Genomic DNA, 55,174 nt, shown 5'->3' on the forward strand with positions numbered 1-55,174 from the left:
GGCTGAGCCCGGGTACCGCAGGACATCGATAGTGAGGTGGTCTCCGGTCAAGCAATCGCGATCCCCGCGCCCCCGGCTGCGTTCAGGCCAGGTACGCGGAAACAGAAGGCCGGCGCAGCACTAGGCCGGTAGATGGTGTAGCAGTTCCTTCGGGGCCCTGGTGCCGTACGGCACCAGGGCCCCTCCACGCGTTCCATAGAGAGGTGCAATGACAGCAGACGACTCGTTCGGCCGGCTCGATGACGACGACTACCCCGCCTACACCATGGGCCGGGCCGCCGAGATGCTCGGCACCACGCAGGGTTTCCTGCGCGCCATCGGTGAAGCCCGCCTCATCACCCCGCTGCGCTCCGAGGGCGGCCACCGCCGCTACTCGCGCTACCAGCTGCGGATCGCGGCCCGAGCGCGGGAGCTCGTGGATCAGGGCACGCCCGTCGAGGCCGCCTGCCGCATCATCATCCTCGAAGACCAGCTCGAAGAGGCCAAGCGCCTCAACGCCGAATACCGCCGCGCGAGCGAGTCACGCCAGCCGCCCGCCGCCGTGTGACGCCCGCCGTGTCAGGTCGGCCGTGTCGCGCCGGCCGCCGGACCGGCTCGTGGCGCTGGGTTCGCTTCCCCTCATCCCGGCTTGCGAGAAGGCCCAGTTCGAGCGATCTGGGCCTTCCTGAGGCAGGGTTCCGCCGACCGCCGCGACGGCACGGCCGGGGCCGCGGCAGCCGCCGGGGCGCGGGCGTCAGGTGTCGGGTTCCGCGGCCGAGATGGCCGCGAGGGTCGAGCCCGGGTCCCGTTCGACCTCGAGGTCGCCCAAGGTGACGACGCCGACGAGCTCGCCGTCCTCGGTCTGCACCGGGAGCCGGCGCAGTGCGTGCCGGCGCATGAGGTCGATGGCCTGCTCCACGTGGTCGTCGGGCTTGATGGTGAACAGCTCCGTACTGCAGATCGCCTGCACCGTGGTGTCGGCGGGATCGCGGTTCTCGGCCACGGCCCGGATGACGAGGTCCCGGTCGGTCAGGATGCCGCGGAGCCGTCCCTCGTCGACGACGAGGACATCGCCGATGCCGGCGTCGCGCATCACCCGTGCGGCTTCCGCCAGCGAGGTGAGCTTCTCGACGGTCACCGGGTTCCCGGTCATCACCTCGTGGACCTGTCGGGTCATGGTTCCTCCCTGTGCCGGAGGCGGGTCAGGACCTCAGGAACTCCTGATGCCGTGCTGACCGGGAGGCGGTGCCGGGTACAGCGCCTCGTTCAGGCCTCCACCTCCCGTACCGGGCGTCTTTCCGTTCGGGCCGTCGCCAAACCCGACGGGGCCCCCATCGGGACCCCCACTCTCACGTGACGGGTTCCGGCGCGGGTACCGGCCCGGGCAGGGGCCCCGGCTGCGGGTGCGGCTCGGGCCACGGAGGCGGCGGCTCGGGGTCCGGGCCGGGCTGCGGCGGCGCCGGGGGGACGGGGTCCGGCCCGCCCGGAGCGGGTACGGGGCCCGGCAGCGGGCCGGGCTGCGGACCGGGGCCCGGGCCCGGGGCGGGGGTCGGGTTGGGGGGTACGGGGTCGTTCGGCGGAGTGCCCGGGGCCGCGGCCGTGGTAGTCGTCATGGCGGGGGGTCCTTCCGTTGGGCCGGATTGCCCAGCGCCTACCCGCCTCGAGGCGGGGTAGACCCGACGGCCGCGATGGGGCGCGGCGGTGTGAGCGGCGCCCGAGGGGGGTAGGCGCATCAGGCACCCCACGCAGGGAGGCAGCCGCGACCGTCGCCCCGGCTCGCGCCGGGGCCTACCCGCGCGCGGAGTCCGCACGGCCCGGATCGGCCGCACCGTGCCTCCGCGCACTCCGCACGCTAGCGAGGACCTGCCATGGACGGCCCGGAGCTTTCCCGACAGGAGCGCATGATCCTCGAGGACATCGAGGGCGGACTGCGCACCGACGAAGTCCTCGACCGACGGCTCCGCACGCTGAGCCGCGGGATCAGACCGTGGACCGGCGCCTGGAACAACGCCCTCGACCATCGTTTGGGCCTGGGCACCTCTCTGCTCGCCTTCGCCTGCGCGGTGCTCTTCGTACGCGCGGTGGCGACGACCTCACCGGTTCTGCTCTGGCTCTTCGCCGGGCTGTGGGTCCTCACGGCGGTCTGCCTGCTCCGGATGGCGTGCCGGTGGGGCCAGGCCAAGGCGGTGACGGCCATGGCCAGGCGCAAGAAGGTTTCCGGCTAGTCGTCCAGGTGGACGGGCATCAGCATCGAGAACGTCTCCTCGGTGCCCGTCCGGCGGATCGCCAGGGGTGCCTTCGGGGCGCCGAACTCCATGACCAGCTGGTCCCGGGCGCCGGCTTCGAGGGCCTGGAGCAGGTACGCGCGGTTGACGGCGACCCGGCCCGGGCCGGAGCCCGCGCCCTTGCCCTCGGCCCCGGCCCCGTCGCCATCGCCATCGCCATCGCCATCGCCATCGCCGCAGACGGTGACCGCGCCGTCGGCCGCCACTTCGAGCACGCTGAGGTCGTAGGACACGCCGTCCCGCTCGCGCACCTCGCTCGCGCGGACGGGGCCGGTTTCCAGCGCCTCCCGCAAGGCCGGTACGTCGACGAGGGCGCGGCGCCCGGCCGGCAGGCGGACGAGGCGCCGGTAGTCGGGGAAGTCGTGGCCGAGGCACTGGCCGGCCGCCTCGCGGTCCGCGGTCTCCAGGCCCACGCGCTCGCCGTCCACGGTCAGCCGGACGGGCGCGTCCTCGCTCAGCAGCGCCCGCATCGCGTCGGCGAGCGGGGACGGAACGACGACCTGCACCCGGGGCCCGTCGTGCCCGGTGGTACGGGCCTGCGCGACGGCCATCCGGTAGCGGTCGGTCGCGACGACGCGGAGCGCCCCGCCCTCGATGTCGAACAGGACACCGGCGAGCATCGGCAGCTCGGGGTCGCTGCCGGCGGCGAAGCGGACGGCGTCCAGCGCGGCCGCGAGCTCGGGCCCGGAGACCTCCAGCCGCACGGCGGCGGGGATGGTGACGGAGGTCGCGGCGCCCGCGGAGGCCGCGGCGCCGACGGAAGCGGAGTCTGCGGCGGCGGTGCCTGCGGCGGTACGGATCACGGTCATGGGGTTCTCCCTGCATTCGAGTAGCGCTCGGAGCGTGGAGAACTCGCCGCGGGCATCGGACAGCCCCCGTTCCAGACGGCGCAGATGCGCCTCAAGCAGCTTGCGCACCAGATCGGTGTCCGCACTGGGCCAGCCGGCCAGGACCAGCCGGATGTCCGCCAACGGCATCCCGGCGCGGCGCAGCCGGGCCAGCACCCGGGCCTCCTCCAACTGCTCGGCTCCGTACCAGCGGTAGCCGCTCACGGGATCCACCCAGGCCGGGACCAGCACGCCCGCGCCGTCGTAGAACCGCAGCGCACTCACGCTCAGTCCGCAGCTCCGGGCCATCTCGCCAATGCCGCGCATCTCGCTCTCCACACCCGGAACCCTGGGCCCTCCACCAGGTCGAGGGTCAACCCCGGCCCGCTCGGCTACTCGGACGGAACTGAGTATCCGGGCCCTGCCGGGCGAACGGGCGGTCCCGAACACTGGGTGCATGAGCAACGCACCGCGCCAACCCCTTCGCCGGCCGCTGGCGGCCCTCGCGCTCGCCGGGATCGCGATGGCGGCATGGGCCGCCTGGCTGGGCTGGGACCAGCACCCCGACGTGCACCCCGACGGCTCGACGACCGGCCCCTACCAGGCCTGGCAGGTGATCGGGCTCGGGCTGACGCTGCTGGTACCGGTGTACTGGGCCGCGTCCCGCAAGCAGGTGGAGGCCGCGGTGTTCGGCACGACCGCCGGGCTGGCCGTCGCCGCGGCCTACGACTGGTCGGACGATGGGAGCGGCCTCTTCTTGATCGGCGTGGCCATGGTCACGGCCGGCAGCCTGGCCGTGACCGGCGTCCTCTCGCTCGTGATCGCCTCCGCGAAGCGGAACACCGGAGGCGGCCGGCCGGGACACTGAGAGCCGTCCGTCGTACGCGAGCGACCGCCGACCAGGTCGGTCTCTTCCCCGGCGCGGGCGGCTCGTGCCTCAGCCGCCCCAGCCCCACAGCCGGACCATCTGGACCGGCTGGAGCAGTTGGACCGGCTGTACGGACTCGGCCGGCTCGGCCGGCTCGACCGGCGCCCCGACGGCCCCGCCGTCCTTCTCGATGCCCATGACGTCGGGGTGTGCCCGCAGCGCCGCCAGCTGGGCGTCGTTCAGGTTGGCGGCGAAGCCCCGTACCGCGCTGCGGTAGACGTACCGGGCCTCCGTGATGCCGGTCTCGCGCATCACCCGGGCGGGATCGGCGCCGGGGACGAGGGTGACGATGTACGCCCCCTGCTCCTCGTCCTCCCGGGCGCTCGGCCCGGCGCTCGGCCCGGCGCCCTGGTCGGCGTACGCGGCGGGTGCGAGCGCGACGGGCGCGAGCAGCAGGGCGGCGGCCAGGACGGGACGCAGGACCTGACGCAGGATCGGCAGCGGGAGCGAGAGCGGACGGCGCACGGGGAACTCCGTTCGTGGGGGACAGCGGTTACCCCCTCCTTCGGCCATCGCGCGCCACACCTTGAACGACCGGCCGGAGTGCTCGGGCCTCAGGCGACGACCAAGGCCACCGCCGCCGCGCCCATGAGCGCGGCGGCGGTGTGGACGGCCGGGTGCCCGTAGTCGCCCGACCATAAGTGCCGGGCCAGACCGCCCACCGCGGCCAGGGCCGCGATGATGCCGATCTGTGCGAGCAGCGTGACCGTGGTGAAGGGGGCCAGGAACAGCAGGAGCGAGTTGATCCAGAACGGGGCCGCGCCGGTCCAGCCGCGCCAGTCCCGGATCGCCATCGTCATGTTGCCGCCACCGGCCCTTCGGTTCGCCTTTATGAGGGGTCAACTCGCAGGCTGTACAGCCTCCTTGGATGCCACGGTCGGGGCAAGGGCCCGTTCGGCAAGAAATCCGAAGGTCAGGCCGAAAGTGGTCCACATCGCGGCCTGGATGGCCAGTGAGGCGAGGCGGAACTGCCAGACGAGCACGGCCGGGAAGTCCGCCGGGACCTCGTTGATGCCGGGCAGGGACGCGTACGCGATGCCGACCGCCACCACGAAGGCGAGCGAGGCGACGACGGAGGCGTTCCAGTTGCCCATGCGCGGTGCCAGGCGTCGGCCCAGGATCAGCGCGGCCGCGCCGAGCAGCACGCTGAGCGCCAGCATCAGGACGTAGAGCGTGGTCCGCTGGACCGTGGTCTCGGGGTCTCCGACGGCCGGCGGGTTGGCGGGGTACTTGAAGAACGGCACCAGGCTGACGGTGACGAACAGACCGCCGGCGACCAGCGCCGCCGTGGACCGGGGGCCGAAGCGGCCGATGCGGCCCAGGGCGTAGCAGAAGACGAGCGCGGCGATGCCGCCGAGCGCGACGCCGTAGAGCACGGTTCCGGTGCCGAGGCCGGCTGTGGCCTGGAGGGCCCGGCTGACCGGGGCGGCCCCGTCGCCGTGGTCGTGGGCGCCGGCCTCCTCGATGGCGATCGCCGCGTCGACCTTGGATTCACCGAGGACGTACGCGAAGAGGAAGGCGGCGAGTCCGGCCAGCAGGCCGGCGAGCATGCCCCGGACGAGGAGCACGCGGGGGGAGATGGCGTTCATGGGTGAGCTGCCCCCCGCCGGTCAGTGGCAGGGGAAGCCGAGGAGGTGACGGCCGTCGTGCATCCACTCGTGGATGGTGTCGCCCTCGAAGATCGCCGTGGCGCCCTGTTCGGCGCCGACGAGGTAGAGCAGGACCAGCATGAGGACGCCGACGAACAGGGCCCAGGGGGCCAGCGCGGAGACGGAGAGAGGGGCGACGGCCGTAGGGGCGGCAGTCGTGGGCACGGCGGAGTGGGTCATGGCAGGAACCTCCAGGGGGAACACGCGTCCCGGTCATTGGTGCTCACGACGACGGTGGCGGGTCTGACTTTCCTCCCCCTCCGGGAGGATTCACAGTGGCGCGACCGTGCCGGATTCTCACCGGGCTTCCGTCGTACCGTCGTCTTGTCGTTTGTGACCGTACCGCGCTTACGCTCACCTTATGAACCCCCCATTGGTACGAGTTCATCTCGTGAGACCACCGCTGGACGAGGGAGAGCGCCACCACCGCTTCCCGTACGGGGATCCCTGCCCGGGGCACGAGGGCCTGCGCGGCCAGGATCACGGCGCCTGGGCCGGCCTGACGATGGACCAGGTGGCGGCCGGGGACCCGGCCGCGCTGCACCGCTGGATGACCGACACCTCGTACGCGCCCCCGGGCGGCGGGGAGTCGGTGGACGCGCTGGTCGCGCGGGTCGGCGCGCACCTGGACGGGTTGGACCCCGGGACGCACCGGGCGGTGGCCGGGCCGGGCGTCGTACGGGCGGCCGTGGTCTGGGCGTTGGCGCTCCCAGCGGCGGCCTTCTGGCGCCTCGACGTGCGGCCCGCGTCGGTGACGACGCTGACGGGGCGCTCCGGCCGCTGGAACCTGCTCGTGGGCCGGCCCGAGTAGCGGACCACGGGTCGGGCGGCCTCACAACGGGCCGGGTCAGACGGTGTGCGCGTCCGCGACCGACAGGGCCTCGTCGATGATCCGCAGGCCCTTGGCGACGTCCTCGGCCGAGATGTTGCACGGAGGCGCCACGTGGAGGCGGTTCCCGGCGATCAGCGGCCACAGCCCGCCCTTCTTCAGGGCGGCGCCGAACTCGGCCATGGGGGCGTTGTCGGCCCCGGCGGCGTTGTACGGCACGAGCGGCTCGCGCGTCCGGCGGTCCCGTACGAGTTCCAGGGCCCAGAAGGTGCCCAGGCCCCGGACCTCCCCGACCGAGGGGTGGCGTTCGGCGAGGGCGGCGAGGCCGGGGCCCAGCAGTTCCGTGCCGGTGCGGGCGGACTGCTCGACGATGCCCTCCTCCTCCATGACGTTCACGGTGGCGACGGCCGCGGCGCAGGCCAGCACGTGCCCGGAGTACGTCAGCCCGCCCGGGTAGGGGCGGCGGGCGAAGGTCTCGGCGATGCCGGCCGAGATGGCGACCCCGCCGAGGGGGACGTAGCCGCTGGTGATGCCCTTGGCGAAGCAGAGCAGGTCGGGGCGCACGTCCCAGTGGTCGGCGGCGAACCACTTACCGGTCCGGCCGAAGCCGACCATGATCTCGTCGAGGATGAAGACGATGCCGAAGCGGTCGCAGAGCGCGCGGACCCCGGCCAGGTAGCCGTCCGGGGGCACGAGCACGCCGGGGGCGCCGCCGACGGTCTCCAGGATGATCGCGGCGATGGACTGCGGGCCCTCGAAGACGATGGTGTCCTCCAGGTGGCGCAGGGCGCGCTCGCACTCCTCGGCGGGGGTCGCCGCGTAGAAGGGCGAGCGGTAGGCGAACGGCCCCCAGAAGTGCACGACTCCGGCGGTCGCGGTGTCGTTGCCGAAGCGGCGCGCGTCGCCCGTGAGGTTGATCGCGGTGGAGGTGGCGCCGTGGTAGGAGCGGTACGCCGAGAGGATCTTGGGCCGGTTGGTGTGCAGCCGGGCCATGCGGACGGCGTTCTCCACGGCCTCGGCGCCCGCGTTGGTGAAGAAGACCTTGTCGAGGTCGCCGGGGGTGCGCTCGGCGATCAGCCGGGCGGCCTCGGAGCGCACGTCGACGGCGAACCCGGGTGCGACGGTGCAGAGCTTGCCGGCCTGCTCGGCGATGGCCGCGGCGACCTTCGGGTGCTGGTAGCCGATGTTCGTGTAGACGAGCGCGCTGGAGAAGTCGAGGTAGCGGTTGCCGTCGTAGTCCCAGAAGTACGAGCCCTCGGCCCCCGCGACGGCGAGTGGGTCGATGAGTTCCTGTGCGGACCAGGAGTGGAAGACGTGCTTCCGGTCGGCTTCTTTCACTGCCGCTTTGGCAGCGGCGAGGGCGTCGGCTTCTGCGTTCATGGACCGAGCGTAGTTGTCCAGCATGTGGATGCGCCTCCAGATCCCTTCCGGTGCGGCCACGTCCGCCGTGCGCGGCCCGGGCGCGGCCCGGGCGGGGATCAGACGACGTGCCGGCCGCCGTCGACGGTCAGGACGTCGCCGGTCGTGTAGTGCGCGTTCACCAGGTAGAGCGCGGCCTCGGCCACGTCGTCCGGCGTGCCCACGCGGCGCAGCGGGGTGTTCTCGGTGATCCACTCCCGCGAGCTCTCCCAGACCTCGTCCGCGCCCTCGTACCAGGGGGTGTCGATGAGGCCGGGCGCGATGGCGTTCACCCGGATGTCGGGTCCGAGCTGAGAGGCGAGCAGCCGGGTCATGTGGTTGACCGCGGCCTTGCTGACGGCGTAGGGGACGGAGCTGCCGAGCGCGCGGGTGGCGGAGACCGAGGAGATGTTGACGATCGAGGCGGTGCCGGTGCCCGGGCCGGAGCCCGGGCCCGTGCCGGAGCCGTCAGCCGTGGCGCTGTTCGCCGCGGAGGCCCGCAGGTGGGGGGTGGCGGCCGTGATCATCTGCCAGGTGCCGATGACGTTGACCTCGAAGATCTCGCGCCAGGCGTCAGCGTCCGCCGCGTCCAGGTCGCCCAGCGGGATGAAGCGGGTGACGCCCGCGTTGTTGACCAGGATGTCGAGCCGCCCGTACGTGTCGATCGCGGTTCGCACGATCCGCCGCGCGTCGGCGGCGTCGGCGACGTCTCCGCGGACGTAGACGGCGTCCGGCAGCTCGGCGGCGAGCGCCTTGCCCGCGCTCTCGCTGCGCGCCGAGTTCAGGACGACGCGCACGCCCGCCGCGGCCAGCCTGCGGGCGATGCCGGCGCCGATGCCGGAGGAGGAGCCGGTGACGAGGGCGACGCGGGACTCGGTCGGGGCGGCCGTCGGGGCGGTCATTGCGTTCCTCCTGGCAGGGGCGGTTCTGTGTGCCGGACGGCCGGAGCATAACGCGAATGTCGTCTGTCGGAAATTCATTTCCGTTCTACGGAATTTCGGCTGGGCAGGGCCGCCTCCCTTCCGGTCCGCGCCCACCGCGTTAGAGACCCGTAAAAGCCGCGCCTTCGGGCGTATGGAGCCCGTCAAGGAAGCCCGTGGGGCCTCGGAAAGGCGTTCCACTCGGAGGTGTCCGAAAAACGCCCTCGACTTTCCGGGAGCTCACGATGGCCGACCTGGCCTTCGTCGTGACCACGATCGCGGTATTCGCGCTGGTGGTACTCGTCGCCAAGGGGGTGGCCAAGCTGTGAACGCCGAGAACGTCGTCGGCCTGCTGGTCGCCGTCGCACTACTGGGTTACCTCGTCGTCGCCCTCGTGTTCCCGGAGAGGTTCTGATCCCCGATGAGTCCCGTCCTCGCCGGGGTGCTCCAGCTGCTCGCGCTCGCGGCGGCCCTCGCCCTCGCCCATCGCCCGCTCGGCGACCACATGGCCCGCGTCTACTCCTCGAAGAGGCACTACGCCCCCGAGCAGTGGATCTACAAGGCCGTCGGTGCCGATCCGAACGCCGAGATGCGCTGGCCGGCGTACCTGCGCTCGGTCCTCGCCTTCTCGGCGGTGAGCGTCTTCTTCCTCTATCTCCTCCAGCGCCTGCAGGGCCGCCTGCCCGGCTCGCTCGACTTCGCCTCCATCAAGCCGGACCAGGCCTTCAACACCGCCGCCTCCTTCGTGACGAACACCGACTGGCAGTCGTACGCCGGCGAGCAGGCCATGGGACCGCTCGTCCAGACCGGCGGCCTGGCGGTGCAGAACTTCCTCTCGGCCGCGGTCGGCATGGCCGTGGCGGTGGCCCTCGTACGGGGCTTCGCGCGCTCCCGCACCGGTGAGCTCGGCAACTTCTGGTCCGACCTGGTGCGCGGCACCGTCCGCGTCCTGCTGCCGCTGTCGGTGGTCGCCGCGATCGTGCTGGTGGCCTGCGGGGTCATCCAGAATTTCGCCGGCATCCACGAGGTCGGCCAGTTCGGGAATGGGCACGGCCCCGGCGGACAGCAGCAGTGGAACGGCGGCGCGGTCGCCTCGCAGGAGGCCATCAAGGAGCTGGGCACCAACGGCGGCGCCTACTTCAACGCCAACTCCGCCCACCCCTTCGAGAACCCGACCCCCTTCTCGAACCTCTTCGAGGTCTTCCTGATCCTCCTCGTCCCCCTCTCCCTGCCCCGCACCTTCGGCCGCATGGTCGGCTCGGTCCGCCAGGGCTACGCGGTCCTCGCCACGATGGTCACCATCTGGCTCGGCTTCACGGCGCTGATGATGTGGACGGAATTCGGCCACCACGGCCCGGCGCTCCAGGCGGCGGGCGGGGCGCTGGAGGGCAAGGAGACCCGTTTCGGCATCGGCGCGTCCGCGATCTTCTCGGTCGCCACCACGCTCACCTCGACGGGTGCGGTCAACTCCTCCCACTCCTCCTACACGGGGCTGGGCGGCGCGATCCAGCTGCTGGGCATGCAGCTCGGCGAGATAGCGCCCGGCGGCGTCGGCTCCGGCCTCTACGGCGTGCTCATCATGGCGATCATCGCGGTGTTCATCGCCGGCCTGATGGTCGGCCGCACCCCCGAGTACCTGGGCAAGAAGATCGGCACCCGCGAGATCAAGCTCGCCGCCTGCTACATCCTGATCACCCCGGCGCTCGTCCTCGGCTTCACGGCCCTGGCGACGGCCCTGCCCACACCCGGCCACTCGATGTCCAACGTCGGAGCGCACGGGTTCTCCGAGGTCCTCTACGCCTACACCTCGGCCGGGAACAACAACGGCTCGGCCTTCGCTGGCCTGAACGCCAACACCCAGTGGTTCAACACCACCACCGCTCTGGCCATGCTCCTCGGCCGCTTCCTGCCGATGGTCTTCGTCCTGGCCCTGGCCGGCTCGCTCGCCGAACAGCGGCCCGTCCCCGCGACGGCGGGAACGCTGCGCACCGAGAAACCGCTGTTCGCCTTCCTGCTCGTCAGCACGATCCTCATCGTCACCGGCCTCACCTACTTCCCGGCGCTGGCGCTGGGCCCGCTCGCCGAAGGGCTCGCCTCATGAGCACCGTCACCCCCACCCGCGCCCCCCACGGGGACCTGCCCGGCGGCCGCGAGCCCGAGAGCGCCCGGATCGGCGCAGGCACCTTCGATCCGAAGCAGCTGCTGAAGTCCTTCCCGGACGCCGTGCGCAAGCTGGACCCGCGCGTGATGGTCAAGTCCCCGGTCATGTTCGTGGTGCTGATCGGTTCCGTCCTCACCACCGCGCTGGCCGTCCGCGACCCGGGCAACTTCTTCGGCTGGGCCATCACCACCTGGCTGTGGCTGACCACGGTCTTCGCCAACCTCGCGGAAGCCGTGGCCGAGGGCCGTGGCAAGGCCCAGGCCGACACCCTGCGCAGGGCCAAGACGGACACGGTCGCCCGTCGGCTGAACGGCCCGGCGGAGGAACAGGTCCCCGGCACGCAGCTCCGTATAGGCGACCTCGTGGTCTGCGAGGCCGGTGACGTCATCCCCGGCGACGGTGACGTGGTCGAGGGCGTCGCGTCCGTCGACGAATCCGCGATCACCGGCGAATCCGCCCCGGTCATCCGGGAGTCGGGCGGCGACCGCAGCGCCGTGACCGGCGGCACGAAGGTGCTGTCGGACCGGATCGTCATCAAGATCACGACGAAGCCCGGCGAGACCTTCATCGACCGCATGATCCGTCTGGTCGAGGGCGCGGCCCGGCAGAAGACACCCAACGAGATCGCGCTCAACATCCTGCTCGCCTCGCTGACCGTCGTCTTCCTGCTGGCCGTCGTCACCCTCCAGCCGTTCGCGGTGTACGCGCACGCCGAGCAGTCGATGATCGTGCTCACGGCCCTGCTGGTCTGCCTGATCCCGACCACCATCGGCGCCCTGCTCTCCGCCATCGGCATCGCGGGCATGGACCGCCTGGTCCAGCGCAACGTGCTGGCCATGTCCGGGCGGGCCGTCGAAGCCGCGGGCGACGTCTCCACGCTCCTCCTCGACAAGACCGGCACCATCACCCTCGGCAACCGCCAGGCCTGCGCGTTCGTCCCGGTCAGCGGCGCCCTCGCCACCGAACCGGCCGACGCCACACCGGCCGACGCCGCCGAACTGGCCGCCGCCGCCCAGCTGTCCTCGCTGGCCGACGAGACCCCCGAGGGCCGCTCGATCGTGGTCCTCGCGAAGGAGAAGTACGGACTGCGCGAACGCCACCAGGGCGAGCTGACGGGAGCCGAGTGGATCCCCTTCACCGCGCGGACCCGCATGTCGGGCGTGGACGTCGACGGCCGCAAGGTCCGCAAGGGCGCCGCCGCCTCGATCACCGCGTGGGTCGGCGAGCAGGGCGGGACGGTCGCCCCGGACGCGGGCGCGAAGGTGGACGAGATCTCGGCCGCGGGCGGTACGCCGCTGCTCGTGGCCGTGGAGGACGAGCGGGGCGCCCGCGTCCTGGGGGTCATCCACCTCAAGGACGTGGTCAAGGAGGGCATGCGCGAACGCTTCGACGAACTGCGCCGCATGGGCATCAGGACCATCATGATCACGGGAGACAACCCGCTCACCGCGAAGGCCATCGCGCAGGAGGCGGGCGTGGACGACTTCCTCGCCGAGGCCACCCCCGAGGACAAGCTGGCCCTCATCAAGCGGGAGCAGGCGGGCGGCAAGCTCGTCGCGATGACCGGCGACGGAACCAACGACGCCCCGGCCCTCGCCCAGGCCGACGTCGGCGTCGCGATGAACACCGGCACCTCGGCCGCCAAGGAGGCCGGGAACATGGTGGACCTGGACTCCAACCCCACCAAGCTCATCGAAATCGTGGAGATCGGCAAGCAGTTGCTGATCACCCGAGGTGCCCTGACCACCTTCTCCATCGCCAACGACGTCGCCAAGTACTTCGCGATCATCCCCGCCATGTTCGCGGTGGTCCACCCAGGCCTGGACAAGCTCAACGTCATGGGCCTGCACTCGCCGGACTCCGCGATCCTCTCCGCGGTCATCTTCAACGCGCTGGTCATCATCGCCCTCGTACCGCTCGCCCTGAGGGGCGTCCGGTACCGGCCCACCAGCGCGGACAAGATGCTCCGCCAGAACCTCACCCTCTACGGCCTGGGCGGCCTCATCGCCCCCTTCATCGGCATCAAGCTCATCGACATGCTCGTCTCCCTCATTCCCGGACTGCGCTGAACTAGGAACGTGCTGATCTCCATGAACAACTCCGTCGGCAACACGGCACGGCTCCTCGGAGCCGGCCTCCGAGCCCTGCTCGTCCTCACCGTGCTGTGCGGGGCGCTCTACCCGCTCGCCGTCACCGGCGTCGCCCAGGCCGCGTTCGGCCACCAGGCCGACGGCTCGGAGATCAAGGACGCGGGCGGCAAGGTCGTCGGCTCCTCCCTGATCGGCCAGTCGTACGGGGCGGACCCGCGCTGGTTCCGGGGCCGCCCGGCGGCGGGCCTCGCCGCGAACACCGTGAACACCCAGTACGAGCTGCTGGTCTCCGGGGCCACCAACAAGGCGGCCGACAGCCCGGAGCTGCTGGAGGCGGTCCGCGACGCCCGGGCCGGGGTGCTGCTCGACAACACCGTCCCGGGGTACGCCCCGAGCCCCTCCGAGATCCCGGCCGACGCCGTCACCTCCTCCGGCTCCGGCCTGGACCCGGACATCTCCCCGGCCTACGCGAAGCTCCAGATCCACCGCGTCGCGTGGAAGAACGGCCTGCCGGTGGCGGCGGTGGCGAAACTCGTCGCGGACCACACGAAGTCCCGCACCCTCGGCTTCATGGGCGAGCCCCGCGTGAACGTCCTGGAACTGAACGTGGCTCTGAAGGCCCTGACTCAGGGGCTGTAGGAACGTTCCCCGGAGTCGATGACGCTTCGCCCACTACTGGGGGCACGGACGGCGCTCGCGCTTGTTCGCTCACCACGCCTCAACCGCGCCGTGCGCGCTTCCACAAGTCCTGCGCGAGTTTGAATGCGGCGAGGTCCGCAGTGGTGGCGAGGGCGAAGTGGGCAGGGGTGGCGCCACGTCGGGCGATGACCGCGAGCGGATGGCCCACGTCGCGCTGCTTGCTGAACTTGGTGATCTGGGACCAGGGGATGGGGCGGTTCCCGGCGGGCTCCCGGCTGATGAATCCGCCTGCGGTCAGCAGCAGTTCGGGGTGGAGGGGCAGGATGCCGGGCAGATTGAGCAATGCGGTGAGGTCCGGATCCGCGGGAGACAGACGGAACGCGCCCGCGTTGTTCAGCGCCTCGTACACCTTCGGCTTCGCCGCCTCTACGGCGATCTCCCCGACCCGTGAGACGAACTCCTGGTCCCCGGTGAAGCCCCCGATCTTCAGGGGCTCGACGTTTCCCTCCGCGCTGATCAAGAGGGTGTAGTCCGTGTTGCCGTATTGGAGGCGGGCACGGCTGTCCTCGACATAGGTGACCCGGTCCCATCTCACCCACCGCTCCTCGCGGGAGCCCGTGCCGGGCTTGTAGCACAGCGCGTGGGTGTAGAGCTCGACCCGGCCGCCGCCCGGGAGCTCCTGCGAGCGCTCCTCCAGCGTGCCGGGGTCCGGCGGCCGGTCCCACGTGTCCAGGGCGACGCGGGCGCGGTGCCGGGCGTCGGACCTGCGCCGTTCTCCGGCGAACTGCACGTCCTCGACCCCGGCGCGTACGGCGAACCCGAGGGCACCGAGGATGACGGCTCCCCCGATGACGGAGAGGATCATCTTCTTGTTCCGCCGGTTCTCGGCGTCCTCGGCCGCGATGTCGTCGTAGCCGTACGCACCGTGCGAACCTACGCAGGAATCGCCCGGCTGCATATCGTGCCCCGCGCACTCCTTGGCCCCGTCGCCGAAGTCGGGCGTGAACCCGAAGAGGATGATCAGCGCCCCGATGGCGGCTGCCACCAGCGGCTTGGTGTACCCGCTCACAACTTTCCCCCTCCATTACCGGCGGCACCGGAGCCCGCCGATCGCATCGGCCGGCTCCCTCGCCCCTCCTGCGTGTCAGGCCTTGCGGCGGGCCGTGCGGTAGAGCTCGGCGGTCAGCGCGGCGGCCTCGTCCTGCGAGGCGCCCTGGCCACCGGTCTTGACCTGCGCCAACTCGAACACGTTGGCGCCCGCGACGGTGGAGTAATCGGACCAGGCGCAGACCGGGATCTGGTAGTCCGCGTCCACGCTCTTCGAGGTCCCGTCACCCTTGGCGTGGGCGACCTTCACGTCCTGGCATTTCATCAACGCGCCCTCGAAGCCCGCCGGCTTCACCACCCTGGCCTTTCCGACGAGCTGCATTTCGACCCCTTTCCTCTTTCCGTCGCCCTTGGGGCCCTTGTTTTCGACGTTGGCGAAGTATTCGTCGAGTGCCATGGAGGGGTCGGCGATGTCGCCGTAGAGGCCATCGAAGATGAGCCGCCTGCCGCCCACCTTCGCCGGGTCGCCGGGGTCAGTGCTGTCTGCGTTGTAGATGCCGGACACGGCTCGGGCGTTGTTCACCCCGAGGCCCTGGGCCGCCTTCTTCTGGTCGGCGTTCAGCTCGTCGGGTGCGCTGCCCGGACTCGACTTCTCGTAGGCGCCGACCGATTCCGGGGCGACGAGCTCGTAGCCCTTGGTGCTGCCGGAGATTTCACTGCTGCCCACGCTGTCAGCGGGACCGAGACCGGGACCGTGCCCCTGACCGTCACCGTCGCCGCCGCGCGCGAAGTACGCGCCGCCCGCGATGACGGCGAGGGCGACGACCGATCCGAGGATGATCCGGCCCGTCTTCTTCCTCGGAGTCGGCTGCGGCGGCCCGAACCCGCCTGGGGCGCCGTGGTGCGCGGCCTGCCGGCCGTAGGGGTTGGGTTGCTGGGGCGGGCCCCAGCTCTGCCCGCCGTACTGCTGCTGCCCGGAGGGGTCGGGCTGACCGTACGGTCCGGGCTGGTCGTGGCTCATGCGTGCTGTCTCCTGTCCCTTGATCTTCGACCGGGGGAAGCTCCCGACCGGCTCCCGGCCGGTCAGCCCGCCGCGGCGAAGGAGGCTTCGAGGCGCGGGACGTAGTCGGCGAAGGCCGGGGCCCAACAGCCGTAGTTGTGACCGCCGTTACAGCTCGGGGCCAAGGACGCGCCGTTGCCGTAGTCGACGAGGCGGCTGGGGATACCCAGCTGGTCCAGGCGGGCCTTGACGGTGTGGGAAGCCGCCGCGGTGTTGACGTCGATGAGGTCGTTGTTGCCGGTGTAGAGCGTGATGCCGGTGTTGGAGAGTTTGGCGAGGTTGACCGGCGCGGCCGGATCGACCGCCTTCCACACGCGGTCGGCGTCGAAGAACGGGTACGGGGAGCCGAAGATCGCGTCGCTGTCCACAGAGGGGCCGTGGCCGGCGCAGTCGCCTGAGCCGGAGCCGGAGCCGGAGCCGGACGAGGTGCTCACCGCGCACCAAGCGCCCGCGAGGTTGAGCTCGGTGGCCAGGACTGCCCCGCGGACCTCCCACATGCCGAAGTCGATGCCCCCCGACAGGGCGGCCGTGTGGCCGAACAGGTCGGGCCGGGCCTGGGCGTAGTGCAGGGAGCCGTAGCCGCCCATGGACAGTCCGACGACGGCGCGGTGGGCGCGGTCGGCGCGCGTACGGAGATTGGCGTCGATGAACGGGACGACCTGGGTCAAGTGGAAGGTCTCCCAGTTCGCCTTCCCCTCTGCTGTGTTCTGCATCAGCCAGTCGGCGTACCAGCCCTTCATCCCCCCGTCCGGCACCACGGTGATCATCGCCTCCGAGTGCAGCGCCGGCGCGGCCGCGACGTCGTTCACGTTGCCGCCGCCGCCGTGCAGGAAGTACGTGACCGGCCAGCGGCGGCCGGGGTCGGCGCCGTATCCGGTGGGGAGCAGGATGCGGATCCTGTGCTTCCCGGAGAGCTGCGGGGTGGTGACGGTGATGGTGAAGTCAGTGGGACCGTTCACCTGCGTGTCCTCGGGGACGAGGGTCAGACCGTAGCCGTCCCTGAAGGCCGGGACTTCGCCGGGAGCCGAGGGGGTGGAGACGGTGACCGCCGGCGTGGCGGTCGGTGCTGCGGCGTGTGCGGCGCCCGTGCCTATCAGGGCGGTGAGCACTAGGGCCGCGCTCAATGGGGTGAGGCGCCGGGACGTCATCGGAAAACCCTTCGTCGAGGAGGCCCGCGGCGTAGTGAGCTGCCGCGAGCCGGACGTCCCGATGCTGCTGTCGCGGACCGCCCGGTCAACAGGCCAAGCCACCGGCCATTTGTGACCGGCGTCCGGGAGGCCGGTCCGTGCCGGTCCCGAGGCCCCCCCGCCCCTACCTTCCCGTGGTCACGAGGTGCTGGTCGGAGGGGGCGGGAACGTGGCCGGCGCGAAGTCCCGGTGCCGGCCGCGGAACGTGCGTCCGAGGTGGTGCTGCAACCGGACGTGGCGGAACTGGTACACGGCTCCGGTCTGGCGCAGCACCCCTCGGTGGTAGGCATCGTCCAGGAACGCGGCGGGGTCCCAGGGGAGTCGCCCGGCCAAGGGCAGCCAGACACGCGCCAGCACGATCCATTGCCCCCAAGCCGTGAAGGCGAGCACATAGGAGGCCGCGCCGCCCAGGCCGCCGATCGCGCCGATGAACAGGCTGTCCTGGACCCCCCAGTTGAGAGGTCCCATCGTGCCCCGCAGCAGATGGACGATCAGGTACCCGCCGAAGGCGATGGCCAGGGTGAACGCCGGAGCCAGGATGAGGAACTGCCGGCCGGCCGTCGTCCGGTTCGAGGACAGCAAACTGATCGGGGTGGCCGCCGCGGTGACGTCCACGGGCACTTCCAGTGCGGCCATGAGCCCGAAGACGAGACCGCGGCCGAGCCGAAGGTCAGTCCGAGGACCAGCATGTTGATCAGGGTGCCTTCGACGATGCGCGGGTCGATGATGGACGTCCCCGCGACCAGCGCGCGCCCTAGGGTGAGGGCGCAGGCGCATCCGATGCCCATGAAAGTGCCGCCGATCAGACCCTGTGCGAACCGGGCGGTGAAGGTGCGCAGGGGTCGGCGGCCGAGGCTCCCGTGCGCGGCGCGCAGGGTCAGCCGGATACGGGCCGGTTCGAACGCCGCTCCGCCGCCGGACCTGTCCGCCATCGCGTAGACGACTCCGAAGGCGAGGCCCGCGGCGGGTCCCATGAGACTCCCCTGCACGAGGAGTTCGCCGACCGGGAGCGCGGTGAGCAGTAGTCCGACCAGCCATTCGGCCAGGGTGATGCTCACGGCGGTGGTCAAGGCGAAGACCATGCTCCGCGTCGAGCGGGACAGCGAATCGCCCAGTTGCCACCACGCGAGGTCCTGGCGCTCGCGGTCGAGGCGGACCAGGTGGTGGGCGAGGTAGCCGAGCCAGTGTTCGGCCCGAGCCGGGTCCGCGTAGGGCGCCCTGGGCTGTCGGCCGGCCTCGTCCCGTTCCGGGGCGCGCCGTCGGTAGACCGCAGGCACGAAACCCGCCAGCAGGTGCTCATCCAGGCTCTTCACCGAGGGGAACCGGGTGGCGTCCAGGAGTTCGGCGGGGTCCCGGTCGGGCGTCTCGCTGTACAGGGTGCGGGCGAGGATGACCATGAGCGGGGTGGTCAGCACCGCGGCGAGGTTCGTGTGGGCCGGGCCCCGGCCCGTGCGCAGTTCCGTGAGGACCGCGTCCCATGTCGAGCGGGGCGCATCAGTGCTGTTGGCGGCGCTCGCCTCGCTCGCGTCGGACGGGCCGGACGGGACCGGCGGGACGGGCGGGACGGGCGGGACGGGCGGGACGGGGCGGGAGGTGCGGGGCAGGTAGTCGGCGAGGTCCTCGACGGTGAGGTCGGTGAGCTCGATGCCCCCCGCCCAGACGAGCGGCGCGTGCGCCGCCCGGACCGCTTCGGCGTACTCGTCGCGCCGACTGGTGAGGACGAGCGGTGAGGACGTCGCGTTGAGCGCGTCCAGGGCCTCGCGCCGCAAGCCTTCGGCTATCTCGTCGAATCCGTCCAGGACCGGCAGGATGCGGTCGGCGTCGACCAGCGCGGCGGCCAGGGTCGCCCCGCCGGAGCTGCGGCGGGCCAGATGCGGGTGGTCGCGCAGCAGTCGGCCGATCAGCCAGTCCCGCAGTGCGGTCGTCGACGGGTCCCAGGAACCGATGCTGAAGAGGACCGGCACGCGGCGATGCGGGGCCGGGGTCTCCAGGAGGTCCAGGACGAGCCTGATCGTGAGGATGGACTTGCCCGAGCCGGCCCGGCCGAGGATGACCAGTCGTCCGGAAGGGATCCGGAGGTAGACCTCGGCCATGCTCCGCAGGTCGCCGCCCAGATCCACCTCACGCGGAGTCTCGCCCGGCCCGAGGCGCTGGATGTTCTCCGCCCGGTCGGTCAGAACGGCGGGTGCCGGCGCCCACCGGACGGGCAGGGGGAACGGATCGTGGACGCGGCGTTGCGCCTCCTCGCGGCGCCAGCGGCGCCGGACCTCCGCCGCCAATTCCTGCGCGGCGTCGGCGAGCGTGTCACGGACGGGCGGCCAGGCGGGTGGGACGGGCGCGGGTGCCGGCAGTCCGGGGCTGTGGCGGTCGGCACCGGCGTCGTGGCGGTCGGCACCGGCGTCGTGGCGGTCGGCTCCGGCGTCGTGGCTCGCCGTGGAGGAGCCGGTGAGAGAAGCCGCCAGGCGCAGACGGTCTCCTTCTTCCAGGCCGAGCGCGTCCGCGAGCAGATTCACCGTTCCCATCCGGTGGTTCGTGGATCCGCCGCTCTCCAGGCGGCGAATGGTGCGCACGCTGACCCCGGACCGTTCGGCCACCTCCTCCTGCGTCAGGTTCGCTTCATCGCGCAGCCTGCGCAGCAACGGGCCGAGGTCCTCTGCCATCCAGCATCCCCCCTGATCCACCAGTACGAACGGCGGTGAGCCTACCCATGGCCGCCGGTCACGCATGGCCGGGCGCCTGACCTGTACGGACACCGTGGCCGGGGTCACTGTCAAAGACGGCGCCGCCCCCTGCTGACGGAAGGTGAGGAGCCGACGTGGCCAACCGCTTCTGGTGCGGAGAGTGCAACTACAAGACGCCCTGGCTCGACAGGTCCGAGGGGCTGCGCCGCCAGATCGAGCACTACGCCCACAAGCACCCGGGCACATCCCCGGCCGGCCAGATCGAGACCCGAAGGCGCGGCCCGGGCACGCGTCATGGACGCCTGCTGCTGGTGGCCGGCGCCCTCATCCTGCTCACCGTGGTGGCCGCGTGGCGCCATTGAGTCAGGGCTGGGGCTGGGGTTGGGGCCAGGGCGTGGGCTGGGGCTGGGGTTGGGGCCAGGGCGTGGGCTGGGGCTGGGGCCGGGGTGCGGATTCGGTGTGGGAGAGGGACTCGGCCAGGGCGCGCCAGACCTCGGCCGCCAGCTCCGGGTCGCCCGACTCGCGGGCGTCCTTGGCGATGCGTTCCAGGGCCACGACGGCGGCCAGGCGGTCGCCGTCGACCATGTCCAGCTGGTTGCGGAGGATGGTCAGGGCCAGCCGGTCCCGCTCGGCCAGGCCCGGCGGGTCCTCGCCGATGCGGTCGCTCAGTTTCCGGGCCTCGGTGAAATCGCCCTCGTGGAAGGCGAGCTGGCACCGCAGGACGAGTAGTTCGCGGTGGTGGAGCGGCAGGCCTACCAGTTCGGCCGCCGGCGCGGCCTCGCGCAGCCGGAGGCGGGCCTGCTCCGTGTCGCGCGGTTCCAGTTGCAGGTACATGGACGCGGCCGCGAGCCGCAACCGCATCCACAGGACCGGATCCTCGTTGCTGGGCATCCGCTCCAGGGCTCGCCGCAGGAACTCCGCGGTCGCCCTGCCGTCGCCCTGGCGCACGGCGACGGCGGCGGCCGTCCAGAGCGCTTCGACCTGCAGGCGGACCGGGGCGTCCGCGGACAGTGAGCCGATCACCCGGTCCGCGCGGGCCCGCGCGTCGAGCAGCCGTCCGCGCTCCGCCTCCAAGGGCACGAGGATGAGCTGTACTTCGGCGACGTAGTCCTGTGGCAGCGCGTGGTCGATCGAGAGGCTGTACGCCTCGCTCGCGGCGGAGAACGCCTCGGAGAGCTCGCCCGCGGCGCGGCGCCGGCGGGCGAGGAGGATCAGCGCCCGCGTCTGGAGGTCGGGCTGGCCTATGTGGCTGCCGAGGGCGATCAGTTCGGTCAGGACCCTCAGTTCCTCGGCGGGCCTTCCCTCGTCGTGGTGGCATCGGGCCAGGGACCACAGCGCCTGCCAGCGCAGGGAGGCGTCCCCGTCGCCGTCTTCCTGGAGCGCGTCTTGCAGCTCGCTGGCCATCTGGCGCGAGTCACCGACGGCCGCGAACTTGGCCAGGGCCTGGGCGAGCGGGCTGCCGACGCGGGCGCGGAACGCGACGGGCAGGACGTCGAGTTGTGCGCAGAGATGGGACAGGACCCTGGGCGTGGGAGGGCGGCTGCCCGACTCCAGCCGGGACAGGTACGCGGCGGAGATCTCCGTACCGGCCAGCTCGAACTGCGAGAGGCCCCGGGCCAGCCGGAGGGCTCGGAGTCGCCGACCGAATTCGGGCTGTGCGGGGATGCGCTCCTGCCTGGACATACGGAGAGGGTGCCTCCGCTCATCGGCACTGTCAACCGACGCTTGATATATTGGCATGATTTGGCAGGCGCATTTCGGCCAGTCAACCTCTTGACGCAGGGCGTTTGACGACGCGCCGTCATCCGCGGTGCAGACACCCCGAGCGAGCTTCAGCAAACGTTTGACAACTGCTTGCCATAAGGGGACACATCGCCTTCCCTTTCGCCCTTCATCACCCCGGCCTTGACGCTCTCACCCGTTCGGGCGCACGCTCCGCCCCCTGCCGCCACCCCCGGTCCACCACCCGCCATCTGCGAAGACGTTCCCGCCGCAGGGTGACAGCACGGTGACGTGTCGTCAGGTCGTCGTGTTACGCGCGTCCCCGGGGGTCCGGGAGGGGTCCACTGCTCTCAGGACCCCGGCCGCCCGAGCCGGACCGGAAGGGATTCTCATGCCCCGCGCCAAGTGGGTGGTCGGCGTGCTGACGACGACTCTGCTGCTCACGGGCATAGGCGTGTTGCGGGCCACCGAAGGCGCCGGGCCGACCGCCCCGACCGCCGGCGACGCCCTGCCCTCGCGGGTCCTGGGACTCTCCGGCCCGCGGCGGGTCGCACGGCAGCTGGAGCACTCCGGCGGGCACACCACCGGCAAGGGCTCGCGCCGGTCCGTACGGTCGAGCGTCGCGCCCCTGCCCGCGTCGCGGCCGCTGCGGCTGGTCGTCCGGAGCCTGGGGATCGACGTACGGCTGACGGGCGGGACGCCGACCGCCGGGGCGCGGGGTGCGGATCCGGGGTACGGCAAAGATCGCGAAGACGCCAAGGGCACCAAGGACGGCGGGTACGACCGGGACGGCGGGTACGACAGGGGCGGCGGGTACGGCGCGGACCGTGCCGTGTGGGATTCCGCCGGTCCGGCCCCCGGCTCGGCCGGCACCGCCGAGGTGTCCGGGAACTCGCTCCGCCTGTCCGAGCTCCGTCGCGGACAGACGATCGAGATCCCCCGCGCGGATCGCCGTACGGCGGTGTTCACCGTGTACCGGGTCTCCCCCATGGGCGTCTCCGAGCGCGGAAACGCCTCCGGCAAGGCCCAACTGCGACTGATCGGCGGCGAAACGGCCGTCCTGGCCCGCCTCACCGGCCACCGCCGCGCACCCCGCTAGCGGACACCCTCCCCGGCTGCCGTCAGCCGTGGGGGGTGTCTTGGTCCGCCGGTCGGGGGGATCTTCGTGCCGGACGGAGAGTCGGTCCGCGTGTCGGGGCAGACCCTCCGCATGAGCGGGACGCGGCGCGCGCGCGAGGTACTGGGCAGGGCCCTGAGGGTGCCCCTGACGGTGATCTGCGTCGTACTGCTGTGCCTGTTCGGGACGGGCGGTCCGGGCGCGTTCGCCGCATCGGCCGAAGCCCCCCGCGGTTCCTCCTCGGCACCCGCCGAGCCCACCGAGGCACCGGCCGACCCGGCCGGCGATCCCGAGGTGCGCCTCGCGGTCCGCCCGGCCGTGCGCGGTGTCCCGGGCGTACGGGGCCTGCCGCGACCGGTGTTTCACGTGAAACATCCGCGTGTCGAGGCGGCGGACCCGCACGAGACGGCGACGACGGTAGCGACGCCGTCCCTCCGGCCGGTGCGGAGCGTGGTCCTGCGCTGCTGAGCGGTCCAAGGCCGATCAGCAGCCCAGCTCCCCCACACGCCCGAACACCGTGAGGTTTCGCCATGCCCATCGACCCGTACCTTGCCCTGAACGCCCTGCTCCGCGCCGAGGCCGCCCGCTTCTCCCCGCCGGCCCCGCAGAGCCGCCCGTGCGAACCCGAGCCCGCGAAGACGCCCGAGACCCAGACCGAAGACGCCGCCGCCGAGTAGCCCGGTCCGCGAGCGGACACGAGGCAGCAGCGGTTCCCGCGCCCTCGGCAACGCCGGAGTGGTCACGTGAGGTTCGACCACGGGGCGCGGGAACCGGTGCCCCGGTCGCCGGTCCGCTAGTCCTCCCGCGTGTAGTAGCGGTAGAACGCCACCATCGCGACGCCCGCGCCGACGAGCAGGGACAGCCCGGTGGACTTGAAGACGCTCTCGCCGGCGAGGCTGTAGAGGTAGCCGAACGTGATGCCCGCGAAGGCCCCGTACGCCGCCGCGTGCACCTCCCGCTTCAGCCGCGGCCCGATCCGGGCCAGGGCGAACAGACCGGCCGCGAAGACCGCGCCGCACAGGATCCCGTAGAAGACGTTGCCCGCGTCGACGGGCCCCGTCTGGCGGTTCATGAAGGCCGCGTAGACGCCGTAGACGAGTCCCATGAGCAGGGGACGCGCCAGCGCGGACTTGCTCACGTGGGTCATCGCGCCGTCCGCGGACTGTCGATGGCGCCTGGGGGCGGTGGGTGCCGCATGTGCCATGACGGGCTCCTCTCTCCCACCATCCAGGGCACACCCGCCGCCCCCGGGCGGCAACTGGATCACTCGGCCACCCCGAAGCTCGGCGCCCCCACGCCCCACGCCCCACGCCCCACGCCCCACGCCCCGCACCCCGCACCCCGCGCCACCCGCCACCCGCCACCCGCCACCCGCTCGCAGCAGTCCGGCTCGCGCCGCCCGGCCGCCCGCCTTTCCCTGGTGACGTGCGGACCTTCCTCTCGGCGGTACTCATCGCGCTCGTGGCCCTCCTGGTGCCCGCGAGCGCCGTCGCGTACTGGGCCGATCACGAGCTCGGCCACGCCGACCGGTACACCGCCGCCATGTCCCCGCTCGCCACGGATCCCGCCGTACAGAACCTCGTCGTCACCCAGGCCGGCCGCGCCCTCTCCGGGCAGATCGACGCCGGCCCCTTCCAGGGCGGGCTCGACACCCTGCTCGGCGAGGCCCTGCGCTCCTTCGTCGGCACCCCCGCCTACCGCACCGCGTGGGACGCCGCGAACCGCGCGGCCCACGCCGCCTTCTTCGAAGCGCTCACCACGGGCCACGGCGACGCCGTCACCATCGACCTCGCACCCGTGATCGCCCAGGTCAAGGGCGATCTCGTCGGCAACGGGGTGCCGTTCGCCGACCGCATCCCGGTGACCCACGTCTCGGTGACGGTCATGGAGTACGACGGGCTCGGCTCCCTCCGGAAGGGATTTCGCATGCTGCAAGTCGCCGGGGTCTGGCTTCCCCTGCTGACCGTGGTGCTGGCCGGGACGGCCATCGCCGTGGCCGTCCGCCGCCGCCGCGCGGTGCTCGCAACCGGGCTCGGGCTCGCGGCCGGCGCCGTCCTGCTGTGGGCGGCCGTGGCGCTGTGCCGCCGCCTCACCCTGGACGATCTGCCCGCCGACATCGACCGTCGCGCAGCCGAGGCGGTGTACGACGCGCTCACCGCGTTCCTGCGGACCACCGCCTGGGTGGTGCTGGCCGTCGGGCTCGCCGCGGCTCTGGCCGCCTGGCTGATGGGCCGGCTGCGCCGCACACCATAAGCTCGGAAGGTACCGAATGACGCGCAAATCCGTAGAACAGCGCAGAAGAACCGATTCGCGAGCGGCGCCACGGAAGCGGGAATGAGCACAGCGGGAATGAGCACAGAACGCACCGAAGAGATACCGTCCGGGCGGCCTCGGCACGCGCCGGGACGGCTCCACCCGCTGAGCCCTCCCGCCTGGCTGCTCAAGGGGCTCCGGCCGGGCACCGCGCCGATCCCGTGGGCAGCCGTGCTGCGCGCCGGCATCGCCCTGGCGGTCCCGCTGGCCGTCGGATTCGTGCTCGACGAGCCCGAGTACGGCGCGCTCGTCTCGATGGGCGCCCTCTCCGGAGTCATCGGCGACACCGCGGACGCCTACCGGATGCGGGTCCTGAACATCGCCGTGCCGCAGCTCTTCGGCGGTATCGGCGTGGCACTGGGCACCCTGGTGTTCGGGCACGGCTGGCTCGCGGTCGGCGTCCTGACCGCGATCGCCCTGGTCTCCGGGATGATCTCCTCGATCGGCACGGTCGCCTCCGTCTCCGGACTGCTGCTCCTCCTGAACGCCGTCGTCGGCGCCGGACTTCCGCTGCCCCAGCCCTGGTGGACGGCCCCGCTGCTGCTGAGCGCGGGCGGCCTGTTCGTCCTCGCGCTGACCCTGCTCGGCTGGCCGTTGCGCGGCCGGCAGCCGGAACGGGCCGCGGTCGCCGCCACCTACCGGGCGCTGGCCGACGCCCTGGAGGCCGCCGGAGGTCCGGGGCCCGCGTACGAGGAGCGCCGCCACCAGGTCACCCAGGCCTTGAACCAGGCGTACGACCTGGTGCTCGGCCGGCGGGCCCGGGTGCACGGACGCAGCCCCTCGCTCGTGCGGGTGCTGGCCCAGCTGAACGTGGTGATCCCGCTCGTCGAGGCCGCGCCCGCCGCGCACCTGCGCCGCAAACCGCTGCCGCCCGAGATCCCGGCGGCCGTACGGGAGCTGGCCGCGGCCGTCGAGGAGGGCCGCACCGGAACTCCCGTACTGGACCTGCCCGCACCGGGCAGCGAGTCCGAGCGGGCCATCGACGCGGCCCTGCGCCACGCGGCGACCATCGTGCTGCTGGCCGAGCCGGACCCGTACAACGTCGACGACCGGCTCGGCCGGCCCGCCGCGCTCGGGATCCGGGCCCGCCGGGCGGTGCGCGACATGATGCTCTCCGGGGCCTCCTGGCGGTACGGTCTGCGGCTCGCGCTGTGCATCGGACTGGCCCAGGCGCTGGTGTCGGTGGTGGAGATCGAGCGGTCCTACTGGGTCGCGCTGACCGTCACCTTCGTCCTCAAGCCCGACTTCGGCTCGGTGTTCTCCCGGGCCGTGATGCGCGCACTGGGCACCGCCGCCGGGCTGGTCATCGCGGCCGCCGTGCTCGCGGAGGTGCCGCGCGGCTGGTGGGACGTGCCGGTGATGGTGGTGCTCGCCGCGCTGATCCCGGCGTTCTCCGTCAAGGGGTACGCCTTCCAGACCGCCGCGATCACCCCGGTCATCCTGCTGCTCTCGGACCTGCTCAACCACCAGGGCTTCGACCTGATCCGGCCGCGGCTGCTGGACAGCCTGATCGGCTGCGCGATCACCCTCCTCGCCGGCTACCTGTTGTGGCCCGAGAGCTGGCACACCCGGATCGGGCACCGGCTCGCCGACACCGTGGACGACGCCGCCCGGTACGTCGAGCGGGCCTTCGGCAGCCATCCCGACACCGAGGCGGGGGTCCGGGCGGCGCGCACCGCCCGGCTCCAGGCCCGGCGGCGGATCTACCGGGACCTGTCGGGCGTGCGGAGCGAGTTCCAGCGGGCGCTGACGGAGCCTCCTCCGACCGGGGCGCGGGCCGCCGCGTGGTGGCCGCTGGTCGTCGCCGTGGAGCGGATCGTCGACGCGACCACCGCGGCCCGGGTCCGGGTCAACCACGGGGCGCGGCCGCCGGCCGAGCCGGAGGTCGCGGCGATCGCCGAGGACCTGCGCGGCCTGGCCCGGGGCGTGCGCAGGGCCAGCAGCCCGGCCCAGCTGGACCCGCCGTCCCCGCCGGTGGTGGCCGAGGCGTCCGTGCTGGCCCCGGTCCGCCACGAGCTGGCGGCGGCCCGCGCCCTCACCACCTCCCAGATCGAAGCCCCGTAGACCGGTCCGTCCCCCCAATGGCCCCGTCCCCGGGCCCGTCCGGCCCGGACGGGAGAGCATCGGGGTATGAGGCCACTCCCCCGCCGCGGCCTGCGCGTCCTCGCCCTCGCCGCCCTCGCGGCCGCGGCGGGCTGCGCCGATGTGGAGGGGCTGAACAGCGAGGGGGACCTGGGCACGGTGCACGCACCCCAGACCCTGTGGAAGGACATCCGCCCCGAACCCCCCGGGCCGGACCAGAAGCCGGGGACGGCCACCGTGGTCCCCGGGCTCCCCAAGGTCCCCGGCCTCTCCATGCGCGGGGTGAACGCGCTCGACGTCATCCGCGCGGACCTCACCGCCGCCACCGCCGGGGACGGCGGGACCGGGCGGCTCGTCGACCCGCGCGCCGTCCAGCGGCTCGCACTCTGTACACAGGCTGTGGACGGCGGTCCGGACTGCCCGGTCCGTCCGGGCGTGCTGCACGATCTGACCGGCAACGGCCGGGAGGAGCTGATCACCGCCCTGGACCTCGACGGCAGACTCAGCGAGCTGCGCGTCTACACCGTCCGGGACGACGGGAGCATCGCCCGGATCCTGTCCCGGCGCGCGGTGCTGGAGGGCGTGGAAGTGGCCGCCGAACACCTCGCGGTGCGCGAGCCGACCTCGAACCCGGCGTACGTCTCCGTCTCCGACTACGTGTGGGACGACAAGGCCGGGCTCATGAACCTGGTCCAGCTCACCCTCGACTCCTGTCCCCACGCCAACGACGCCTCCGGCCCCTGCGGTCCGGTCGGCGCGGCCTGAGCGCGGGCGGGACCGGGCGCGTGCTGCGGATGCCGAGGGGGGTGCGGATGCCGAGGGGGCTGCGCTGGAAGATCGCCATGACCACCACCGCCGTGTGCTGCATGGTCGCCGCCGCGCTCGGGATCATCGTCCACAACGTCGTCTCCCGGCAGATCTCCGGCGAACTCCGCAAGGACGTGAGCCGGGACCTGGAACACGCCCTCGACCACTACCAGTACGGCACCACGCACGGCGACGTGAACGCCGCCCTCGATCCGCCCGGCCTGCCTCCGCCGCTGCGCGAGCTGGTCGCGCGCGGGGAGACCGGAACCATGGTGGGCGAGTACGACCACAAGCCGGTGATGTGGGCGGGCGGGCCCGCCGATCAGAAGGCGCTCGCGGTCTGGGTCCCGTACGCCGACACCCGCGCGCGGCTCCGGGACATCGACGCCGCCATCCTGGCGGCCGCCGGCCTCGGCGCCGGGGCGGTGGCCGTCGTGGGCCTCTTCCTCGCCAACCGGATCAGCCGCCGGCTCGCCACCACCGCCGCCGTGGCCCGCCGGATCAGCGCCGGTGACCTCGACGCCCGCGTCGGCTTCCCCGCCGACGAGGACGAGGATCCGCGCCGGGACGGCTCCCGCGACGAGGTGCGGGACGTGGCACAGGCCCTGGACTCCATGGCGGCCTCGCTCCAGGACCGGCTGGAGGCGGAGAAGCGCTTCACGGCGGACGTGGCGCACGAGCTGCGCACCCCGCTCACGGGCTCGCTGGCCGCGGCGGCGCTGCTGCCCGAGGGCCGCCCCAAGGAGATGATCAACGACCGGCTCAAGGCCCTGCACCTGCTCACCGAGGACCTGCTGGAGATCTCCCGGCTGGACTCGGGCGTCGAGCGGGCCGATCTGGCCCGGGTGGAGCTCGGCCGGGCCGTGGAACGGGCCGCGGCGAGCACCCGCCTGAACGTCTCGGTACGGATCCTGCGGGACGCGGTGGTCCGCACCGACCGGCGCCGCCTGGACCGGATTCTGGCCAACCTGCTGGTCAACGCCGACAAGCACGGGCAGCCGCCGATCGAAGTGAGCGTCGAGGGGCCGCTGGTGACCGTCCGCGACCACGGGCCGGGCTACCCGGCCGACCTCATCGAGCAGGGCCCGCAGCGGTTCCGCACCGGTGACCCGGGACGGGGGCGGGGCCACGGTCTGGGCCTGACCATCGTGGCCGGGCAGGCGGCGGTACTGGAGATCACCCTGCGCTTCTCCAACGCCCCGGACGGGGGCGCGGTGACCTCGCTCCAGCTACCCGTGGGACGGCTGACCGAGGGAAGTTGAGCTCGCGGCCGTGGATGTTTCACGTGAAACACGTGTGCGGGGTGGACGTTTCACGTGAAACATCCACCCCGCACCGCTCAACTCATGGGATCGGGCAACTCATCGGATCACACTCCGATGTTCTTGCCGTCCTTGCGCCACACGGACACGACCGCCGGTCGGACGATCTTGCCCGGTCCGTCCGGCCACACCGACTGCGGCTTCTCGACGGACGCGCCGTCGATCTCGCCCGGGTGCTGGACGGAGACCAGGACGCGCTTGTCCTGGATGAGCGGACCGCAGGTCTCGGCGCCGCGCGGCACGGTGAGGAACTGCTTCAGCTCACCGCGGCGCTCTCCGGCGGTCGCGACACCGAAGAGGCCGTCGTGGGAGCCGAGCTGGTTGCCGTCCGTGGAGATCCACAGGTTGCCGTGCGGGTCGAACGCCACGTTGTCCGGGCAGGAGATCGGGCTGACCTTCTCCTTCGGGAAGCCCGCGAAGTAGGTCGCCGGGTCGTTCGGGTCACCGGCGACGAGGAAGAGCCGCCAGGCGAAGCCGTCGCCCGCCGGGTCGTCGAAGTTCTCGGCGAGCTCCAGGATCTGGCCGTGCTTGTTCAGGTTGCGCGGGTTGGCCTCGTCCGCGCCCGCCTTGCCGGCCTTGCCGCGGTCGGTGTTGTTGGTCAGCGCGATGTAGACGCGGCCGGTGCGCGGGGAGGGCTCGACGTCCTCGGGGCGGTCCATCTTGGTGGCGCCCACCTTGTCGGCGGCCTCGCGCGTGAAGACGTACACCTCCTCGGCGGTCATGCCCTCGACGTGCGAGACGCCGCCGGTGGCGAGCTTGATCCAGGTGCCGGAGCCGTCGAACTCGCCGTCGGCGGGGAGCTTGCCGGTGTCGTCGATCCCGGCGGCCGGCGAGTCGCCGGTCAGCTTGGCGACGTACAGGGTGCCCTCGTCCAGCAGCGTGAGGTTGTGCTCCTTGGCCGCGCGCGAGTTGCCCTTCTTCATCTGCTTCGAGGAGACGAACTTGTAGAAGTAGTCGAAGCGCTCGTCGTCACCCATGTAGATGACCGGGCGGCCGTCCTCGGTCAGACGCGGCTGCGCGGCCTCGTGCTTGAAGCGGCCCAGCGCGGTGCGCTTGCGCGGGGTGGACTTCGGGTCGTACGGGTCGAGCTCGACGACCCAGCCGAAGCGGTGCGACTCGTTGGGCTCGCGCGCGACGTCGAAGCGCTTGTCGAACCGCTCCCACTTGCGCTCGGAGGCGCCGGTGGTCATGCCGTAGCGCTTCAGGCGGGCGGCGGCGACCGGGTCGGTGACCTGGCCGGCGTTGGCGAAGTACTGGTTGAAGTTCTCCTCGCCATGGAGGGTGGTGCCCCACGGGGTGGTGCCGCCGGAGCAGTTGTTGAGGGTGCCGAGCACCTTGGTGCCGGTGGCGTCGACGGAGGTCTTCAGCAGGGCGCTGCCCGCGGCCGGACCGGTCAGCTTGAACTCGCTGGTCGCGGTGAGGCGGCGGTTGAGCTGGTGGCGGTTGACCGCGGTCAGCTTGCCGCAGCGGTGGTCCTCCTGGACCACGACCACGCCGAGCCCGTGTGCGGCCCAGGCGATCTCGACCTGCTCGCGCGTCGGGTTGGCCGGGTCGTAGCCCTTGAACATGAGGATCTCGTCCGTGTACTCGTGGTTGGCCACGAGCAGCTGCCGGCGCTCGTAGTCGTCGCCGAGCGGGAGGAGGCTCAGGAAGTCGTTGTTGTAGCCGAACTGACCGGCCTGCGCGGCGGCGGTCTGCCGGTCGGGGTTGAAGGCGGGCGCGCCCTTGACGATCGGGTCACCCCAGCGGATGACCACGTTCTGCTCGTGCCCCTCGGGGACGGTGACCTTGTCGGCGGTGTTCGGTGCGACGGCCTTGAAGCGCAGACCGCGGGCGCCGTCGGCGTTGCCGCCCGCTCCGCCGGCCGCGCTGCGCGGATCGGCGGCGGGGGTGGCGTTGGCGGAGGAGCCGTTGCCGCTCAGGGTGAGGGCGGTACCGGCGGCGGAGGCGACCGTGACGACGGCGGCCGAGCGGAGCATCGAGCGGCGCGAGTAGGCGCGGGCTATGACGTCGCCGACGTACTCGTTGTCGCTGGTGTTCGGCACCTCGTGGAAGCAGGCGTCGCCACAGCGGTAGCGGCAGGTGAGGGCGGAACGGCCGCCCCCATGCGGGTTGCCGATGAGCGGCAGGAGCTTGCGCACGAATGTCCTCCGTTGGTACCCGATCCCCGACGACCTGTCGGAACGATCCGTCGGTGACGCTAGGCGCGGGTTGCGCCGGAGCGGCGGCGCACGGATGAACGCCCGGTGAATGCGGCACGGCGGAGCGGGAGTTCGCGGGCGGGGAGAGGTGTGTCGGGACCGTGGGCGCCACGAAAGGTGCCCCTGCCGAAGTTCCGGCCAAGGGGCCGATAACCTTACGTGTCCACTCTGGGCAGGGATCTACCGCGCAGCGCGGACAAATGACGCACACACTCATGCGAAAGGCCTGGCCCATGGGTATTCGGAGCTTGTTGCGCAAGGTGTTCGGACGAACCTCGGAAACGGTTCCGGAGACGACCGGCACCACTTCGGCGGCCCTCCCGAGCCAGACCGAACGCACCCCACTGGACGCGGCGGCCGAACTGGTCGCGGCGTCCTTCGACAACCCCACCGTCCCCCCGCAGTCCGCACCGCGCGACCGCGAGCCGGGCACCGTCCTGACGGCGCCGGCCCCAGCCGCCGCCCCCAACCCGGACCCCACGGTCCCGGAAGCCCGCCGCCCAGCCGCCGCGCCGGCCACCCCGGCCGCGCGTGAGACGGCGGCGGAGGCCGAGCCGGCTTCCGCCCCGCTCGCGGCTGCCGCCGTCGAAGCCGAGGCCGAGCCCGAGGCCGTCGCACCGCAGGTCGAGGAGGAGGTGGAGGCGGAGGCGGAGCCCCTGGCCGCCGTCGCCACCGACCCGAAGCCGGCCACGGCTACGGCCGAGGCCGAAGCCGGAGAGGCCCTCGCCGCTGCCTCGCCGGAAGCCGAAGCAGAGGCCGAAGCGGAAGCGGAAGCGGAAACCACGGCAGCTCCGGAAGCGGAGGCCGAGCCTCTCGCGGCAGCCGCCGACCCGGAGCCGCTCCCCGCCGAAGCCGAAGCCGAAGCGGAAGTCCGCGTCGCGGACACGGCCGTTGCCGAGCAGGAAGCCGCGCAGGAAGCGCAGCAGGAAGCCGCGCCCACAACCGAACCGCGATCCGAGCCCGAGACCGCACCGGAGTCGGCACCGGAGACCGCGCCGGAGGCCGAGGCAGAGCCGGAGCCCGAGGCCGAGCCCGCACCGAAGACCGCGCCGGAGGCCGAGGCAAAGCCCGAGGCGGAGGTGGAGCCCGAGCCCGAGTCCGCGCCGGAGACCGAGACAGAGCCGGAGCCCGAGCCCGAGGCAGCCGCCACCGGCGGCCCCGCGCACGCCCTCGCGGCGGTCAAGCGGCAGGCTCCCGCACTCGCCGGGGCCCACAAGGCCGCCGGGCAGGCGCTGCGGAGCCGGGGGAAGGCCGGGGCGCGCGCCACGGTGTACCTCGTCCTCGACCGGTCGGGATCGATGCGGTCGTTCTACAAGGACGGCAGCGCCCAGTACCTCGCCGACCACGTCCTCGCCCTCGCCGCGCACCTCGACGACGAGGCCACCGTCCGCACGGTGTTCTTCTCCACCGAGCTGGACGGCACCGCCGACCTGTCCCTCGACGCGTACGACGAGAACTGGGTCGAGGCCCGCCACGCGGAGCTCGGCCGGATGGGCCGCACCAGCTACCACGTCGCCGTGGAGGCCGTCGTCGAGCGCTACCAGAAGGACGGCGGCACGGGCCCGGCCCTCGTCGTCTTCCAGACCGACGGCGCCCCCGACAACCGGCAGCCCGCCAAGGCCGCCCTGGCCGAGGCGGCCGCCACCGCTCCCGGCATCCACTGGCAGTTCGTCGCCTTCGGCGACCCCGAGGCCAAGGCCTTCGACTTCCTGCGCAAGCTGGACGCCGACAACGCCGGCTTCTTCCACGCCGGCCCCGCGCCGGCCGAACTGACCTCGGCCGCCCTCCTCAAGGGCATCCTCGACCGGTTCTGAGCCCGCCCGGCACCGCGTACGCGAGCAGGCCCGTCCACAAGCAGGCACATACGCACATACGCACATACGAAAGCTCACGCAAAAGGCGGCGCCCCCTCCCGCGAGGAGAGGGGGCGCCGCCTTCGGCGTCTCAGGGGGTTCAGCCCCGCGGGGACCCGGCGTCCGGGATGACCGCGTCGGAGACGGGCCGGTCGGAGGCCTTCGTCTCCACCGGCTTGCGCAGGGCGATGTTCAGCTCGCGCAGGCGGGACTCCTCCAGGACGGTGGGCGCCCCCATCATCAGGTCCTGGGCGTTGCCGTTCAGCGGGAAGGCGATGGTCTCGCGGATGTTCGGCTCGTCGGCCAGCAGCATCACGATGCGGTCGACGCCCGGGGCGATGCCACCGTGCGGCGGGGCGCCGAGGCGGAACGCGCGGAGCATGCCCGCGAACTCGCGCTCGACGGTCTCGGCCTCGTAACCGGCGATCTCGAAGGCCTTCAGCATGACCTCGGGCTCGTGGTTGCGGATGGCGCCGGAGGACAGCTCGATGCCGTTGCAGACGATGTCGTACTGCCACGCCAGGATGTCGAGCGGGTCCTTCTCCTCCAGGTCCTTCATGCCGCCCTGCGGCATGGAGAAGGGGTTGTGCGAGAAGTCGATCTTGCCGGTCTCCTCGTCCGCCTCGTACATCGGGAAGTCGACGATCCAGCAGAACCGGAAGACGTTCTCCTCGAACTGGCCGGCGCGCTTGGCGGCCTCGACGCGCACGCCCGCCATGATCTTGGAGACCTCGCCGAACTCGCCCGCGCCGAAGAACACGGCGTGACCGGCGGCCAGGCCCAGGCGCTCGGTGAGGACCTTGACGTTCTCCTCGGTGAGGAACTTGGCGATCGGGCCGGTCAGCCCGCCGTCCTCGCCCACGCGGACCCAGGCCAGGCCCTTGGCGCCCAGCGAGATCGCGTACTCGCCGAGACCGTCGAAGAACTTGCGCGGCTGGCCGGCGGTGTCCGGGACGGCCAGCGCGCGCACGTGCTTGCCGGCGAACGCCTTGAACTCCGAGCCCTCGAACACGTCGGTGATGTCGACGAGCTCCAGCTTGGAGCGCAGGTCGGGCTTGTCGTTGCCGTACTTCAGCATCGACTCGCGGAACGGGATCCGCGGGAAGGGGGAGGTGACCTCGCGGCCCTTGCCGAACTCGGTGAAGATCTCCGTCATCAGCCGCTCGATGGGCTGGAAGACGTCCTCCTGCTCGACGAAGGACATCTCCACGTCGAGCTGGTAGAACTCGCCCGGCGAACGGTCGGCGCGGGCGTCCTCGTCGCGGAAGCAGGGCGCGATCTGGAAGTACCGGTCGAAGCCGGAGATCATCAGCAGCTGCTTGAACTGCTGCGGCGCCTGCGGCAGGGCGTAGAACTTGCCCGGGTTCAGGCGGGACGGGACGACGAAGTCACGGGCGCCCTCGGGGGAGGTCGCGGTGAGGATCGGGGTCGCCATCTCGTTGAAGCCGAGGGCCACCATCTTGGAGCGGATGGAGGCGATGACGGCCGAGCGCAGCATGATGTTGCGGTGCATGCGCTCGCGGCGCAGGTCGAGGAAGCGGTACTCCAGGCGCCGCTCCTCGTTCACACCGTCGTCGGTGTTGATCGTGAAGGGCAGCGGGGCGGCCGCGCCGAGCACCTCGACCGCGGAGACCTCGACCTCGATGTCGCCGGTGGCGAGCTCGGGGTTGACGTTGTCGGCGCCGCGGGAGACGACCTTGCCGTCGATGCGGACGACGGTCTCCTTGGTGACGCTGCTCAGCGCCTCGTTCGCGGCGGTGCCGGGACGGGCCACGAGCTGCGTGATGCCGTAGTGGTCACGCAGATCGATGAAGAGGATGCCGCCCAGGTCTCGACGGTTGTGCAGCCAGCCGCTCAGCCGGACGTCGGAAGCGACGTCGGAGGCACGGAGCTCGCCGCACGTGTGGGACCTGTACCGATGCATCAGTCATCCAGTTCTACGTGATACCAGGGTGGATTCAACCGTCCCCAGGTTACCGTCCGGGCCGGGTGCCGTGCGGGCGCGCCCGGAGAGGAGCCCGGAGAGGAGTCCGAAGAGGATCCCTGAGAGGAGCGGTGAACAGGCACGTCAGGCGTATGACCTGTAAAGATGACCGGGTGCGCACCGAGGACGTCCTGGCCGCCATCGCGACCGGCTTGTGGCGATGGGACAACGCCTCCGGGACGGTCACCCTCGACGGCGAGGCCGCCCGGCTGCTCGGGCTGCCCGCCGAGCCCGTGGACCTGCCCGAGGTCGCCGTACGCTCCCGCTTCCACCCGGTCGACTGGAACGAGATCAACGGCATCGTGAACCTCGCGGTCGCCGAGGGCACCCTCGCCGAGGCCCGGCTGCGGATCATGGACGAGGACGGGCGCGTGCTGCGCATCGTACGGAGCCGCTCGAAGCCCGTGGAGCACCGGACGGCGCAGGGCCGCGTCGACTACGAGCTGATCGGCACCATCCAGGAGATCGCCGAGGCCCAGCCCGGCACCACGGCCGCGCACACCCCGATCACCGGCGACTGGCGCCGCTCGCGCGAGGCGTTCCTGCTGGACGCGGGGCGGGCGCTGGCCGAGGCCCGCTCCACCGCCGAGGTCCTGCGGGTGGCGGCATCGCTCTCCATGCCCGGCTTCATCCCCGACGGGCTGGCCGTCTTCGGCGTGTCCGGCGACCGGCTGTCGATCATCGGGCACCACGGGCACGATCCCGGGGACGAGGGCCCCTTCGCGGAGATGCCGCTGGAGACCGACTATCCGGCCGCCGAGGTGGTCCGGACCGGGCGCGCGATCTACCTCCCCAGCCCAGAGGACTACAAACGGCGCTTCCCGGCCACCTGGCCGCTCGCCCAGCGCTTCGGCCGGACCTCCTGGGCCTTCCTGCCGCTGATCGTGGCCGGACGGACCATGGGCGCCTGGATGGCCGCGTTCAAGCACCGGGTGTCCTTCTCCCCGGACGAGCGTTCCGTCCTGACCACCGTGGCCCGGATGCTCGCGCAGGCGCTCCAGCGCGCCGGTGTGGCCGAATCCGAGCGGGAACTCACCACCGGCCTGCAGCGGTCGATGATGCCCCAGCTCGGTCCCGAGATCCCGGGCATGAAGATCGCCGCGCGCTACGTGCCGACGGGCGGCGGGCTCCAGGTCGGCGGCGACTGGTACGACATGATCCCGCTGCCGTCGGGACGGTTCGCGCTGGTCATCGGCGACGTGCAGGGCCATGACGTGCGGGCGGCGGGGCTGATGGGCCAGCTGCGGATCGCGGTGCGCGCGTACGCCTCCGAAGGCCACCGGCCCGACGCGGTGCTCTCGCGCGCCTCCCGCTTCCTGGCGGGGCTGTGCTCGGCGCAGGAGAGCCCCGACGACACGGCGTACTCGACCGACACCGACTTCCAGAGCCCGCGCTTCGCCACCTGCCTGTACGTGGAGTGCGACCCGCGGACCGGCCTGCTGGAGGTGGCCCGAGCCGGGCACCCCGACCCGGCGATCCGGATGGCGGACGGCACGGTCCTGATGCGGCCGACCGCCGGCGGGCTGCCGCTCGGCATCGTGCCGGACACCGACTACCCGACGACGAGTTTCACCCTGGAACCGGGCGAGACGATGATGCTGTGCACCGACGGGCTCATCGAGACGGGCGGGCACGACCTCGACACGGGCTGGGCGCGGCTGCGGGCGATCCTGGAGTCGGACATCCACGACCCCGAGGACCTGGAGCCCCGCCACCTCGAAAAGCTGGCCGACCTGCTGGTCCAGGCGGTGCACGGCCCGTCCTCGCACCACACCACGGGCCCGCTGGCGGACCGGCGCGAGGACGACATAGCCGTCCTCCTGCTGTGCCGCGAGGGCGGGGGCTGCGGCTGCGAGGCCCCGCCGCTGCACCCGTCGCGCCCGGCCCGGCGCACCATGCTGACGGTCGCGCAGGCGGAGCCGGAGCGCGTCGCGGGGGTGCGCCAGCAGATCCGGGAGCTGCTGCACGACTGGGCGGACGCGGAGCAGGTGGACTCGGCGGTGCTGATGGTCTCCGAGATGGTGACGAACGTGCTGGTCCACACGGACGGGGACGCGCTGCTGATGGCGCAGGCGGTCGGCGAGCTGGGCACGCGGCGGCTGCGCGTCGAGGTCGCGGACGCCAGCGACGAGCTGCCGCACAAACGGCACCCCGGGGAGATGGCGTCGAGCGGGCGCGGTGTGCTGCTGATGGAGATGCTGGCCGACAACTGGGGGGTGGACCCCCGCGGCGAGGGCAAGTCGATCTGGTTCGAACTGGACGAGCGTTCCAAACCCGGATCCGACCCGCTGGACTGACCCCCCGGGCGGCGGACCCCGCCGTGCTTGGATACAGCCGTGCCGACTTCCCCGCTGCCCGAGCCCGTGCGACGACTCGCCGCGTGGTGCGTCGTCGTCCTCCTCGTGACCGCCGTGCTGGCCCTCGTCGTGTGGCTGTGCGCCGTCTTCAGGACGGTCGTCACGCCCGTCCTGCTCGCCGTGCTCGGCACGGCCCTGCTCGGGCCCTTGCACCGGCGGCTGGTCGGCATGAGGGTCAACCGCTCCCTCGCCGCGGCCCTGACCTGCCTCGCCGTGGTCGCCGTCGTCGGCGGGGCCTCGTACGTCGTCGTCCTCGCGCTCATCGAGACGGGCGACGAGATCGTCGACGCCCTGCGACGGGCCGGCAAGAGCCTCGCGGAGCACTTCGGGGCGCTCGGGACGTCGGTCGAGGACGTCGCCGAGAACTCCAAGGACCTGCTCGCGAAATTCGGCGGCACGGCCGCCTCGGGCGTGGTCACCGGGCTCAGCGCGGTCGCGGCGATGATCGCGACGGCCCTGCTGGCGCTGGTCCTGATCTTCTTCTTCCTGCGCGACTCCGACCGGGCCGTGGGAACGCTGCGCTCACTCGTGCCGAGCCGCTCGGGCGACCTGATGGAGGCGATGGGGCGACGCGCCTACGAGGCCGTCGAGGGCTTCATGCGCGGGACCACCTTCGTCGCCCTGGTCGACGCCGTGCTGATCGGCGCGGGTCTGCTGGTCCTGGACGTTCCGGGCGCCGTCGGCCTGGCCGCCCTGGTGTTCGTGACCGCCTACATCCCCTACCTCGGCGCCTTCCTCTCGGGCGCCGTGGCCGTCCTCGTCGCCCTCGCCGACCGGGGCTGGGTGATCGGCCTGTGGGCGCTGGGCCTGGTGCTGGCGGTCCAGATGATCGAGGGGTACGTGCTCCAACCCCTGGTGCAGAGCCGCACGGTGCAGATGCACCCGGCGGTGGTGATGCTGGCCATCACGGCCGGCGCGAGCGTCGCCGGAATCCTCGGCATGCTCCTCGCCGTCCCCCTGACGGCGGCGGCCTTCGGCGTGCTCGCGGAGCTCCGGGCCCGGTACACGAACGACCCCGCGGAGCCCGGGCAACCCGCTTAGCGGTCGCTCAAAGCACCCGTACTTGTCGTCTCCCCGACCGTCGCCCCCACCGAGGCGTTCCGCCGTGCCTGCCGCACGCCCGTATCGCACGGCCCCTCCGGCGCCCTACCGTCGGCCCCGCGTAGCGGGACGGGCTCCCCGTGGGGAGCCCGTCCGGGCCGGTCAGCCGTCCGATCCCGTCAGTCCTGCGACGCCTCGCCCGTGCCGCGGTGGCCGAGGCCGGTGCGGGCCGTGGTGGGGATGCGGCCCAGGCGGCCTGCCTGGAAGTCGTCGAAGGCCTGCTGCAGTTCCTGCTTGCTGTTCATGACGAACGGCCCGTAGTGCGCCATCGGTTCGCGGATCGGCCGTCCGCCGAGGAGGACGATCTCCAGGGCCGGGGCGTTGGAGTCCTGGCCCTCGTCCGCGCGCAGGGTCAGCGAACCGCCTTCGCCGAAGACGGCCGTCTGCCCGGTGTGGACGGGACGCCGGTCCTCGCCGACCGTGCCGCGCCCGGCCATGACGTACGCGAGGGCGTTGAAGTCCTCGCGCCACGGCAGGGTGAGCTGCGCACCGGGGGCAACCGTCGCGTGGATCATCGTGATCGGGGTGTGGGTGATGCCGGGGCCCTGCTGGCCGTCCAGCTCGCCCGCGATCACGCGGAGCAGGGAGCCGCCGTCGGGGGAGGTCAGCAGCTGGACCTGGCCGCCGCCGATGTCCTGGTAGCGCGGGGGCATCATCTTGTCGGAGGCGGGGAGGTTCACCCACAGCTGGAGGCCGTGGAAGAGCCCGCCGGACACGACGAGCGACTCCGGCGGGGCCTCGATGTGCAGGAGGCCCGCTCCGGCGGTCATCCACTGCGTGTCGCCGCCGTTGATGATTCCGCCGCCGCCGTTGCTGTCCTGGTGGACGAAGGTTCCGTCGATCAAGTACGTGACGGTCTCGAAGCCGCGGTGCGGGTGCCAGGGGGTGCCCTTGGGCTCGCCCGGCGCGTACTCCACCTCGCCCATCTGGTCCATCATGATGAACGGGTCGAGGTACTGGTAGTTGATCCCGGAGAACGCGCGACGTACCGGGAATCCCTCGCCCTCGAAGCCACCCGGGGCGGTCGTGACGGCCAGCACCTTGCGGGCGGTCGTCGTCTCCTGGGCGGGCTCCGCGACGCGCGGGAGCGTCAACGGGTTCTCCACAGTCACTGCAGGCATGGTCGGAACCTCCTTCTGGCGTCGAGTTTAGTTGAAACTCGAACTTTCTGCCACACCGGACAGAACAGAAGGAGCCCGGAAGTCATTCCCGGGGCAACGCGCAGCGGGAGGTGCGCTTCGCCGGCGCCGCCTCGGCGAAGGGCTGGGACAGCCTGTGCCGGCAACGAGGGAGAACACCTAGAGCACGGCGGCCGGCCCCGGAGTACCGGGGCCGGCCGTGGTGTCCGACGGCGAGCTTTCCTGAGTCGACCGCGCAGAGGTGTGCGCGGCCGGCCCCGTCAGGCGCCCGGTCGCGGCCCGCCGACGCCGACCGGTACTCCCTGTCCGATCGTCACCTGCACGGACGTGGACTGCGGGGCGGCCGGGTTGGCCTCGTGCAGGATGCCCAGCGGGTTGGTCGTCATCTCCAGCGTGTACTGCTGCGCAGGCAGGTTCATCAGATCGCTGACGTCGAACGACTGGCCGACCAGATCCTTGGCGTACACATCGGCCCAGCCGACGGAGATGCCCATCGTGAGAGTCGTGGCGTTCGCGTTGTGCGAGCAGGAGGAGTAGGTGGGGTTCACCTTGAAACCAGGCAGTGTCGAGTCGGCCGCCTTGAGGTCCACGAGGCAGAAGGCGACCTTCGGCGATTCCTTCACCACCGTGCCGCTCGCATTGGTCAGCCGGTAGCGGGAGATGCCGTTCATGTGGAAGTGCTTGTGCTCGTCGTGATAGGTCATGTCGCCGATCAGGACCTCGTAGGACGTGCCGTCCGAGCGCGTGATCTGCTGGTACGCGGGCATCACGTTGTGGCCGGGGGTGGCTGCCGCCGCCTCGGCCTGGGTGCGCCGTCCGATGACGTGGAGCTCGCCGGCGCCGTAGTTTCCGGGTGAGCCGGTGAAGCGGAGCCAGGTGATGCCGGTCACGGGCTCCCGGACGAGGTCATTGTCCGCGAGATCCTGCTGGAGCGGCTTCAGGCTCGGCAGCACGTCGGTGGGGCCGCCCGCCGCCGAAGCCGCGCCGGGGACGGTGGCCAGCATTGCTCCAACTGCCAGGGCGGCCACGGCGATCCACGTTCGTGCCGGGCGTCCGGGTCGTACAGGGCGTACAGGGCGTACAGGGCGTACGGTGCGGCTCATGGGTTTCCCTTCGATGGAGGACTTTCGAGTGGGTACTCGCTGGTGCTGGGGGCTGGTCCTGGGGGCTGGCGCCGGGGGCCGGCGCCGGCGCTGGTCACGGCTCGGGCGAGAGGTGCTCGTGGACGACGAGCCAGCGGTCGTCCGGGGCCCGGCGGAAGACGACGGTCTCCCGTTCCCGGAGTTCCTGGCCCTCGGGGATGTCCTTCGTCGCGAGGCGGGTACTCACCCGATGGGTCAGCACCGCGACCCCCTCGCCGACCATCCGCACCTCGGTGTCACGCGTACGGCAGCCCAGAACCCGGAAGCCGTCGGCTTCCCAGGAGCGCCACCGGGCCTCGTACGCGGCGCGCGTGGCCAGGAAGCGTGGCTCGGTGTGGAAGACGAAGGTGGCGTCCGGGCCGAACGCCGCGAAGTAGCGGGCCGTGTCATGGGCGGCGAAGGCCGCGATCAGTTCGGCCGCGGCCGCGCGGACCTGGGCGAGCGCGAGCGCGGCGGCGTCCACAGCGGCGTCCGCGCTCATCGGTCCCCCGTGGGGAGCCCGTCCACTGCCGGCAGTTCGCCCACAGCGGTCCGGCCGCCGAAGTCCGGCTGGAAGCCGGGCCGCTCGCCGGACGGCTCGCCTCCCTGCGCGGACACCGTCAGTGCCCCGCCCGCCAGTTCCCGCTCGCTGGCGGCCACCGCCGGCCCCTCGGCGGCCACGTCGAGCCCCCGGGTGAGTACGTAGTACAGGCCGCCGGAAACGGCGAGCCCGGCCAGGAACGCCACGTCCACCCCGCCCAGCGCCTTGGCCACGGGCCCGGTGAAGAAGCTCAGCACCATGAAAGGCGTCATCAGGACCAGCCCGGCCACGTACGACACCAGACCGCGCCACGCCCAAGCGCCATAGATCCCGTCCGGCCGGAACAGGTGGGTGATGGCGTAGTGGCCGCGCCGCACATAGAAGTAGTCGACGAGGTTGACCGCCGTCCATGGAACCAGCAGATAGAGCATGAGGAGCAGGGCGTTGCTGAGCGCCGTGGAGAAGTCGCTGATCACGACGGTCCCCAGCACGCACCACACGACGCCGAGCCCACTGATCGTCAGGATCCTGGACGACCTGCCCGGCCTCATCGGACGGACGGAGTCGATGCCGGTGAGCACCGTCAGCGCCCCGCTGTAGGCGTTGAGTCCCATGGTGGCCACCAGAGCCAGCACCGACAGGATGGTCAAGACGCTGCCGAGTCCCCCCACCACCTGGTCGCCCGCGTCGCGGATTCCCGCCAGCGGGTCGCTGACCCCGAGGGTGACGGCCATCCACGCGCCGATCGGGATCAGCCACAACGGCGAACCGACGGCTCCCCAGAACACCGAGCCGACGATGTGGGACGTGCGGGTCGAGCGGGGCAGATAGCGCGAATAGTCGGAGACGTAAGGGGCGTAGGTGATGTTGTAGCTGGCCGTCGCGGTGAACTGCACCATGAAGGCGACCATCGTGAATCCGGCGCCGGCGGCCTGCGGGGCGGCCTCCGCCGGGCCGGTGACCCGGCCGGTGAGGATGCCCGCCGTGAGCACGAGCCAGCAGGGGGCGGACAGCCAGAACAGCACCCGGAACGCCCGGTGCAGCCAGTCGTGCCCGTAGATCGCCAGAACGACCGAGATGATCGCGATGCCGATCCCGACGGCGGTGGCGTTCCAGCCGAAGACGGATTCCAGGCCGCCGTCGATGATGATCGTGTCGACGACGTTGAAGCCGACGAACGTGAACAGCGTCGCCCCCAGCGTCACGATGACACCGCGGTACCCGAACTGGGCCCGGGACTGGATCATTTGCGGCAGCCCGAGCTGAGGGCCCTGGCTGGCGTGGAAGGCCATGAAGAAGGTGCCCAGGACCAGACCCAGCGCGCTCGCCAGAACCGTCCAGCCGAGTGAGAGCCCGAGCGCCGGACCGATGAAGCCGATGGCCAGGGTGAACGGCTGGAAGTTGCCGAGAAACCAGAACGGGCCTTGCTGCCAGAGCTTGCCGTGCCGCTCGGCGAAGGGGATGTGCTCGATCGAATGGCTTTCGATCGCGCTCGCACCACCGCTGTGTTCGGTGAGCGAGGGCGAACGGCTTGTGAATGCCATGGGACTCTCCCGGGAGTGGGACCGGGCCGCTTCGGTCCGGTGTGTACGGGGGAGCCCAGAGTGTGTGGCCCGCTCACGGCAAGCGGCAATTGTGGGGGAAACGAAGACGAGGGCTTTCTTTGTGCGGCGCTCTAAAGCACGATGTGCCATGTGACCGGCATCTCAGCAGCCCTGCGCGTCGAGGACCTGGTTCGCGTCCCCGCCCTGCAACTGCGCGTCCTGGCGGGCGAGGAGGGTCTCGGGCGGCCGGTGGCCTGGGCGCACGTGAGCGAGCTGGAGGACCCGACCCCGTGGCTCCTCGGCTCGGAGCTGATCATGACGACGGGGATCGCGATACCCCGGACGGCCGCCAGACAGCGCGACTACGTCGAACGGCTCGACGAGGCGGGAGTGGCGGCGCTCGCGCTCTCCGCCCATCTGCATGTGCCCCCGTTGCGCCCGGCATTCCTCGCCGCGGCGGAGCAACGCGGGGTGCCCGTCCTGGAGCTGCCCCTCCAGGTGCCGTTCATAGCGGTGGCGCAGGAGGTCGCGGCCGCCGTGCAGGCGGATGCCCGCAAGCGGCTCGGCGCGCAGCTGCAGATCTTCGGCGCGCTGCGCTGGCTCGCCGTCGAGGATCTCACCACTGCGGAACTCGTCCGCCGGCTGGAACGCCTCTCCGGCTACTCGCTGTTCCTGGCCACCCCGCACGGCGGTTCCCTGCTGCCCGACGTCCCTGTCCCCGACGCCCGGCACGCGGCATTGCTGCCGTCCTCGGCAGACCCTCCCCCGACGGTCCCCGGCGGCTACGTTCTCCCGGTGCCGGCGCCCGGTGGCGTCGCCGGGTACCTGCTGGCCCTGGAGCGGAAGGGCGCGCAACCCGCCGGCCTCGCCGTCGTCCAGCACATCGCCACCGTCATGGCCCTCCAGGTGACCATCGTGCGCCACGAGCGCGAGACACTGCGCCGCCAGGGAGCGGAGACGCTCGCCGAACTCCTACGGGACGCCCTGGACCGGGACACCGCCCGCCGCCACCTCGCCCGTGCCGGGTTCGCCGCCGACACCTCCGTCCTCATCGCGGTACTCGACGGTGCGGACGGCCCACTGGACGACGCGGCAGCGGTGAACGCCCTCGACGAGGCCGCCGTCCCCTACCTCGTACTGCGCCAGCACCAGGAGCTGTACGCGCTGATCCCCGACTCCCCGGCGGGACTCACCGCCCTGGCCGCGATACCCCGTACCCGCGCCGGGGTCTCCCGCCCCTTCGCCCCCGGCGCCCCGCTGAGCGTGCCCCGCCGCGAGGCACATCTGGCGCTCACCCGCGCGGGCGCCTCGGGGCAGTCGGTGGTCGTGTTCAGTGACGGCATGACGGACCGATGGCTGCACGAGGACCCCTCCGTACTGCGCGGACTCATGCGGCACGTGCTCGGCGCGGCCATGCGGTACGACACCGAGCACGAAGCGTCGCTGGTGGTCTCCACCCTGACCTGGCTGGAGCGCGACCGGTGCACGGAGGAGGCCGCGCGGGTGCTGCACATCCACCCCAACACGCTGCTCTACCGGCTGCGCCGGTTCGCCGCGCTGAGCGGCAGAAACCTGTCGTCGACGGGCGACCTCACCGAGGTATGGCTCGCGCTGCGCGCCGCCCGCATGCTCGGAGAGCTGCGCTGACCTCCGGGCCGGGGTGGCGATGGGGGCCGCACGCGTGAACAGCCCCCATCTTCACCCTCAGCAGTGCCGCAGGCCGTACGCACCGGGGTTGGCGTCGAAGGCCGACGACGTGTAGACCACGGAGGCCGGGACCATTCCGAAGTTGCCGTTCACGTCGCCGTACGCGCCGTACCAGGTGGTGTTGCCACCGTCGTGGTAGTCCCCCGTCGACCAGCAGTCGAACACGCTCGGGTTGGACTTGAGCGTGTTCACCCACGGGGCGTTGAAGCTCGACCACCGGTGCATGTCGACATTCGGCGTGTTGCCGCAGTAGAGCCGTCCCCCGCTCACACCGCACCCGGCGGCTTGCGCCGGTGCTGCCGCCAGGACCCCCGTGCCCAGCGCCAGCATGCCGACCGCCGCCAGGGCGGCGGCCTTGCTCCGGATCGTCGTACGTGTCATTTCCTGCCTCCTCGGATGTGGGGCGGGGGCTCCCCCGTGGCGTCCCCGCAGCACAGATACTCCGGGGCCACGGCCGCCGCCGCGATCCTTTCGGGCACCGCCGAAAGGTCAGCCGCCGCTGTGCAGCAGGTCCACGCCCAGGCCCGTCGCCGAGTGGAGGACCGCCTTGCCGTCGCGCCGGGTGGTGATCAGGCCCGCCGCGCGCAGGGTGCGGGTGTGCTCGGAGACCGAGGGGAGGCTGATGTCGAGGTCACGGGCCAGCTCGGACGTGGTGCGCTGCTGAATCAGCAGCTGGAGCACCGCCGCCCGGGTGCGGCCCAGCAGCGCGTCCAGCGCGCCCTCCGCCGGGCCCGGTCCGATCAGCGGCAGCGGAGTCAGCGCCGGGTACATCAGCAGGCGCCTGCCGTCGGGCCCCTCCGGGCCCTCGGCCAGCAACGGCCGCCCCGTCCAGAACGGCGAGGGCATCAGCAGCAGCCCCCGGCCGCCGAGAGTGGCCGCGTAGTCGGGCGGCAGCCCGACCTGGAAGACCGAGCCCGCCCAGTCGGCCCGCGGATGCGTACTGGCCAGACAGGCCTTGATCCCGTGGGCGGCCAGCAGCCGGGTCCGCCAGGCCACGTCCGCCTGGAAGGACTGCCGGATCCGCGGCCAGTGCGGGGCGATGACCACCTCGTACGCGGACCTGAGCGCGCCGCCGAGCTGCTCCCACGCCTCGCGGTCCTGGCCCCACAGCGCGCGCAGCCACGAGCCCGGGCCGGGGGCCCGCGCGATGATGCGGTCCAGCTGGTCGACGCTGAGCAGCGGACCGGCCTCCCGTACGGCTGCCAGCCCCTCTTCCACGGTGCGCGAGTACGGCTCGACGAACTGCGGGTTGTCTCCGTCGGGCCGCAGCAGGTCCAGCAGCGGCCGGATCCGGCCCGGTAATTCCTGACCTACGCGGCTGCGCCAGCGGCCGAAAACCGCCTGCTCATCCCGGCGCTGCCAGGCGACCAGCGCCATCGCCAGCTCCACCATCGGGAGCGGCTCGCTCGCGAAAGTGACGTTGAGCAGGTCCTCGGTGGTGAAGTGCACCCTCAGCATCGCGCGCCCCCCGTCAGGCGTCGGCCTTCGGCCCCCGTACGGCGTCCAGCCCTAGCCGTACATGCGGCGCATCGCGTAGTCGACCATCTGCTCGACGGCCTTCGCGTCGAAGACCATCCGGTGGTCGCCCTCCATGTCGAGGACGAAGCCGTACCCGGTGGGCAGCAGGTCGATCACCTCGGCGCCGGTGATCACGAAGTACTTGGACTCCTTGCCGGCGTACCGGCGGAGCTCCTTGAGCGTGGTGAACATGGGGATGACCGGCTGCTGCGTGTTGTGCAGCGCCAGGAAGCCCGGGGTCTCGCCGCGCGGGCAGTAGACCTTGGAGTTGGCGAAGATCTGCTGGAAGTCCTCGGCGGACAGCGACCCGGTCGTGAAGGCGCGCACCGCGTCCGCGAGGGAGGGTGGGGACGGCTCGGGGTACAGCGGCGGCTGCTGCGCGTAGCCCTGCTGGGGCTGCTGCGGGGCGTACTGCTGCTGGGCGCCCGGATTCTGGTCGTAGCCGTACATGAGGCGAAGCCTACCGAGACGGCTGGCCCCCGGGACGACGAGTTCCGGTCAGTGGGACTTCAGCCCCGTAACGAAGCCGGTCCACGCGGTGGCCGAGAGCACGAGGACGGGCCCGTCCTGGACCTTGGAGTCCCGAACGGGGACGAGGCCGGGGATTCCGTCAGCGACCTCGACGCAGAGCCCCTCCGTGGCGGTGCTGTAGCTGCTCGTGCGCCACCTGGCGGCCCTCAAGCCGTCGTGCATGGTTGCCATTTGCGAAGTCCTCTGCAGCGTCTTCGATCATCTTCAGAGACATCTTGGGCGGCAACGCTGCCGCCCGGAGGCGGTTGTACGCCTGTTGGTACTGCTCCACGATGCCCGGATCGTCGATGAGCTGGCCGCTGTACATGCCCTCCGTGTACATGACCGGTGGGGCAGCACCGAACGTCATGAGCAAGGTCGATCCCATCATGAAGGGGTGCGCTCCGGCATTCCACGGAAGGATCTGTGGAACGTAGTGGCGGCGCCGCGCAACGGCGGCGATGTGCTCCAGTTGTTCCGCCATGATCTGGTCCGGGACGATCGGATTCCGAAGGATCGACTCGTGCAGGACGACCCACGACGCCGGCCCCTCCTCGAACACCCACGTGCGGCTACGCCGCAAGGCGACCTTCCTTGCGACCTCGGCCTCGTCGTCCGCGGGATTGAAGGTGTGGATGATCTCCCGAATGTAGGGTTCCACTTGGAGAGGTCCCGGGAGGAGCATCGGGCTCCACTCCTGGATGTCCTGCGCTCCCGTCTCCAATTCGAAGGCATCCTGAAAGTACGGCGCGACCAGGCTCTTCCGCGCATTGCGTACGTCCTCACAGCCTCGCGCGAAGAACCCGTCCGTCTCCAGAACCTTGTCGACGTGCCTCGCCAGGTCCTCCGGCATCCGTCGGTGGCCGCGCTCGATCTCGCTCAGGTAGCTGACGCCGTAGAAGCTGCCTGCCACGGTCTGCTGGAGCGTGAGGCCGGCCGTCTCCCGCTTCCAGCGCAACTCCTTACCGTAGAACGCCGGCACGCTCGCCGAGCCGTCAATGTCCTTGCTCGCGGCCATCGTCAGAGCCCGCCTTTCCACACTTCGCACCGTGGACTTGGAAACCCTTCCCACGCTACGCCGACCCGAGTCAGCCTGTGATCGGTTCGTCACTCCCCGCTGCGAAGGAATCCGCCATGAGCCACCACCCCCACGACCAAGAGGCCATCGAGTGCCTCATGGAACTCCGCACCGCCCTCTCCGCGCACGGGATCACGCTCCCCTCCCTCGACCTCCACCTCCTCTCCTACTCCGGGCGCTACGCGTCCCCGCCCCTCATCGCCCTCGGCAACTGCAACCTCGTCACCGCCCGGCGACTGGTCGCCGCCCTGGCCGGTGAGCGGTGAACACCCTCACGATCCGGCTGCTCGCCACCCCCGGCGCCGTCCCCCTGGCCCGCCGCGCCGTGCGCGAGCACCTCGGCCCCGGCGGCGCTTCCCGGGACGCCGAGCTCTGTGTGAGCGAGCTGCTCACCAACGCCCTCACCCACATCGGCGAGGGCACGCCCGTCACCCTGCGCGTCACCGGAAGGGCAACCCGTACGCGGGTCGAGCTCACCGATCCCGACCCGCGCGCATGGCCCGTACTGCGGCACGCGGGAGGAAACGAGGAGTCCGGGCGCGGGCTCGCCCTGCTCGACGCGCTCGCCCTGCGCTGGGGGGTCGAGCAGGGGCCGGGGACCAAGACCGTCTGGTGCGAGCTCGGTCCCGGACTTGAGCCTGGTCACAGTCGGGACGGAAGGGTTGCTCTTATTACCGGCGGGTAGCATCATTACGTTACCGAATGGTATGCATCAGAACCCGTCTCACCGAGCCTTAACGGAGCCGTCGCCATGGGGCACTACAAGTCGAATCTCCGCGACATCGAGTTCAACCTCTTCGAGGTGCTCGGACGCGACAAGCTGTACGGCACCGGACCGTTCGGCGAGATGGACACCGAGACCGCCAAGACGATCCTCAGCGAGATGACCAAGCTCTCCGAGAACGAGCTGGCCGCCTCCTTCGAGGACGCCGACCGCAACCCGCCGGTCTTCGACCCGACCACGAACACCGCGCCCGTCCCGGCGTCCTTCAAGAAGAGCTACAAGGCCTTCATGGACTCGGAGTACTGGCGCCTGGGCCTGCCCGAGGAGATCGGCGGCACCACCTCGCCCCGCTCGCTCATCTGGGCGTTCGCCGAGACGATCCTGGGCGCGAACCCGGCCGTCTGGATGTACTCCTCGGGCCCGGCGTTCGCCGGCATCCTCTTCGAGGAGGGCAACGAGGCGCAGAAGAAGGTCGCCGAGATCGCCGTCGAGAAGCGCTGGGGCTCGACCATGGTCCTGACCGAGCCGGACGCCGGCTCGGACGTGGGCGCCGGCCGCACCAAGGCCGTCCAGCAGGACGACGGCTCCTGGCACATCGAGGGCGTGAAGCGCTTCATCACCTCCGGTGAGCACGACATGGAGGAGAACATCCTCCACTACGTCCTCGCGCGCCCCGAGGGCCACGGCCCGGGCACCAAGGGCCTGTCCCTCTTCCTCGTCCCGAAGTTCCACTTCGACTGGGAGACCGGCGAGCTGGGCGAGCGCAACGGCGTCTACGCGACGAACGTCGAGCACAAGATGGGCCTCAAGGCCTCCAACACCTGCGAGATGACCTTCGGCGACCAGCACCCCGCCAAGGGCTGGCTGATCGGTGACAAGCACGACGGCATCCGCCAGATGTTCATGATCATCGAGTTCGCCCGGATGATGGTCGGCACGAAGGCCATCGCCGCCCTCTCCACCGGCTACCTCAACGCGCTGGAGTACGCCAAGGAGCGCGTGCAGGGTCCGGATCTGGCCAACTTCATGGACAAGACCGCCCCCAAGGTCACCATCACGCACCACCCCGACGTGCGCCGCGCGCTGATGACGCAGAAGGCGTACGCCGAGGGCATGCGCGCCCTGGTCCTGTACACCGCCTCCGTCCAGGACGAGATCCAGGTCAAGCAGGCCGCCGGCGAGGACGCCTCCTCGCTCATCGGCCTGAACGACCTGCTCCTGCCGATCGTGAAGGGCTACGGCTCGGAGAAGTCCTACGAGCAGCTCGCCCAGTCCCTGCAGACCTTCGGCGGCTCCGGCTACCTGCAGGAATACCCGATCGAGCAGTACATCCGCGACGCCAAGATCGACACCCTCTACGAGGGCACCACGGCCATCCAGGGCCAGGACTTCTTCTTCCGGAAGATCGTCCGCGACCAGGGCGCCTCGCTGAACGTCCTCTCCGAGACGATCAAGAAGTTCCTCGCCGAGGCCGTCGGCGGCGAGGACCTCGCCCCGGCCCGCGACGCGCTCGCCAAGGCCGCCGTCGACCTGGAGGCCATCGTCGGCCAGATGATCGTCGACCTCACCGCCACCGGCGAGGACGTCAAGAACATCTACAAGGTCGGCCAGAACACCACCCGCCTGCTCATGGCCTCCGGTGACGTGGTCGTCGGCTACCTGCTCCTCAAGGGCGCGGCCGTGGCCGCCGAGAAGCTGCCGACCGCCTCCCCGAAGGACGTCCCGTTCTACACCGGCAAGATCGCGGCGGCGAAGTTCTTCGCCTCCCAGATCCTGCCCGGCGTCTCGGTCGCCCGCGCGCTCGCCGAGACCGTGGACAACACCCTGATGGAGCTCGACGAAGCCGCCTTCTAGGCTCCGCCGCCCCACGCCGCGCACCGCTCCCCGGCCGTCCCCGGGGAGCGCCCGCGGCCCCGCACGCCGCCGGCCGGGCCCCCCGCACAGGGGCCCGGCCGGCGGCGTACCCGCGACCGGGGCCCGGGCCGCCCAGGCCCCTGGGCTGCGGGGTTCCCGGGATGTCGGTGCTTCGTGGCACGCTCGTGGGTATGAGCCGACGTCCGCAGGAGCAGCAGCACGGCAGCAGGGGGTACTCCGTCCCGACCGGGCGGCCGTACGCCCTCAAGGAGCTGCAGTCCGCCGTGGGCAGCCTCGGCGACCACCTCAAGGAGCTCTACGAGGGCTCCCACCCCACCGAGTACGAAGGCGTCGCCGACGCCCTCTACACGGCCTTCCAGACCTCCGCCGGGCTCGCCCCCGCCAAGAGCTACACCGGCTGCCCGGAGCACCCCAACGGCGCCCTCGACCCCGAGGCGCCCGACGGCTGGGGCCGCTGCCTCATCTGCAACGACCGGCGCCGCCTCGGCCTGCGCGCCCAGGGCGCCCGCGCGGCCGCCGCCGGCCCGCCCGCCGGGGAGCAGCGCCGGCTGGGCTACCCCGTGCCCGACCCCCCGTACACGCTGGAGGCGCTGCGCGCCTGCCTGCGCGCGGTCGAGGACCGGCGCTTCCACCTGAGCCTCTCCTCGCCCCCCGAGGACTTCGTGATGATGGCCGACGACCTGCACCGCGCCTTCATCGTGGCCCGCGAACTGTCCCGCCCGCGCAACGCCTCCGGCTGCTCCGAGCACCCCGGTGCACCCATCGATCCCGACGCGCCCGCCGGTGAGGCCTGTATCTTCTGCGCCGGACGCAAAAGACGCGCACAGCGCTCCGCGCAAGCCCCGGAGATGCTCCCGCGCGTCCGTCGGGGTGAGCGCAGGCAGTTGCAGCGTCGCTTCGAGCGTCCGCCGGGCTGAGAAGCCCAGGGGCGCGGTCCAGCCAGACCCCTGATGACCTTCCTCCACCATCCGCCGCAGTCCGGCCCTGGCGAACACGACCGTCGTTAAGGTGAATACATGAGCTCTCCCGCCGCCGCCCGCTTCGACCGCGGCCACACCGACGACCTGATGTCCTTCCTGACGGCGAGTCCGTCGCAGTACCACGCCGTGGCCAACGCGGCCGAGCGGCTGGAGAAGGCCGGATTCAGGCAGTTGGCGGAAACGGACGCGTGGGACGCGACTACGGGCGGCAAGTTCGTGACCCGCGGCGGCGCGATCATCGCCTGGTACGTGCCCGAAGGCGCGGCCGCGCACACCCCGTTCAGGATCGTCGGCGCGCACACCGACTCCCCCAACCTCCGTGTCAAGCCGCTGCCCGACACCGGTTCGCAGGGCTGGCGGCAGATCGCCGTCGAGGTCTACGGCGGCACGCTCCTCAACACCTGGCTCGACCGGGACCTGGGCCTGGCCGGGCGGTTGACCCTGCACGACGGCACGGAACGCCTCGTCAACGTCGACCGCGCGCTGATGCGCGTACCCCAGCTCGCCGTCCACCTCGACCGGTCGGTGAACACCGAGGGCCTCAAGCTCGACAAGCAGCGGCACATGCAGCCGATCTGGGGCCTGGGCGAGGTCCAGGAGGGCGACCTGATCGCCTTCCTGGAGGACGAGGAGAACCTCCCGCGGGGTTCGGTGGCCGGCTGGGACCTGATGCCCCATTCGATCGAGCCGCCCGCGTACCTGGGCCGGGACCGCGAGTTGATGGCCGGTCCGCGCCTGGACAACCTGCTGTCGGTGCACGCGGCCGTCGCCGCGCTGGCGGCGGCCTCCACCGTCGAGGGCCTCGACCACATCCCCGTGCTGGCCGCCTTCGACCACGAGGAGAACGGCTCGCAGTCGGACACCGGCGCGGACGGACCGCTGCTGGGCAACGTGCTGGAACGTTCTGTCTTCTCGCGCGGCGGCTCCTACGAGGACCGCGCGCGGGCCTTCGCCGGCACCATCTGCCTCTCCTCGGACACCGGCCACGCCGTCCACCCGAACTACGCGGAGCGGCACGACCCCTCGCACCACCCGCGCGCCAACGGCGGCCCGATCCTGAAGGTCAACGTCAACCAGCGCTACGCCACGGACGGCAGCGGGCGGGCCGTGTTCGTGAAGGCCTGCGAGCGGGCCGGCGTGCCGTGGCAGACCTTCGTCTCCAACAACTCGATGCCCTGCGGGACGACGATCGGCCCGATCACCGCCGCCCGCCACGGCATCCAGACCGTCGACATCGGCGTGGCCATCCTCTCGATGCACAGCGCGCGCGAGCTGTGCGGCGCGGACGACCCGTACCTGCTGGCCAACACGATGCTGGCGTTCCTCCAGGACTGAGGCCCCGGTCGCCATGCGGCCCCATACGACGCGAAGTGCCCGCCGGGGATCTCCCCGGCGGGCACTTCCACATCTCTGCGCGCGCTACGCGTCGAGGCCGGCGAGGACCAGCGGCAGCCGGGTCACTCCCCGCGGGGCGATCCGCACCGGCACCCCCCAGTCCTGCTGGTGGACGTGGCAGGCGGGGTACTCGTTCGCCGGGTCGTCGTCACAGGAGGCGGCCATCGCCGAGACGTGCAGGACGCCCTCGGTGACGCCGTCCGCGAGGACCAGGTCCCGGAACAGGTCCGTCCCGGCCCCCTCCCCCGCGGCGAGCAGCCCGGGCGGGGTCGAGGAGACGAGCAGCCGGGTGGACGGCCCGTAGCGGGTGTCCAGCTTCTGGCCGGCCGGCGCCTGGAAGACCACGTCGAGGCGGAGCGCGCCGGGGGCCACCTCGGTGGCCTCCCGCTGCGTGCGGTGGGCGACCGCGTCCACGCGTACGGCCTCCTCCGGGAGGCGCAGCCGGGTCAGCCGGTGCCGGGCGGACTCGACGACCACGATGTCGTCCCCGGCGAGCACGGCGTCACTGGGCTCGCGCAGATCGGTGGCGAGGGTGGTGACCTGCCCGGTCGCGGGGTCGTACCGCCGCAGGGCGTGGTTGTAGGTGTCGCAGACCGCGACCGAGCCGTCCGGCAGCGCGGTGACCCCGAGCGGGTGCTGGAGCAGCGCCTGGCCGGCGTCGCCGTCGCGGTGGCCGAAGTCGAAGAGCCCGGTCCCGACGGCGGTGGTGACCGCGTACGCGCGGCGGTCGCGGTCGCCGTGACCGTCACGGTCCCCGTCACCGTCACGGTCCCCGTCCCGGTGTACGTAGCGCAGGGCGCTCGTCTCGGAGTCGGCGACCCACAGCCGGTCCTCGGTGGCCGCGAGCCCGGACGGCTGGGCGAACCAGGCCTCGGCCGCCGGCCCGTCGTGCAGCCCCTCGTTGGTCGTCCCGGCGGCGACGGCGACGGTGTCGCTCTCCGGGTCCCACGTCCACAGCTGGTGGACGCCCGCCATGGCGATCCACACCCGGCCCTGCCACCAGGCCACGTCCCACGGCGAGGACAGGTCGACTTCGAGGGCCGCCCCGGAGGTCGGGGACCCCTGCCACCACTGGCGCCCGGTCCCGGCGACGGTCTCCACGGCGCCGGTCGCGGGGTCGAAGCGCCGCAGGGCGTGGTTGACGGTGTCGGCGACGACGACGGTCCCGTCGGGCAGCAGCGCGAGCCCCTGCGGCTCGCTGAAGCTCTCCGCGGTGAAACCGCGCTGCCCGCTGCCGATGCGCCGCACGACGCTCTCCCCGTCGGCGGCCAGCTCCACCAGCTGGTGCCGCGTCGAATCGGAGACCAGGAAGTTCCCGGACGGCAGCACGAGCGCCTTCCCGGGGAACCGCAGCTCACCCGCCACCGGCTCGGGAGCCACGTACGGCCCGTCGCCGCGCCGCAGCGTCCCCTTGGCCTCGTGCTCGGCCTCCAGCTCCGCGACGAGCCGCGCGATGGCGTGCGCGTGTCCCTCGCCGGCGTGCTGCGCGACGACGTACCCCTCGGGGTCGATCACCACGAGCGTGGGCCAGGCCCGCACGGCGTACTGCTTCCAGGTCGCCAGCTCGGGATCGTCGAGCACGGGGTGGTGCACCCCGTACCGCTCGACGGCGTCGACGACGGCCCCGTGCTCGGCCTCGTGCACGAACTTCGGCGAATGCACCCCGATGATCACGACGGTGTCGCGGTGCTTCTCCTCCAGCTCCCGCAATTCGTCGAGCACGTGCAGGCAGTTCACACAGCAGAAGGTCCAAAAATCCACAACAACGCACTTACCTCGCAGGTCGGCGAGGGTCAGCTCTTTGCCTCCGGTGTTCAGCCAGCCACCCTTGCCGATCAGCTCGGGGGCACGGACTCGGGCGCGACGGGGTGCGGGCGCGGCAGCATTCATGCCCCAAGGGTGCCACCCCGCCCCACGTGCACCCCTCGGGGTGACGACGTCGGCGGGGGCCCCGTGGGACGCTGGGCGCAGGCAGCGAAGGAGGCATCAGGCATGACCACCGCGCACGACTACAGCGAGGGCATCGATCCCGAGTACGCGCTGAAGTACGCCGTCCAGCACTGGAGCGGGGACCGCGCCGAGATCGTCGAAGGGATCATCGACACCGTGACACCGAACTGGGCGCACGAGCGGGCCGCCAAGCTCGTACGGCGCCAGATCGCGGCTCGGGTGGACGAGCTCGGATGCCTGGAAGGCTCGGGAAACCTTGACCTGCCGGGATCGTCGAACTGGTACATCCCTGATATCGCAGTTGTCCCCGAGGAACTCACGTACGGCGACGGGCCACTAGTACCCGATCAAACACTGCTGATCGTCGAGATCACCTCGGAGTCCAACGCCGAGACCGACCGCGTCGTCAAGCGCAGGCGGTACGCCGAGTACGGGGCCCCGCTGTACCTCCTGGTCGACCGGATGGAGAAGACCGTCACCCTGTTCGCCGAGCCCGGCCGGCTCGGCTACACGAAGGTCGACGGCCCGCACCCCTTCGGTACGCCGGTCCGGC

Annotated in this window: 53 protein-coding genes and 1 riboswitch (1 of these 54 cut by a window edge); of the genes, 26 read left to right on the forward strand and 27 right to left on the reverse strand. The window is 71.8% G+C overall.

Going from position 1 to position 55,174, the window contains the following annotated elements:
• The first annotated feature begins 208 nt into the window (after positions 1-208).
• Positions 209-547 carry a MerR family transcriptional regulator gene (locus tag J7E97_RS08840; RefSeq protein WP_215024180.1) on the forward strand — a complete coding sequence of 113 codons (339 nt, stop codon included), beginning with the start codon at positions 209-211 and terminating at the stop codon, positions 545-547.
• A 186-nt stretch (positions 548-733) separates the two neighbouring features.
• On the opposite strand, the gene J7E97_RS08845 is transcribed toward J7E97_RS08840, so the two are convergent.
• Positions 734-1,156: a CBS domain-containing protein gene (locus tag J7E97_RS08845; RefSeq protein ID WP_215024182.1), complete on the reverse strand. Its 423-nt coding sequence runs from the start codon at positions 1,154-1,156 to the stop codon at positions 734-736.
• Positions 1,157-1,847: 691 nt separating this feature from the next.
• Here J7E97_RS08845 and J7E97_RS08850 point away from each other — a divergent pair.
• Positions 1,848-2,204: a hypothetical protein gene (locus J7E97_RS08850; protein WP_215024184.1), complete on the forward strand. Its 357-nt coding sequence runs from the start codon at positions 1,848-1,850 to the stop codon at positions 2,202-2,204.
• On the opposite strand, the gene J7E97_RS08855 is transcribed toward J7E97_RS08850, so the two are convergent.
• Entirely contained in the window at positions 2,201-3,418 is a 1,218-nt protein-coding gene (locus J7E97_RS08855; RefSeq protein ID WP_215024186.1) for a MerR family transcriptional regulator, read from the reverse strand. The two genes, J7E97_RS08850 and J7E97_RS08855, sit on opposite strands and share 4 nt — an antisense overlap.
• A 130-nt stretch (positions 3,419-3,548) precedes the next feature.
• Here J7E97_RS08855 and J7E97_RS08860 point away from each other — a divergent pair, with 130 nt between their 5' ends.
• Positions 3,549-3,959, forward strand: a complete 411-nt coding sequence (locus J7E97_RS08860; protein ID WP_215024188.1) for a hypothetical protein — start codon at positions 3,549-3,551, stop codon at positions 3,957-3,959.
• Between the two features lie 69 nt (positions 3,960-4,028).
• On the opposite strand, the gene J7E97_RS36775 is transcribed toward J7E97_RS08860, so the two are convergent.
• The 4 genes from J7E97_RS36775 to J7E97_RS08880 all read right to left on the reverse strand — a co-directional run bounded on the left by J7E97_RS36775 (position 4,029) and on the right by J7E97_RS08880 (position 5,848).
• The gene (locus J7E97_RS36775) at positions 4,029-4,484 is read right to left on the reverse strand and encodes a protease inhibitor I9 family protein (RefSeq protein ID WP_215024190.1); all 456 of its coding nucleotides are present in this window, start codon (positions 4,482-4,484) and stop codon (positions 4,029-4,031) included.
• Between the two features lie 89 nt (positions 4,485-4,573).
• Positions 4,574-4,819 carry a hypothetical protein gene (locus J7E97_RS08870; RefSeq protein ID WP_215024192.1) on the reverse strand — a complete coding sequence of 82 codons (246 nt, stop codon included), beginning with the start codon at positions 4,817-4,819 and terminating at the stop codon, positions 4,574-4,576.
• 39 nt (positions 4,820-4,858) lie between these two features.
• Positions 4,859-5,608, reverse strand: a complete 750-nt coding sequence (locus J7E97_RS08875) for a CbtA family protein (protein WP_215024194.1) — start codon at positions 5,606-5,608, stop codon at positions 4,859-4,861.
• Positions 5,609-5,629: 21 nt separating this feature from the next.
• Entirely contained in the window at positions 5,630-5,848 is a 219-nt protein-coding gene (locus J7E97_RS08880) for a CbtB-domain containing protein (RefSeq protein ID WP_215024196.1), read from the reverse strand.
• A 38-nt stretch (positions 5,849-5,886) separates the two neighbouring features.
• A riboswitch (cobalamin riboswitch) is annotated at positions 5,887-6,030 on the reverse strand.
• A 29-nt stretch (positions 6,031-6,059) separates the two neighbouring features.
• Here J7E97_RS08880 and J7E97_RS08885 point away from each other — a divergent pair.
• Positions 6,060-6,479, forward strand: a complete 420-nt coding sequence (locus J7E97_RS08885) for a histidine phosphatase family protein (RefSeq protein ID WP_308346433.1) — start codon at positions 6,060-6,062, stop codon at positions 6,477-6,479.
• Between the two features lie 36 nt (positions 6,480-6,515).
• On the opposite strand, the gene J7E97_RS08890 is transcribed toward J7E97_RS08885, so the two are convergent.
• A complete protein-coding gene (locus tag J7E97_RS08890; protein WP_215024200.1) occupies positions 6,516-7,877 on the reverse strand; it encodes an aspartate aminotransferase family protein in 1,362 nt (453 codons plus the stop codon).
• A 98-nt stretch (positions 7,878-7,975) separates the two neighbouring features.
• Entirely contained in the window at positions 7,976-8,797 is an 822-nt protein-coding gene (locus J7E97_RS08895; protein ID WP_215024202.1) for an SDR family NAD(P)-dependent oxidoreductase, read from the reverse strand.
• A 343-nt stretch (positions 8,798-9,140) separates the two neighbouring features.
• Between J7E97_RS08895 and kdpF the strand changes: the two genes are divergently transcribed.
• Genes kdpF through kdpC form a run of 4 tightly spaced genes read left to right on the forward strand, consistent with a single transcriptional unit; the run spans position 9,141 to position 13,705 of the window.
• On the forward strand, positions 9,141-9,230 hold the full coding sequence (gene kdpF, locus J7E97_RS08900) for a K(+)-transporting ATPase subunit F (protein WP_215024204.1): 90 nt from the start codon (positions 9,141-9,143) through the stop codon (positions 9,228-9,230).
• A 6-nt stretch (positions 9,231-9,236) separates the two neighbouring features.
• On the forward strand, positions 9,237-10,916 hold the full coding sequence (kdpA, locus tag J7E97_RS08905; RefSeq protein ID WP_215024206.1) for a potassium-transporting ATPase subunit KdpA: 1,680 nt from the start codon (positions 9,237-9,239) through the stop codon (positions 10,914-10,916).
• On the forward strand, positions 10,913-13,045 hold the full coding sequence (gene kdpB / locus J7E97_RS08910) for a potassium-transporting ATPase subunit KdpB (RefSeq protein WP_215024208.1): 2,133 nt from the start codon (positions 10,913-10,915) through the stop codon (positions 13,043-13,045). Before kdpA ends, kdpB begins: the two co-directional genes overlap by 4 nt.
• A gap of 21 nt (positions 13,046-13,066) precedes the next feature.
• Positions 13,067-13,705, forward strand: a complete 639-nt coding sequence (gene kdpC, locus J7E97_RS08915) for a potassium-transporting ATPase subunit KdpC (RefSeq protein ID WP_215024308.1) — start codon at positions 13,067-13,069, stop codon at positions 13,703-13,705.
• A 79-nt stretch (positions 13,706-13,784) separates the two neighbouring features.
• Here the strand turns inward: kdpC and J7E97_RS08920 are convergent, their stop codons facing one another.
• The 5 genes from J7E97_RS08920 to J7E97_RS08935 form a co-directional block, all read right to left on the reverse strand.
• Positions 13,785-14,774, reverse strand: a complete 990-nt coding sequence (locus tag J7E97_RS08920; RefSeq protein ID WP_215024210.1) for a hypothetical protein — start codon at positions 14,772-14,774, stop codon at positions 13,785-13,787.
• A gap of 75 nt (positions 14,775-14,849) precedes the next feature.
• Positions 14,850-15,773, reverse strand: a complete 924-nt coding sequence (locus tag J7E97_RS08925) for a hypothetical protein (RefSeq protein ID WP_215024212.1) — start codon at positions 15,771-15,773, stop codon at positions 14,850-14,852.
• Positions 15,774-15,835: 62 nt separating this feature from the next.
• A complete protein-coding gene (locus tag J7E97_RS08930) occupies positions 15,836-16,960 on the reverse strand; it encodes an alpha/beta hydrolase family protein (RefSeq protein ID WP_215024214.1) in 1,125 nt (374 codons plus the stop codon).
• A gap of 177 nt (positions 16,961-17,137) precedes the next feature.
• Entirely contained in the window at positions 17,138-17,581 is a 444-nt protein-coding gene (locus J7E97_RS35645; RefSeq protein WP_251054121.1) for a hypothetical protein, read from the reverse strand.
• The gene (locus J7E97_RS08935; RefSeq protein WP_251054124.1) at positions 17,491-19,659 is read right to left on the reverse strand and encodes a helix-turn-helix domain-containing protein; all 2,169 of its coding nucleotides are present in this window, start codon (positions 19,657-19,659) and stop codon (positions 17,491-17,493) included. Before J7E97_RS08935 ends, J7E97_RS35645 begins: the two co-directional genes overlap by 91 nt.
• 155 nt (positions 19,660-19,814) lie before the next feature.
• Between J7E97_RS08935 and J7E97_RS08940 the strand changes: the two genes are divergently transcribed.
• Positions 19,815-20,042, forward strand: a complete 228-nt coding sequence (locus J7E97_RS08940) for a hypothetical protein (RefSeq protein ID WP_215024216.1) — start codon at positions 19,815-19,817, stop codon at positions 20,040-20,042.
• A 1-nt stretch (position 20,043) separates the two neighbouring features.
• On the opposite strand, the gene J7E97_RS08945 is transcribed toward J7E97_RS08940, so the two are convergent.
• A complete protein-coding gene (locus J7E97_RS08945) occupies positions 20,044-21,363 on the reverse strand; it encodes a helix-turn-helix domain-containing protein (protein WP_215024218.1) in 1,320 nt (439 codons plus the stop codon).
• A gap of 430 nt (positions 21,364-21,793) precedes the next feature.
• Here J7E97_RS08945 and J7E97_RS08950 point away from each other — a divergent pair, with 430 nt between their 5' ends.
• The 3 genes from J7E97_RS08950 (at position 21,794) to J7E97_RS08960 (ending at position 23,196) form a co-directional block, all read left to right on the forward strand.
• Positions 21,794-22,501, forward strand: a complete 708-nt coding sequence (locus tag J7E97_RS08950) for a hypothetical protein (RefSeq protein WP_215024220.1) — start codon at positions 21,794-21,796, stop codon at positions 22,499-22,501.
• 111 nt (positions 22,502-22,612) lie between these two features.
• Positions 22,613-22,987, forward strand: a complete 375-nt coding sequence (locus tag J7E97_RS08955; RefSeq protein ID WP_215024222.1) for a hypothetical protein — start codon at positions 22,613-22,615, stop codon at positions 22,985-22,987.
• Between the two features lie 62 nt (positions 22,988-23,049).
• Positions 23,050-23,196 carry a hypothetical protein gene (locus J7E97_RS08960; protein WP_215024223.1) on the forward strand — a complete coding sequence of 49 codons (147 nt, stop codon included), beginning with the start codon at positions 23,050-23,052 and terminating at the stop codon, positions 23,194-23,196.
• 116 nt (positions 23,197-23,312) lie between these two features.
• Here J7E97_RS08960 and J7E97_RS08965 read toward each other — a convergent pair whose 3' ends face one another.
• The gene (locus J7E97_RS08965) at positions 23,313-23,723 is read right to left on the reverse strand and encodes a hypothetical protein (RefSeq protein WP_215024225.1); all 411 of its coding nucleotides are present in this window, start codon (positions 23,721-23,723) and stop codon (positions 23,313-23,315) included.
• A gap of 221 nt (positions 23,724-23,944) precedes the next feature.
• Between J7E97_RS08965 and J7E97_RS08970 the strand changes: the two genes are divergently transcribed.
• The 4 genes from J7E97_RS08970 to J7E97_RS08985 all read left to right on the forward strand — a co-directional run bounded on the left by J7E97_RS08970 (position 23,945) and on the right by J7E97_RS08985 (position 28,983).
• Positions 23,945-24,772, forward strand: coding sequence for a hypothetical protein (locus J7E97_RS08970; protein WP_215024227.1), 828 nt, complete (start codon positions 23,945-23,947; stop codon positions 24,770-24,772).
• Between the two features lie 96 nt (positions 24,773-24,868).
• Positions 24,869-26,896: an FUSC family protein gene (locus J7E97_RS08975; RefSeq protein WP_215024229.1), complete on the forward strand. Its 2,028-nt coding sequence runs from the start codon at positions 24,869-24,871 to the stop codon at positions 26,894-26,896.
• A 66-nt stretch (positions 26,897-26,962) separates the two neighbouring features.
• Positions 26,963-27,679, forward strand: coding sequence for a hypothetical protein (locus tag J7E97_RS08980; RefSeq protein ID WP_251054125.1), 717 nt, complete (start codon positions 26,963-26,965; stop codon positions 27,677-27,679).
• A 47-nt stretch (positions 27,680-27,726) separates the two neighbouring features.
• Positions 27,727-28,983, forward strand: coding sequence for a HAMP domain-containing sensor histidine kinase (locus tag J7E97_RS08985; protein WP_215024231.1), 1,257 nt, complete (start codon positions 27,727-27,729; stop codon positions 28,981-28,983).
• 107 nt (positions 28,984-29,090) lie between these two features.
• On the opposite strand, the gene J7E97_RS08990 is transcribed toward J7E97_RS08985, so the two are convergent.
• A complete protein-coding gene (locus tag J7E97_RS08990) occupies positions 29,091-31,184 on the reverse strand; it encodes a PhoX family phosphatase (RefSeq protein ID WP_215024233.1) in 2,094 nt (697 codons plus the stop codon).
• A 293-nt stretch (positions 31,185-31,477) separates the two neighbouring features.
• Between J7E97_RS08990 and J7E97_RS08995 the strand changes: the two genes are divergently transcribed.
• A complete protein-coding gene (locus tag J7E97_RS08995) occupies positions 31,478-33,058 on the forward strand; it encodes a VWA domain-containing protein (RefSeq protein ID WP_215024235.1) in 1,581 nt (526 codons plus the stop codon).
• A gap of 139 nt (positions 33,059-33,197) precedes the next feature.
• Here the strand turns inward: J7E97_RS08995 and aspS are convergent, their stop codons facing one another.
• Positions 33,198-35,021: an aspartate--tRNA ligase gene (aspS, locus tag J7E97_RS09000; RefSeq protein WP_215024237.1), complete on the reverse strand. Its 1,824-nt coding sequence runs from the start codon at positions 35,019-35,021 to the stop codon at positions 33,198-33,200.
• 173 nt (positions 35,022-35,194) lie between these two features.
• On the opposite strand from aspS, the gene J7E97_RS09005 reads away from it, so the two are divergent.
• Positions 35,195-37,378, forward strand: a complete 2,184-nt coding sequence (locus tag J7E97_RS09005; RefSeq protein WP_215024312.1) for a SpoIIE family protein phosphatase — start codon at positions 35,195-35,197, stop codon at positions 37,376-37,378.
• Positions 37,379-37,417: 39 nt separating this feature from the next.
• Positions 37,418-38,479 (forward strand): AI-2E family transporter, encoded by a 1,062-nt coding sequence (locus J7E97_RS09010; RefSeq protein WP_215024239.1) that lies wholly within the window; start codon positions 37,418-37,420, stop codon positions 38,477-38,479.
• Between the two features lie 179 nt (positions 38,480-38,658).
• On the opposite strand, the gene J7E97_RS09015 is transcribed toward J7E97_RS09010, so the two are convergent.
• From J7E97_RS09015 to J7E97_RS09030, 4 genes are all read right to left on the reverse strand, one after another.
• A complete protein-coding gene (locus J7E97_RS09015) occupies positions 38,659-39,660 on the reverse strand; it encodes a pirin family protein (RefSeq protein WP_215024241.1) in 1,002 nt (333 codons plus the stop codon).
• A 278-nt stretch (positions 39,661-39,938) separates the two neighbouring features.
• Entirely contained in the window at positions 39,939-40,682 is a 744-nt protein-coding gene (locus J7E97_RS09020) for a lysyl oxidase family protein (RefSeq protein WP_215024243.1), read from the reverse strand.
• Between the two features lie 193 nt (positions 40,683-40,875).
• Positions 40,876-41,301: a nuclear transport factor 2 family protein gene (locus tag J7E97_RS09025; protein WP_215024245.1), complete on the reverse strand. Its 426-nt coding sequence runs from the start codon at positions 41,299-41,301 to the stop codon at positions 40,876-40,878.
• Complete coding sequence (locus tag J7E97_RS09030; protein WP_215024247.1) at positions 41,298-42,884, reverse strand: cytosine permease; 1,587 nt, start codon at positions 42,882-42,884, stop codon at positions 41,298-41,300. The genes J7E97_RS09025 and J7E97_RS09030 overlap by 4 nt, the downstream gene beginning before the upstream one ends.
• A gap of 150 nt (positions 42,885-43,034) precedes the next feature.
• On the opposite strand from J7E97_RS09030, the gene J7E97_RS09035 reads away from it, so the two are divergent.
• Positions 43,035-44,531 (forward strand): PucR family transcriptional regulator, encoded by a 1,497-nt coding sequence (locus J7E97_RS09035; protein WP_308346434.1) that lies wholly within the window; start codon positions 43,035-43,037, stop codon positions 44,529-44,531.
• A gap of 57 nt (positions 44,532-44,588) precedes the next feature.
• On the opposite strand, the gene J7E97_RS09040 is transcribed toward J7E97_RS09035, so the two are convergent.
• From J7E97_RS09040 to J7E97_RS09060, 5 genes are all read right to left on the reverse strand, one after another.
• Positions 44,589-44,972 carry a hypothetical protein gene (locus J7E97_RS09040; protein WP_215024250.1) on the reverse strand — a complete coding sequence of 128 codons (384 nt, stop codon included), beginning with the start codon at positions 44,970-44,972 and terminating at the stop codon, positions 44,589-44,591.
• A gap of 108 nt (positions 44,973-45,080) precedes the next feature.
• The gene (locus J7E97_RS09045) at positions 45,081-46,049 is read right to left on the reverse strand and encodes a winged helix-turn-helix domain-containing protein (protein WP_215024252.1); all 969 of its coding nucleotides are present in this window, start codon (positions 46,047-46,049) and stop codon (positions 45,081-45,083) included.
• Positions 46,050-46,100: 51 nt separating this feature from the next.
• A complete protein-coding gene (locus tag J7E97_RS09050) occupies positions 46,101-46,559 on the reverse strand; it encodes an SseB family protein (protein ID WP_215024254.1) in 459 nt (152 codons plus the stop codon).
• Positions 46,560-46,607: 48 nt separating this feature from the next.
• A complete protein-coding gene (locus J7E97_RS09055) occupies positions 46,608-46,811 on the reverse strand; it encodes a DUF397 domain-containing protein (RefSeq protein WP_308346435.1) in 204 nt (67 codons plus the stop codon).
• The gene (locus tag J7E97_RS09060) at positions 46,720-47,637 is read right to left on the reverse strand and encodes a helix-turn-helix transcriptional regulator (protein ID WP_215024256.1); all 918 of its coding nucleotides are present in this window, start codon (positions 47,635-47,637) and stop codon (positions 46,720-46,722) included. The genes J7E97_RS09055 and J7E97_RS09060 overlap by 92 nt, the downstream gene beginning before the upstream one ends.
• A gap of 116 nt (positions 47,638-47,753) precedes the next feature.
• Here J7E97_RS09060 and J7E97_RS09065 point away from each other — a divergent pair, with 116 nt between their 5' ends.
• From J7E97_RS09065 to J7E97_RS09085, 5 genes are all read left to right on the forward strand, one after another.
• Positions 47,754-47,963, forward strand: coding sequence for a hypothetical protein (locus J7E97_RS09065; RefSeq protein ID WP_215024258.1), 210 nt, complete (start codon positions 47,754-47,756; stop codon positions 47,961-47,963).
• Complete coding sequence (locus J7E97_RS09070; protein WP_215024260.1) at positions 47,960-48,382, forward strand: ATP-binding protein; 423 nt, start codon at positions 47,960-47,962, stop codon at positions 48,380-48,382. The genes J7E97_RS09065 and J7E97_RS09070 overlap by 4 nt, the downstream gene beginning before the upstream one ends.
• Positions 48,383-48,448: 66 nt before the next feature.
• On the forward strand, positions 48,449-50,275 hold the full coding sequence (locus tag J7E97_RS09075) for an acyl-CoA dehydrogenase (protein ID WP_215024262.1): 1,827 nt from the start codon (positions 48,449-48,451) through the stop codon (positions 50,273-50,275).
• A gap of 191 nt (positions 50,276-50,466) precedes the next feature.
• Positions 50,467-51,213, forward strand: a complete 747-nt coding sequence (locus J7E97_RS09080) for a hypothetical protein (protein ID WP_215024264.1) — start codon at positions 50,467-50,469, stop codon at positions 51,211-51,213.
• Between the two features lie 99 nt (positions 51,214-51,312).
• Positions 51,313-52,611: a M18 family aminopeptidase gene (locus J7E97_RS09085; protein WP_215024266.1), complete on the forward strand. Its 1,299-nt coding sequence runs from the start codon at positions 51,313-51,315 to the stop codon at positions 52,609-52,611.
• 84 nt (positions 52,612-52,695) lie between these two features.
• On the opposite strand, the gene J7E97_RS09090 is transcribed toward J7E97_RS09085, so the two are convergent.
• Positions 52,696-54,561, reverse strand: coding sequence for an NHL domain-containing thioredoxin family protein (locus J7E97_RS09090; RefSeq protein WP_215024268.1), 1,866 nt, complete (start codon positions 54,559-54,561; stop codon positions 52,696-52,698).
• Positions 54,562-54,663: 102 nt separating this feature from the next.
• On the opposite strand from J7E97_RS09090, the gene J7E97_RS09095 reads away from it, so the two are divergent.
• Positions 54,664-55,174 carry the 5' portion of a Uma2 family endonuclease gene (locus J7E97_RS09095; protein ID WP_215024270.1) on the forward strand. It continues 44 nt past the right edge of the window, so only the first 511 of its 555 coding nucleotides appear in the window; its start codon is at positions 54,664-54,666; its stop codon lies beyond the right edge, outside the window.

Origin of the sequence: Streptomyces sp. ISL-66, from assembly GCF_018614135.1 — a bacterium.
In the GTDB taxonomy this organism is placed as follows: domain Bacteria; phylum Actinomycetota; class Actinomycetes; order Streptomycetales; family Streptomycetaceae; genus Streptomyces.

Excerpts from the sequence above, each read along its gene's own strand:
- J7E97_RS08840 (WP_215024180.1), top strand. The coding sequence starts at position 209 with ATGACAGCAGACGACTCGTTCGGCCGGCTCGATGACGACGACTACCCC.
- J7E97_RS08845 (WP_215024182.1), bottom strand. The coding sequence starts at position 1,156 with ATGACCCGACAGGTCCACGAGGTGATGACCGGGAACCCGGTGACCGTC.
- J7E97_RS08850 (WP_215024184.1), top strand. The coding sequence starts at position 1,848 with ATGGACGGCCCGGAGCTTTCCCGACAGGAGCGCATGATCCTCGAGGAC.
- J7E97_RS08855 (WP_215024186.1), bottom strand. The coding sequence starts at position 3,418 with ATGCGCGGCATTGGCGAGATGGCCCGGAGCTGCGGACTGAGCGTGAGT.
- J7E97_RS08860 (WP_215024188.1), top strand. The coding sequence starts at position 3,549 with ATGAGCAACGCACCGCGCCAACCCCTTCGCCGGCCGCTGGCGGCCCTC.
- J7E97_RS08870 (WP_215024192.1), bottom strand. The coding sequence starts at position 4,819 with ATGACGATGGCGATCCGGGACTGGCGCGGCTGGACCGGCGCGGCCCCG.
- J7E97_RS08875 (WP_215024194.1), bottom strand. The coding sequence starts at position 5,608 with ATGAACGCCATCTCCCCCCGCGTGCTCCTCGTCCGGGGCATGCTCGCC.
- J7E97_RS08880 (WP_215024196.1), bottom strand. The coding sequence starts at position 5,848 with ATGACCCACTCCGCCGTGCCCACGACTGCCGCCCCTACGGCCGTCGCC.
- J7E97_RS08890 (WP_215024200.1), bottom strand. The coding sequence starts at position 7,877 with ATGAACGCAGAAGCCGACGCCCTCGCCGCTGCCAAAGCGGCAGTGAAA.
- J7E97_RS08895 (WP_215024202.1), bottom strand. The coding sequence starts at position 8,797 with ATGACCGCCCCGACGGCCGCCCCGACCGAGTCCCGCGTCGCCCTCGTC.
- kdpA (WP_215024206.1), top strand. The coding sequence starts at position 9,237 with ATGAGTCCCGTCCTCGCCGGGGTGCTCCAGCTGCTCGCGCTCGCGGCG.
- kdpB (WP_215024208.1), top strand. The coding sequence starts at position 10,913 with ATGAGCACCGTCACCCCCACCCGCGCCCCCCACGGGGACCTGCCCGGC.
- kdpC (WP_215024308.1), top strand. The coding sequence starts at position 13,067 with ATGAACAACTCCGTCGGCAACACGGCACGGCTCCTCGGAGCCGGCCTC.
- J7E97_RS08925 (WP_215024212.1), bottom strand. The coding sequence starts at position 15,773 with ATGAGCCACGACCAGCCCGGACCGTACGGTCAGCCCGACCCCTCCGGG.
- J7E97_RS08930 (WP_215024214.1), bottom strand. The coding sequence starts at position 16,960 with ATGACGTCCCGGCGCCTCACCCCATTGAGCGCGGCCCTAGTGCTCACC.
- J7E97_RS08935 (WP_251054124.1), bottom strand. The coding sequence starts at position 19,659 with ATGGCAGAGGACCTCGGCCCGTTGCTGCGCAGGCTGCGCGATGAAGCG.
- J7E97_RS08945 (WP_215024218.1), bottom strand. The coding sequence starts at position 21,363 with ATGTCCAGGCAGGAGCGCATCCCCGCACAGCCCGAATTCGGTCGGCGA.
- J7E97_RS08950 (WP_215024220.1), top strand. The coding sequence starts at position 21,794 with ATGCCCCGCGCCAAGTGGGTGGTCGGCGTGCTGACGACGACTCTGCTG.
- J7E97_RS08955 (WP_215024222.1), top strand. The coding sequence starts at position 22,613 with ATGAGCGGGACGCGGCGCGCGCGCGAGGTACTGGGCAGGGCCCTGAGG.
- J7E97_RS08960 (WP_215024223.1), top strand. The coding sequence starts at position 23,050 with ATGCCCATCGACCCGTACCTTGCCCTGAACGCCCTGCTCCGCGCCGAG.
- J7E97_RS08965 (WP_215024225.1), bottom strand. The coding sequence starts at position 23,723 with ATGGCACATGCGGCACCCACCGCCCCCAGGCGCCATCGACAGTCCGCG.
- J7E97_RS08975 (WP_215024229.1), top strand. The coding sequence starts at position 24,869 with ATGAGCACAGAACGCACCGAAGAGATACCGTCCGGGCGGCCTCGGCAC.
- J7E97_RS08980 (WP_251054125.1), top strand. The coding sequence starts at position 26,963 with ATGAGGCCACTCCCCCGCCGCGGCCTGCGCGTCCTCGCCCTCGCCGCC.
- J7E97_RS08985 (WP_215024231.1), top strand. The coding sequence starts at position 27,727 with ATGCCGAGGGGGCTGCGCTGGAAGATCGCCATGACCACCACCGCCGTG.
- J7E97_RS08995 (WP_215024235.1), top strand. The coding sequence starts at position 31,478 with ATGGGTATTCGGAGCTTGTTGCGCAAGGTGTTCGGACGAACCTCGGAA.
- aspS (WP_215024237.1), bottom strand. The coding sequence starts at position 35,021 with ATGCATCGGTACAGGTCCCACACGTGCGGCGAGCTCCGTGCCTCCGAC.
- J7E97_RS09015 (WP_215024241.1), bottom strand. The coding sequence starts at position 39,660 with ATGCCTGCAGTGACTGTGGAGAACCCGTTGACGCTCCCGCGCGTCGCG.
- J7E97_RS09020 (WP_215024243.1), bottom strand. The coding sequence starts at position 40,682 with ATGCTGGCCACCGTCCCCGGCGCGGCTTCGGCGGCGGGCGGCCCCACC.
- J7E97_RS09025 (WP_215024245.1), bottom strand. The coding sequence starts at position 41,301 with ATGAGCGCGGACGCCGCTGTGGACGCCGCCGCGCTCGCGCTCGCCCAG.
- J7E97_RS09030 (WP_215024247.1), bottom strand. The coding sequence starts at position 42,884 with ATGGCATTCACAAGCCGTTCGCCCTCGCTCACCGAACACAGCGGTGGT.
- J7E97_RS09040 (WP_215024250.1), bottom strand. The coding sequence starts at position 44,972 with ATGACACGTACGACGATCCGGAGCAAGGCCGCCGCCCTGGCGGCGGTC.
- J7E97_RS09045 (WP_215024252.1), bottom strand. The coding sequence starts at position 46,049 with ATGCTGAGGGTGCACTTCACCACCGAGGACCTGCTCAACGTCACTTTC.
- J7E97_RS09050 (WP_215024254.1), bottom strand. The coding sequence starts at position 46,559 with ATGTACGGCTACGACCAGAATCCGGGCGCCCAGCAGCAGTACGCCCCG.
- J7E97_RS09055 (WP_308346435.1), bottom strand. The coding sequence starts at position 46,811 with ATGGCAACCATGCACGACGGCTTGAGGGCCGCCAGGTGGCGCACGAGC.
- J7E97_RS09060 (WP_215024256.1), bottom strand. The coding sequence starts at position 47,637 with ATGGCCGCGAGCAAGGACATTGACGGCTCGGCGAGCGTGCCGGCGTTC.
- J7E97_RS09065 (WP_215024258.1), top strand. The coding sequence starts at position 47,754 with ATGAGCCACCACCCCCACGACCAAGAGGCCATCGAGTGCCTCATGGAA.
- J7E97_RS09075 (WP_215024262.1), top strand. The coding sequence starts at position 48,449 with ATGGGGCACTACAAGTCGAATCTCCGCGACATCGAGTTCAACCTCTTC.
- J7E97_RS09080 (WP_215024264.1), top strand. The coding sequence starts at position 50,467 with ATGAGCCGACGTCCGCAGGAGCAGCAGCACGGCAGCAGGGGGTACTCC.
- J7E97_RS09085 (WP_215024266.1), top strand. The coding sequence starts at position 51,313 with ATGAGCTCTCCCGCCGCCGCCCGCTTCGACCGCGGCCACACCGACGAC.
- J7E97_RS09090 (WP_215024268.1), bottom strand. The coding sequence starts at position 54,561 with ATGAATGCTGCCGCGCCCGCACCCCGTCGCGCCCGAGTCCGTGCCCCC.